At 72.8% G+C, this 57,671-nt stretch carries 40 protein-coding genes and 1 tRNA gene (2 of these 41 only partly in view); 33 read left to right on the top strand and 8 right to left on the bottom strand.

All coding sequences use genetic code 11. The features are described from left to right. From ABD353_RS00560 to ABD353_RS00605, 10 genes are all read left to right on the top strand, one after another. Positions 1-2,272, top strand: partial view of an SDR family NAD(P)-dependent oxidoreductase gene (locus ABD353_RS00560; protein ID WP_344621431.1) — the end only. 4,265 nt of this gene lie to the left of the window's left edge; only the last 2,272 of its 6,537 coding nucleotides appear in the window; its start codon lies beyond the left edge, outside the window; it ends in the stop codon at positions 2,270-2,272. 83 nt (positions 2,273-2,355) lie between these two features. Further along, a complete protein-coding gene (locus tag ABD353_RS00565; RefSeq protein WP_344621432.1) occupies positions 2,356-9,672 on the top strand; it encodes a beta-ketoacyl synthase N-terminal-like domain-containing protein in 7,317 nt (2,438 codons plus the stop codon). A gap of 29 nt (positions 9,673-9,701) precedes the next feature. Then, positions 9,702-11,333, top strand: coding sequence for a PfaD family polyunsaturated fatty acid/polyketide biosynthesis protein (locus ABD353_RS00570; protein WP_344621433.1), 1,632 nt, complete (start codon positions 9,702-9,704; stop codon positions 11,331-11,333). Next, positions 11,330-13,039, top strand: a complete 1,710-nt coding sequence (locus ABD353_RS00575; protein WP_344621434.1) for an acyl-CoA dehydrogenase family protein — start codon at positions 11,330-11,332, stop codon at positions 13,037-13,039. The genes ABD353_RS00570 and ABD353_RS00575 overlap by 4 nt, the downstream gene beginning before the upstream one ends. Before the next feature lie 50 nt (positions 13,040-13,089). Then, on the top strand, positions 13,090-14,880 hold the full coding sequence (locus ABD353_RS00580; protein ID WP_344621435.1) for an acyl-CoA dehydrogenase family protein: 1,791 nt from the start codon (positions 13,090-13,092) through the stop codon (positions 14,878-14,880). A 38-nt stretch (positions 14,881-14,918) separates the two neighbouring features. Then, the gene (locus ABD353_RS00585) at positions 14,919-15,155 is read left to right on the top strand and encodes a hypothetical protein (RefSeq protein ID WP_344621436.1); all 237 of its coding nucleotides are present in this window, start codon (positions 14,919-14,921) and stop codon (positions 15,153-15,155) included. Next, a complete protein-coding gene (locus ABD353_RS00590) occupies positions 15,142-15,846 on the top strand; it encodes a 4'-phosphopantetheinyl transferase family protein (protein ID WP_344621437.1) in 705 nt (234 codons plus the stop codon). Before ABD353_RS00585 ends, ABD353_RS00590 begins: the two co-directional genes overlap by 14 nt. Before the next feature lie 17 nt (positions 15,847-15,863). Next, the gene (locus ABD353_RS00595) at positions 15,864-17,159 is read left to right on the top strand and encodes an NAD(P)/FAD-dependent oxidoreductase (protein WP_344621438.1); all 1,296 of its coding nucleotides are present in this window, start codon (positions 15,864-15,866) and stop codon (positions 17,157-17,159) included. Between the two features lie 129 nt (positions 17,160-17,288). Further along, on the top strand, positions 17,289-17,714 hold the full coding sequence (locus ABD353_RS00600) for a DUF3291 domain-containing protein (RefSeq protein ID WP_344621439.1): 426 nt from the start codon (positions 17,289-17,291) through the stop codon (positions 17,712-17,714). 144 nt (positions 17,715-17,858) lie between these two features. After that, the gene (locus ABD353_RS00605; RefSeq protein ID WP_344621440.1) at positions 17,859-19,337 is read left to right on the top strand and encodes an MFS transporter; all 1,479 of its coding nucleotides are present in this window, start codon (positions 17,859-17,861) and stop codon (positions 19,335-19,337) included. Between the two features lie 84 nt (positions 19,338-19,421). Here ABD353_RS00605 and ABD353_RS00610 read toward each other — a convergent pair whose 3' ends face one another. After that, positions 19,422-20,057 carry a MerR family transcriptional regulator gene (locus ABD353_RS00610; protein ID WP_344621441.1) on the bottom strand — a complete coding sequence of 212 codons (636 nt, stop codon included), beginning with the start codon at positions 20,055-20,057 and terminating at the stop codon, positions 19,422-19,424. 145 nt (positions 20,058-20,202) lie between these two features. On the opposite strand from ABD353_RS00610, the gene ABD353_RS00615 reads away from it, so the two are divergent. Continuing rightward, positions 20,203-21,243 (top strand): UDP-N-acetylmuramate dehydrogenase, encoded by a 1,041-nt coding sequence (locus tag ABD353_RS00615; RefSeq protein WP_344621442.1) that lies wholly within the window; start codon positions 20,203-20,205, stop codon positions 21,241-21,243. Here the strand turns inward: ABD353_RS00615 and ABD353_RS00620 are convergent. Together ABD353_RS00620 and ABD353_RS00625 are read right to left on the bottom strand one after the other, a co-directional pair. Further along, positions 21,148-22,287, bottom strand: a complete 1,140-nt coding sequence (locus ABD353_RS00620; RefSeq protein ID WP_344621443.1) for an adenosine deaminase — start codon at positions 22,285-22,287, stop codon at positions 21,148-21,150. The genes ABD353_RS00615 and ABD353_RS00620 overlap by 96 nt on opposite strands. 109 nt (positions 22,288-22,396) lie before the next feature. Continuing rightward, positions 22,397-23,635 carry a pyridoxal phosphate-dependent aminotransferase gene (locus ABD353_RS00625; RefSeq protein WP_344621444.1) on the bottom strand — a complete coding sequence of 413 codons (1,239 nt, stop codon included), beginning with the start codon at positions 23,633-23,635 and terminating at the stop codon, positions 22,397-22,399. A 256-nt stretch (positions 23,636-23,891) separates the two neighbouring features. On the opposite strand from ABD353_RS00625, the gene ABD353_RS00630 reads away from it, so the two are divergent. The 13 genes from ABD353_RS00630 to ABD353_RS00690 all read left to right on the top strand — a co-directional run bounded on the left by ABD353_RS00630 (position 23,892) and on the right by ABD353_RS00690 (position 40,469). Next, positions 23,892-23,964, top strand: a tRNA-Trp gene (locus tag ABD353_RS00630). A gap of 144 nt (positions 23,965-24,108) precedes the next feature. After that, positions 24,109-24,459 (top strand): preprotein translocase subunit SecE, encoded by a 351-nt coding sequence (secE, locus tag ABD353_RS00635; RefSeq protein WP_263104914.1) that lies wholly within the window; start codon positions 24,109-24,111, stop codon positions 24,457-24,459. A gap of 231 nt (positions 24,460-24,690) precedes the next feature. Continuing rightward, positions 24,691-25,539, top strand: a complete 849-nt coding sequence (gene nusG, locus ABD353_RS00640) for a transcription termination/antitermination protein NusG (protein ID WP_344621445.1) — start codon at positions 24,691-24,693, stop codon at positions 25,537-25,539. Between the two features lie 163 nt (positions 25,540-25,702). Then, on the top strand, positions 25,703-26,137 hold the full coding sequence (gene rplK / locus ABD353_RS00645) for a 50S ribosomal protein L11 (RefSeq protein ID WP_030263630.1): 435 nt from the start codon (positions 25,703-25,705) through the stop codon (positions 26,135-26,137). 76 nt (positions 26,138-26,213) lie between these two features. After that, positions 26,214-26,936, top strand: a complete 723-nt coding sequence (gene rplA, locus ABD353_RS00650) for a 50S ribosomal protein L1 (protein ID WP_263104917.1) — start codon at positions 26,214-26,216, stop codon at positions 26,934-26,936. A gap of 208 nt (positions 26,937-27,144) precedes the next feature. Beyond that, complete coding sequence (locus tag ABD353_RS00655; RefSeq protein WP_344621446.1) at positions 27,145-27,972, top strand: SCO4651 family lipoprotein; 828 nt, start codon at positions 27,145-27,147, stop codon at positions 27,970-27,972. A gap of 333 nt (positions 27,973-28,305) precedes the next feature. Further along, complete coding sequence (gene rplJ / locus ABD353_RS00660) at positions 28,306-28,860, top strand: 50S ribosomal protein L10 (protein ID WP_095874414.1); 555 nt, start codon at positions 28,306-28,308, stop codon at positions 28,858-28,860. Between the two features lie 87 nt (positions 28,861-28,947). After that, complete coding sequence (gene rplL / locus ABD353_RS00665; protein WP_344621447.1) at positions 28,948-29,331, top strand: 50S ribosomal protein L7/L12; 384 nt, start codon at positions 28,948-28,950, stop codon at positions 29,329-29,331. A gap of 816 nt (positions 29,332-30,147) precedes the next feature. Beyond that, a complete protein-coding gene (rpoB, locus tag ABD353_RS00670) occupies positions 30,148-33,624 on the top strand; it encodes a DNA-directed RNA polymerase subunit beta (RefSeq protein ID WP_344621448.1) in 3,477 nt (1,158 codons plus the stop codon). Between the two features lie 98 nt (positions 33,625-33,722). Then, a complete protein-coding gene (locus ABD353_RS00675) occupies positions 33,723-37,616 on the top strand; it encodes a DNA-directed RNA polymerase subunit beta' (protein ID WP_344621449.1) in 3,894 nt (1,297 codons plus the stop codon). Positions 37,617-37,832: 216 nt separating this feature from the next. Continuing rightward, entirely contained in the window at positions 37,833-38,513 is a 681-nt protein-coding gene (locus ABD353_RS00680) for a DUF4097 family beta strand repeat-containing protein (protein ID WP_344621450.1), read from the top strand. A gap of 67 nt (positions 38,514-38,580) precedes the next feature. Then, positions 38,581-39,777 (top strand): sensor histidine kinase, encoded by a 1,197-nt coding sequence (locus tag ABD353_RS00685; protein ID WP_344621451.1) that lies wholly within the window; start codon positions 38,581-38,583, stop codon positions 39,775-39,777. A gap of 17 nt (positions 39,778-39,794) precedes the next feature. Next, entirely contained in the window at positions 39,795-40,469 is a 675-nt protein-coding gene (locus ABD353_RS00690; RefSeq protein WP_344621452.1) for a response regulator, read from the top strand. A gap of 34 nt (positions 40,470-40,503) precedes the next feature. On the opposite strand, the gene ABD353_RS00695 is transcribed toward ABD353_RS00690, so the two are convergent. Together ABD353_RS00695 and ABD353_RS00700 are read right to left on the bottom strand one after the other, a co-directional pair. Continuing rightward, the gene (locus tag ABD353_RS00695; RefSeq protein WP_344621453.1) at positions 40,504-42,312 is read right to left on the bottom strand and encodes a vWA domain-containing protein; all 1,809 of its coding nucleotides are present in this window, start codon (positions 42,310-42,312) and stop codon (positions 40,504-40,506) included. Further along, on the bottom strand, positions 42,309-43,373 hold the full coding sequence (locus tag ABD353_RS00700) for an ATP-binding protein (protein WP_344621454.1): 1,065 nt from the start codon (positions 43,371-43,373) through the stop codon (positions 42,309-42,311). Before ABD353_RS00700 ends, ABD353_RS00695 begins: the two co-directional genes overlap by 4 nt. A gap of 111 nt (positions 43,374-43,484) precedes the next feature. Here ABD353_RS00700 and ABD353_RS00705 point away from each other — a divergent pair, with 111 nt between their 5' ends. The 3 genes from ABD353_RS00705 to ABD353_RS00715 are packed head-to-tail and all read left to right on the top strand — an operon-like array spanning position 43,485 to position 46,513. Beyond that, entirely contained in the window at positions 43,485-44,237 is a 753-nt protein-coding gene (locus ABD353_RS00705; RefSeq protein WP_344621455.1) for an SIR2 family NAD-dependent protein deacylase, read from the top strand. 46 nt (positions 44,238-44,283) lie between these two features. Then, positions 44,284-45,495: a cytochrome P450 gene (locus ABD353_RS00710; RefSeq protein ID WP_344621456.1), complete on the top strand. Its 1,212-nt coding sequence runs from the start codon at positions 44,284-44,286 to the stop codon at positions 45,493-45,495. 19 nt (positions 45,496-45,514) lie between these two features. Then, positions 45,515-46,513 carry an ADP-ribosylglycohydrolase family protein gene (locus tag ABD353_RS00715; RefSeq protein WP_344621457.1) on the top strand — a complete coding sequence of 333 codons (999 nt, stop codon included), beginning with the start codon at positions 45,515-45,517 and terminating at the stop codon, positions 46,511-46,513. Positions 46,514-46,541: 28 nt separating this feature from the next. Here ABD353_RS00715 and ABD353_RS00720 read toward each other — a convergent pair whose 3' ends face one another. From ABD353_RS00720 to ABD353_RS00730, 3 genes are read right to left on the bottom strand one after another with little or no spacing between them, the layout of a single operon-like run. After that, complete coding sequence (locus ABD353_RS00720) at positions 46,542-47,261, bottom strand: VWA domain-containing protein (RefSeq protein ID WP_344621458.1); 720 nt, start codon at positions 47,259-47,261, stop codon at positions 46,542-46,544. Positions 47,262-47,265: 4 nt separating this feature from the next. Next, positions 47,266-48,405 (bottom strand): ADP-ribosylglycohydrolase family protein, encoded by a 1,140-nt coding sequence (locus ABD353_RS00725; RefSeq protein WP_344621459.1) that lies wholly within the window; start codon positions 48,403-48,405, stop codon positions 47,266-47,268. A 29-nt stretch (positions 48,406-48,434) separates the two neighbouring features. After that, the gene (locus tag ABD353_RS00730; RefSeq protein ID WP_425555049.1) at positions 48,435-49,745 is read right to left on the bottom strand and encodes a DUF2786 domain-containing protein; all 1,311 of its coding nucleotides are present in this window, start codon (positions 49,743-49,745) and stop codon (positions 48,435-48,437) included. Between the two features lie 222 nt (positions 49,746-49,967). Here ABD353_RS00730 and ABD353_RS00735 point away from each other — a divergent pair, with 222 nt between their 5' ends. The 6 genes from ABD353_RS00735 to ABD353_RS00760 all read left to right on the top strand — a co-directional run. Continuing rightward, complete coding sequence (locus tag ABD353_RS00735; protein WP_344621461.1) at positions 49,968-50,528, top strand: DUF1707 and DUF4190 domain-containing protein; 561 nt, start codon at positions 49,968-49,970, stop codon at positions 50,526-50,528. Between the two features lie 407 nt (positions 50,529-50,935). Beyond that, positions 50,936-51,307 carry a 30S ribosomal protein S12 gene (gene rpsL, locus ABD353_RS00740; protein ID WP_014144289.1) on the top strand — a complete coding sequence of 124 codons (372 nt, stop codon included), beginning with the start codon at positions 50,936-50,938 and terminating at the stop codon, positions 51,305-51,307. A 2-nt stretch (positions 51,308-51,309) separates the two neighbouring features. After that, positions 51,310-51,780, top strand: coding sequence for a 30S ribosomal protein S7 (gene rpsG, locus ABD353_RS00745; protein WP_030263556.1), 471 nt, complete (start codon positions 51,310-51,312; stop codon positions 51,778-51,780). Between the two features lie 39 nt (positions 51,781-51,819). Continuing rightward, positions 51,820-53,925, top strand: coding sequence for an elongation factor G (gene fusA / locus ABD353_RS00750; protein ID WP_344621462.1), 2,106 nt, complete (start codon positions 51,820-51,822; stop codon positions 53,923-53,925). 222 nt (positions 53,926-54,147) lie between these two features. Further along, positions 54,148-55,341 (top strand): elongation factor Tu, encoded by a 1,194-nt coding sequence (tuf, locus tag ABD353_RS00755; RefSeq protein WP_030263551.1) that lies wholly within the window; start codon positions 54,148-54,150, stop codon positions 55,339-55,341. A 464-nt stretch (positions 55,342-55,805) separates the two neighbouring features. Then, on the top strand, positions 55,806-57,671 hold the 5' portion of the coding sequence (locus ABD353_RS00760; protein ID WP_344621463.1) for a hypothetical protein. The gene runs 159 nt beyond the window's last position; 1,866 of the gene's 2,025 nt are visible here — the first part of the coding sequence; the start codon lies at positions 55,806-55,808; its stop codon lies off the right edge, out of view.

Here is a 57,671-nt window from a genome sequence, read left to right on the forward strand (position 1 = left end):
GCAGGGCCGGCCCGTCCGGGTGCTGCGGCTGCCGTCCGTCGCCCGCCGGATCGACGGCGTCGAGGACCACGCGCTCTCCGGCTGGGGCCCGACCGAACTCGCCGAGCGCACCGAGCAGGTGCTGGAGGGACCGGTCGCGCTCGCAGTGGTCTTCGACACCCGCCGGGACACCGAGTGGGCGGACGGCGTCCGCCGGCTCTCGCACGGGCTGCTGGTCGCCAAGCACCTGGTGGAGCCGCTGGCCCGGGCCGCCTCGGCCGGCCGGGCGGGCTTCGTCACGGTGACCCGGCTGGACGGGGCCTTCGGCCTCACCGGTGTCGCCGAGGACCTCGTCCCCGCGGGCGGCTACGGCGGCCTGGTGAAGACGCTGGCGGTGGAGGCGCCCGAGGTCTTCTGCCGGGCCGTGGACCTGGCGCCCGGTGTCGCCGACCGCGCGGCCGCGGAACTGCTGCTCGCGGAGGTCTCCGACGCCTCGGCCGAGCCGGTGCAGGTGGGCCTGGACGGCCGCCGCCGGGTCGCCCTGACGCTCGCGGAGCGGCCCACCGGCCTGGCCGCCGACCCCGGCTCCGCGACCGCTGCCGAGGTCGGCCCGGACGACCTGCTGGTGGTCACCGGCGGCGGACGCGGCATCACCGCCCGCTGCGTGGCCGACCTGGCCCGCGCCCACCGTCCCGGCCTGCTGCTGCTCGGCCGGACCGAACTCGGCGAGGAGCCGGACTGGGCGGCCGGGGTGACCGGCGCGGCCGAGCTGAAGGCCGCTGCTGTCGCCCGGCTCAAGGCCGAGGGGGAGAAGCCCACCCCGAAGCGGGTGGAGCAGTTGTACCGGGCGGTGGTCGGCGAGCGGGAGGTCCGCGAGACCCTTGCCGAGCTGAAGGCCGCCGGCTCCGAGGCCGAGTACCTGGCGGTGGACATCACCGACGCCGCCGCGACCGCCGCCGCGCTGGCGCCGTACGCGGGCCGGGTCACCGGTCTGGTGCACGGCGCCGGGGTGCTGGCCGACCAGCTGATCGTCAACAAGCGGGCCTCCGAGGTCGAGCGGGTCTTCGCGCCGAAGCTCGGCGGGCTGCGCGCGGTGGTGGAGGCGCTGCCGGCCGACCGGCTGCGGCACGTGGTGCTGTTCTCGTCGGTTGCCGGGTTCTTCGGCAACCAGGGACAGTCGGACTACGCGATGGCGAACGAGGTGCTCAACGCCTGGGCCTCGTCGTTCCGGCGGCGGCACCCCGCGGCCCGGGTCAGCTCGCTCAACTGGGGCGCCTGGGACAGCGGGATGGTCTCGCCGCAGATCAAGGCGGTGTTCCAGGAGCGCGGCATCACGCTGATCCCGGTGGAGACCGGAACGGCGCTGTTCACCGGCCAGTTCGCGGCCGGGCGGGCCGAGGACACCGTCACCGTGCTCGGCCCGACCACCCCGCTGTCGGTGCGCGAGCCGGCCGTGACCGCCGCCGCGGTGGTGCTGGAGCGCCCGGCGGCCGCGCTGGCCGCCGAGCCGATCGTCGCCGACCACGTGATCGGCGGGGTGCCGGTGCTGCCCGCGGCGCTCGCCCTCGGCTGGGCGGTCGGCGCGGTGGAGCGGCTCAGCGGCGGAACCGTCCGCCAGGTGCGGGACTTCGCGGTGCACAAGGGCGTCCTCTTCGACGAGGCGCTGCCGGAGCGGCTCCAGCTGGCGGCCACCCCGGCGGGCGACCGGGCCAGCACCGAGGTGGTGATCCGCTCGGTCGCCGCGGACGGCACCGTCCGCCCGCACTACGCGGCGACGGTGGTGCTCGGCAACGACCCGGCGACGGAGCTCAACCACCCGACCCTGGCCGGGCTGCCGGCCGCGGGCGGCGGACGCGACGCCGGCGGGTTCTACGCCGACGGCACGCTCTTCCACGGCGCCGCCCTGCAGGGCGTCCGCCGGGTGCTGGCCGAGGACGAGTCCCGGCTGGTGCTGGAGTGCGCGCTGCCCGAACCGGCCGCGGCCGCAGGGGCGTTCGCCGGCTCGCTGTACCGGCCCGGCACGACCGACCTGCTGCTGCAGGCGGGCCTGGTCTGGATGCGGCTGTTCCGCGCCACGGCGAGCCTGCCGCTCTCGGTGGCCCGCGTCGAGCTGCACCGGGCGCCGGCCGACGGCGAGACCTTCCTCGCCGTGGTCGAACCCGCCTCGGTGAACGGCACCTCGGCGAGCCTGACGGTCACCGCCGTCGGCCACGGCGGACGCGTCCTCGCCCGGCTGAGCGGGGTCAGCCTCGTGTCGACCCCGCAGCTGGCCGCGAAGTTCGCCCGCAGCTGACGCACCCGACCCGGCAGGTCCGGCCGGCCGCACCCCAGCAGGCCGGCCGGACCGCCGCACGGACCGGAGGGACCACCGCTTCCATGAGCACGTACGCCATCGTCGGCCTGTCCTGCCTGTTCCCCGGCGCCGAGACGCCGGACCGGTTCTGGCAGAACCTCGTCAGCGGGACGGACAGCCGGGCCGAGGGCGGCCCGGAGGTCTTCGGACCGCCCGCCGACCCCCGCGACCTCGACCCGCAGCACCGCATCACCTGCACCCGCGGCGGCTTCGTCCGCGGCTTCGCCTTCGACCCGACCGGCTACCGGATCGCCGCCGAGCGCCTCGCCGGCCTCGACCGGGTCTTCCACTGGTCGCTGCACACCGCCCGCGAGGCGCTGCGCACCGGCGGCCACCTCGACCGCCCCGAGCTGCTCGCCCGGACGGGTTTGGTGCTCGGCAACTACTCGTTCCCGACGCCCGGTTCGGCCGACCTCAGCCTGCCGCTGGTCGAGCAGGCCGTCCGCACCGGCCTGCGCCGGGCCGGCCTCGACCTGCCCGGCCGCCCCGACACCGCCCCGCGCCGCGACCCCGCCGACGCCCGGGTCAGCGGCGCGCCCGCCCGGATCGTCGGCGCCGCCCTCGGCCTCGGCGGCCCCCGCTACGCCCTTGACGCGGCCTGCTCCTCCGCGCTGTACGCGCTGAAGCTGGCCTGCGACCACCTCGCCACCGGCCAGGCCGACCTGGTGCTCGCCGGCGGCGTCTGCGCCCCCGACCCGACCCTGATCCACCTCTGCTTCTCCGACCTGCACGCCTACCCCGAGAACGGGTTCAGCCAGCCCTTCGACGCCCGTTCGGCCGGCATCCTCACCGGCCAGGGCGCCGGCATGGTCGCCGTCCGGCGGCTGGAGGACGCGCTGCGCGAGGGCGACCGGATCCACGCCGTCGTCGACGGCATCGGCCTGTCCAACGACGGCGGCGGCCGCCACCTGCTGGTGCCGGACGAGGCCGGCCAGCACCGCGCCTACGAGCTGGCCTACCGGGCCGCGGGCGTCTCGCCCGCCGAGGTCGACTACCTGGAGTGCCACGCCACCGGCACCCCGATCGGCGACACCACCGAGGCCGCCTCGGTCGCCGGGTTCTTCGGCGCGCACGGCGAACTGCCGCTGCTCGGCTCGGTGAAGGGCAACATCGGCCACCTGCTGACCGTCGCCGGCCTGAGCAGCCTGCTCAAGGTGGTGCTCGCCATGGAGCACGGCCACCTGCCGCCGACCGTCGGCGTCACCGAGCCGGTGCCGGGGCCCGGCGGGGCGGCCGCCACCGCCCTGGTCCGCACCGGACGGGACTGGCCCGCCGCCCCCGGCACCCGCCGGGCCGCCGTCTCCGCCTTCGGCTTCGGCGGCACCAACGCGCACGTGGTGCTCTCCGACGCCGTCCCGGCGCAGGCCGCGACCGCCCCGGCGACCGCGCTGCCCACCGCCCTGCCCACGCCCGACATCGTCGGCCTCGGCGCGCACTTCGGCGCCTTCGAATCGGCCACCGCCTTCGAGCGGGCCGTGCACGACGGGCTGGACTCCTTCCGCCCGCTGCCCGAACGCCGCTGGCGCGGACTGGAGGAGAGCACCGACGGCGCCCTCGCCGAGGCCGGGGTCGGCCCCGGCACCCCGCCGGTCGGCGCCTTCGTCGACACCGTCGGCCTCGACCCGGTCGACCACCGGATCCCGCCCGCCGACCTGCGCAACTACAACCTGCAGCACGCGCTGATGTCCAAGGTCGCCGACGAGGCGCTCACCGACGCCGGGTACAGCCGCACAGCCGCCCCCGGCACCTCCGCACCCGAGGCCCGGCGGATCGCCGTCGTCGTCGCGATGGAGATCGAGCCCTCCGCCCACCTGCACCTGGCCCGCCACCGGATCGCCGCGTACCTGCGCGAGCTGCTCGCCGGCACCGACCTGACGGACGGACAGCGCGAGCGGCTCACCGCGATCGCCCGCGACGGCGTGCACGAGCCGATCGTCGCCAACGAGGTGCTCAGCTACATCGGCAACATCATGGCCAGCCGGATCTCCTCGCTGTGGAACCTCACCGGCCCGTCCTTCACCGTCTCCGCCGAGGGCGCCGGCACCGCGCAGGCCCTGGACACCGCCCGGCTGCTGCTGCTCGACGACAGCGTGGAGGCCGTCCTGGTCGGCGCCGTCGACCTCGCCGGCTCGCCCGAGAACCTGGTGCAGCGGACCGCCGCCCACGGCGCTCCCACCACCGGCCCCGGCCTCGCCTTCGGCGCGGACACCGGCGGCTGGCGGATCGGCGAGGGCGCCGGAGCGGTCGTCCTCACCCGCCCCGGGGAGGGCCGCCGCCCCGCCTACGCCCGGCTGGACGCCGTCGCCGTCCGGCACGCCGCCCCCGTCGACGGCGCGCTGCCCGAGGCCGACGCCGGCGCGCTCGCCGAGGCCGCCGCCCTGGCCCATGAAGCCGCCGGGATCACCGCCGCCGACATCGGCTACCTGGAGGCCCACGCGGCAGGAACCGCCGCCGAGGACGCCGCGGAACTCGCCGCGCTGGCCGCCGTCCACCCCGCCGGCACCCCCGGCCCGGCGCTCGGCAGCGCCCGCGCCCACATCGGCGACGCCCGGGGCGCCGCCGCGATGGCCGGTCTGCTGCGGGCCGTCCTCGCCGTCCACCACGGCTACCTGCCGGGCGTCCCCGGCTGGCAGCGGCCCGCCCCCGCACTCGCGGACCGGCTCGCCGCCACCGGCTGCCACCTCGCCGACACCTCCCGCCCCTGGCTGCGCACCGAGCGGACCGGACGGCGGCACGCCGCCGTCTCGTTCATCGCCGAGGGCGGTGCGCACGGCCGGCTGGTGGTCTCGGCGGCGGCCACCAGCGGCGCCGTCGAGGAGCGGGCCTGGCAGCGGGCCGGCGGCCCGGTGCTGCTCGCCCTCGCCGCGGACGACCCGGCCGGAATGCTGGCCGCCGTCGAACGCCACCGCGGCCTGCTCGCCGACGGCGCCGACCCGTACGCGCTCGCCCGGGCCGCCGCCGAGGCCCTGCCCGTCGGCACCCCGCGGGTCGTGCTGGTCGGCCGGGACGCCGAGGAACTCGGCCGCCAGCTCGCCGCGGCCGCCAAGGACCTGCCCGGCGCCTGGGAGCGCGGCGAGGAGTGGGCGACCCCGGCCGGCAGCTGCTTCACCCCGCGCCCGATCGGCCCGGACGGCAAGGTCGCGCTGGTCTACCCCGGCGCGGTCACCTCCTACCCGGGGCTCGGCCGGGACCTCTTCCGGGCCTTCCCCGGTCTGCTGGAGCGCTTCGAGGCCGAGGTCGAGCGGCCCGACGACACCTTCCGCGCCGCCCGGCTGCACCCGCGCACCCGGATCAACCCCGGCCGTCGCGAACTCATGGCCCTGGAGGCCGAGCTGGGGGACGACCTGCCGTTCATGCTGGCCACCGGCACCACCTTCGCGATCCTGTACACCGACCTGGTGCGGGACCTGCTGGGCGTCCGGGCGCACGGCGCCTTCGGCTACAGCCTCGGCGAGTCCAGCATGCTGTTCGCCACCGGCGGCTGGCAGCGCGGCGCCCGCCGCGACGACCGGATCAGCGCCACGCCGATCTTCCGGCACCGGCTGAACGGGCGGCGCACCGCCGTCCGCGAGCAGTGGGGCCTGGCCGACTCCGTGCCCGACTCCGCGGTCTGGGCCGGCCACGTGCTGCTGGCCGACGCGGAGCGCGTCCGCGCCGCGCTCGCCCGCTACGACCGGGTGTTCCTCACCCACGTCAACACCCCCGGCGAGCTGGTGATCGCCGGCGACCCGGCGCAGTGCCGGGCGCTGATCGAGGAGTTGGGCTGCCCCGCGGCCAGGTCCCCCGTCAACGGGGTGATGCACTGCCCGGTCGTCGACCCCGACCTGGACGGTCTCGCCGGGCTCAACGACCACCCGATGGGCTCCGCCGGCGGCCTGGAACTGCTCAGCGCCTACGACTACGGGCCCGTCCCGGCCCTGGACAGCGCGGAGACGGCCCGCCGGATCGCGCAGACGCTGCGCTCCACGATCGACTTCCCGCGGCTGGTGCGGGCCGCGCACGACCGCGGCTTCCGCTACTTCGTCGAGGTCGGCCCGGGCGCCACCTGCACCCGCTGGGTGCGCGAGACGCTCGGCGACACCCCGCACGTCGCGGTCTCCGTGGACCGGCGCGGCGTGCCGACCGCCCGCACCGTCGCGCAGCTGGCCGCCCGGCTGGTCGCGCACGGCGTACCGCTCGACCTCGTCGGCCTGCTCGGGCCCGCGCCGGCGGTGCCCGCCCGGCGCCGGGTGCTCTTCCCGGTCGGCGGCGGCGCGTCCGTCCCCACCGGGATCGCCGCCCCGGCCGCGGAACTGCTGGCCGAGACCGTTGCGACCCCCGTACCCGCCGCCGCGCCGGAGCCCCTGCTCGCCGCGGTCGCCGCCGTTCCCGCCCCGTCCGCCGCCCGTGCGGCGGGCGGCGGAGACCCCCGCCCTTCGTCGCCGGCAGCGCCGTCTGGCCCGCCCGGACCGTCCCCCCTCTCGCCGGAGGAGCAGATGCCCGCCGACCCGACCCTCGCCGACCCCGAGGTCATCGCCTTCGACGGCGAGCCGATCTCCTTCCTGCCGTGGAGCGAGCCGGCCGCCGAGGTCGCGCCCGCGCCACCGGCCCCCGCCGCACCGCCGGCGACCGCACTGCCGGCGACCGCACCGGCAGCGACCGCCCCAGCCGCGGAGAGCGGCAGCTACGGCGCCCAGGACCTCGTCCGCGAACTGCGCGACCAGCTGATGGCCACCCACTCGGTGGTGATGGAGACCCAGCGCGTCCTGCAGGACAGCACCCTGGCCCGCACCGAGGCGCTGCTCGAAGCCCCGCCCGCCGACCCCGCGCCGCTGCCGGAGCCCGAGCGGCAGGCCATCGAGCTCGCCCCGCGGCTCGAACTGCCGCCCGTCCCGGCTGCGCCCGTCCAGGCGGTGCCGGTGCCGGCCGTGCTGGAGCCGACCGCGGTCGTCCCGGCCGGGGAGCCCGGCGTCATCTGGGACGAGGACGACCTGCTCGCCTTCGCCACCGGCCGGGTCGCCGACGTCTTCGGCCCCGCCTTCGCCGAGATCGACGGCTACGCCAAGCGCGTCCGGCTGCCCGCCCCGCCGTACCACTTCGTCACCCGGGTCACCGAGCTGCGCGCCGAGACCGGCGTCTACCAGCCGTCCTTCATCCGCACCGAGTACGACGTACCGAAGGACGCCTGGTACGCCGTCGACGGCGGGGTGCCGCCGGCGGTCGCCATCGAGGCCGGCCAGTGCGACCTGCTGCTGATCAGCTACCTCGGCATCGACTTCCGCAACAGGGGCGAGCGGGTCTACCGGCTGCTCGACTCCACCCTGGTCTTCCACGGCGACCTGCCGCGGGCCGGGCAGACCCTGCGCTACGACATCTCGATCAACCGGTTCGTCACCCAGGGCGACACCACGCTCTTCTTCTTCAGCTACCTCTGCTACGCCGACGGCGAGCTGATCCTCGAACTCAAGGACGCCTCCGCCGGGTTCTTCAGCCAGGCCGAACTCGACACCCCGCTCGGCGTGGTCGTCACCGCCAAGGAGAAGGCCGCCCGCGCCGCCCTGACCAAGGCGTGGTTCAAGCCGCTCGCCCGCACCGGGAAGGACCACCTCACCGCCGCCGACCTCGAACTGCTCGCCCAGGGCCGCCCCGGCGAGGTCTTCGGCCCCGAACACGCCCAGGACGAGGGCCTCAACCCGGCGCTGCGCCTGCCCGACGCGCGGCTGCGGATGATCGACGAGCTGCGGATCGACCGCACCGGCGGCCCGCGCGGCCTCGGAGCCCTCACCGCCACCAAGCAACTGCAGCCCGACGCCTGGTACTTCGAGTGCCACTTCCCCGACGACCCGGTGCTGGCCGGCTCGATGGTCGCCGAGGGCGCCGTCCAGGCCCTGCAGACCTACCTGCTGCACCAGGGCATGCACCTGGTGCTGCCGGACGCCCGCTTCCAGACCGTCGTCGGCCTGCAGACCGAGGTGCAGGTCCGCGGCCAGATCACCCCGCAGCACCGGGAGATCCGCTACGAGATCGAGGTCATGGAGCTCACCCTGCTCCCGCGGCCCTCGGTGATCGCCGACGTCCTGGTGTACCTGGGCGACAAGCCGGTCATCCGGATGCGCAACTTCGGCATCCAGATCCGCGAGAAGGAGGGCACCCCGTACCGGCCGGAGACCGGCGGCGTGCCGGCCTTCCTCGGCCGGCGCAACCGCTCCGGCGAACCCGCGATGATCAACGAGCTGCACCTGGCGCACGCCGCCAAGGGCGACCTCGGCACCGCGATGGGCCCCGAGTTCGACGTGTACCGCAGCAGCCGCGCGCCGTACATCCCCAACGGGGACTTCCAGTTCGTCGACCGGATCATGCAGCTCAAGGGCGTCCGCGGCGACCTCGGCCCGGGCTCGGAGATGGTCACCGAGTACGACTCCCCGGCCGACGCCTGGTACTACGCGCAGAACGCGCACCCGCACATGCCGAACTGCGTCCACATGGAGACCTCGCTGCAGGCCGCCATCCTGCTCGGCTACTACCTCGGCGCCACCCTCAAGCAGCCGGAGACCGAGTACGCCATCCGCAACCTGGACGGGCGGGCCACCCTGGTCAAGGACCTCGACCTGCGCGGCAGGACCGTCCGGCACCACTCCAAGCTGCTGATGACCAGCGCCGTCCAGGGCGCCGTGCTGCAGAAGTTCAGCTACGAGCTCTCCGCCGACGGCGAGGTCTTCTACACCGGCGAGTCCCTCTTCGGGTACTTCAGCGACGCCGCCCTCGCCAACCAGGCCGGCCTGGACGCCGGACAGTACGCCGCCCCCTGGATCGAGCAGGAGAAGCCCGCCGCCGACCGCGTCCGGCGGATCGAACTCCCCGACGACGCGCCCGCGTTCACCGACCCGGCGGGCGGCCTGCTGCACCTGCCCGGCGGCCACTTCCACCTCGTCGACCGGGTCGACCTGGTCCGCGACGGCGGCCGGCACGGCAAGGGCTACCTGCACGGCCACCGCGCGGTGCGCCCCGACGAGTGGTACTTCGACTGCCACTTCCACCGCGACCCGGTGATGCCCGGCTCGCTCGGCGTCGAGGCTGTGCTGCAGGCCCTGCGGCTGTACGTGCTGGAGGAGGGCCTCGCCGAGGGCATCGAGCGGCCGTACTTCGCCCTCGCCACCGACGTCGAACTCGGCTGGAAGTACCGCGGCCAGATCCTCCGCCACGACGAGGAGCTCCGCTTCGACGTGCACGTCCGCGAGGTCCGCCGCGAGGACGGCCGGCTCGTGGTGGTCGCCGACGCCGACCTGTGGAAGCCCGGACTGCGGATCTACGAGCTCACCGGCGTGGCCGTCGAGGTCCGGTCCCAGTCGGCCACCCCCTGACCGCCCGCCCGAGGAGACGGAAGCCCATCATGAACCACCCCCAGACACCACTGCTCTGGCAGGGCGAGCAGTACCCGAGCACCGACCCGGCCGGGATCTACCAGGCCCTCGCCGACCTGGAACGCCCCTGCTTCGTCGTCCGCACCCCGCAGGGCATCGGCGCCGCCGCGGGCGGCCGAGCCGTGCCGTCCGGCGGCCGCGAGAGCGGCCTGCCGCTGCTCGCCGCCGCCGCACCGCTGCCCCCGCAGCGGCTCGGCTCGGCCGCCTTCCTCGCCGCGCACGGCGTGCGCCAGCCCTACCTGGCCGGGGCGATGGCCGGCGGCATCGCCTCCGCCGACCTGGTGATCGCCCTCGCCCGGCAGGGGTTCCTCGGCTCCTTCGGTGCCGCGGGCCTGCTGCCAAAGAGCATCGCGAAGGCGCTCGCCCGGTTCGCCGCCGAGATCCCCGGCCTGCCCTACGCCGTCAACCTGATCCACAGCCCCAGCGAGGAGCGGCTGGAACGCGAGGCCGTCGAACTGTTCCTGCGGCACGGCGTCCGCTGCGTCGAGGCCTCCGCCTTCATGGCGCTCAGCCCGCACATCGTCCGCTACCGGCTGGCCGGGCTGCGCCCCGGCCCGGACGGCCGACCGGTCGCCGAGCACCGGGTGATCGCCAAGATCTCCCGCACCGAGACCGCCGAGCGGTTCATGCGCCCGGCCCCCGCCGCCACCGTCAGCGCCCTGCTGGAACAGGGCCTGATCACCCCGCTCCAGGCCGACCTCGCCAAGTACGTGCCGATGGCCGACGACATCACCGTCGAGGCCGACTCCGGCGGCCACACCGACCGCCGGCCGCTGCCCGCCCTGCTGCCCAGCATCCTGCGGCTGCGCGACGCCGTGCAGCGCGAGCACCGCTACCCGGCCCCCGTCCGGGTCGGCGCCGGCGGCGGGCTCGGCACCCCGTCCGCCGTCGCCGCCGCCTTCGCCATGGGCGCCGCCTACGTGGTCACCGGCTCGGTCAACCAGTCCTGCGTGGAGTCCGGTGCCTCCAAGGCGGCCAGGGCGCTGCTCGCCGCCGCCGGCATCGCCGACTGCGAGATGGCCCCCGCCGCCGACATGTTCGAACTGGGCGTCGAGCTGCAGGTGCTGAAGAAGGGCACGCTCTTCCCGATGCGCGCCAAGAAGCTCTACGAGCTCTACCAGGCGTACGACGGACTGGAGGCGCTGCCCGAGGCCGAGCGCGCCCGGCTGGAGGCCCAGGTCTTCCGCCGCCCGCTCGCCGACGTCTGGCAGGAGTGCGTCGGCTACTTCGAGCGCCGCGACCCCGAACAGCTCGCCCGCGCCGCCGGCAACCCCAAGCGGCGGATGGCCCTGGTCTTCCGCTGGTACCTCGGGATGAGCTCGCGCTGGGCCGTCACCGGCGACCCCGACCGCACCCTCGACTACCAGATCTGGTGCGGACCGGCGATGGGCAGCTTCAACGACTGGGTCACCGCCAGCTACCTCAAGGCACCCGGCAACCGCCGGGTCGCCGAGGTCGCCCACCACCTGATGCGCGGTGCCGCGTTCCACACCCGGATCGCCCAGCTGCGCACCGCCGGTGTGCACGTCCCGGCCGCCGCCGCCGACTACCGGCCCGTCCCGCTGGAGTCCGCGGTCACCACCCTGGAGGGCGCCAGATGACCGGCCCGCTCGACGGACTCGGCTCCGCCGCCGCGCGGTTGGAGCAGACGCTCGGCCCCGCCGAGGACCCGGCCAACCCGTACGGCTTCGCCGCCGCCGCCCGCCGCGACGAGGCCGGGGAGTACCCCGAGGCGCTGGCCGCCGCCCTGCGCGCGGCCGGATTCCACCTCGACTACCTGCCCGCCGACTGGGGCGGCACCTTCCGCTCCTTCGACCGCAGCCTGCTGCTCGTCCGCACCGCCGCCCGGCGCGACCTCAACGCCATGCCGGCCACCATGTTCTCCATCACCGCCGCCACCTGCGTCCGGCTGCACGGCTCGCCCGCCCAGCAGCAGGAGGTCGCCGCACTCCTGCGCGGCGGCGGCGCGGTGGCCTTCGCGCTCTCCGAGGCCGAGCACGGCAGCGACCTGCTCGCCAACACCGCCCGCCTCGAACGCGACCCGGACGGACCGGGCCTGCGCCTCACCGGCGAGAAGTGGATGGTCGGCCTCGGGCAGCGCTGCGAGGCCGCCTACGTGGTCGCCCGCACCGGGGAGCGCGGACCGGGCTCCTTCACCGCCGTCCTGCTCGACCTCGCCGCGGCCGGGCCCGAACTCGACCGCGGCCCCGCCGTGCCCACCGGCGGCATGCGCGGCATCGACTTCGCCCACCTGCGCTTCGACGGCCTCCCCGTCCCCGGGAACCGCGTCGTCGGCCGGCCCGGCGAGGCCCTGGAGGCCGCGGTCAAGGCCCAGCAGGTCGTCCGGCTGATGTCCACCGCCGGCAGCCTCGGCTGCGCCGACACCGCCCTGCGGCTCACCCTCGGCTTCGCCGCCGAACGCCGCACCGGCCGCAGCCGCCTCCTCGACACCCCCCACCAGCGGCGGGAGTCCGCGATCGCCGCGGCCGCGCTGCTCGCCGCCGACGCCGTCGCCCTCACCGCCGCCCGCGGCATCCACTTCGCCCCCGAGCAGTTCAGCATCTGGGGCTGCGCCGCCAAGCACGTGGTCGCCGAGGCCGTCGAGGACGCGATCGCCCGCTGCGGCGCCACCCTCGCCACCCGCGCCGTGCTGCGCACCGAGGGCCCCGGCGGCGGCCTCTTCCAGAAGCTCCAGCGGGACGCCGCCCTCGTCCGGGTCGTCGACACCAGCACCCTGGCCAACCTCCGCTCCTTCACCGGCCAACTGCCCGCCCTCGTCAAGGCCCCGGCCGGCCCGGCCGGGCACGCCGCGACCGTCTTCGCCCTGGACGCGCCGCTGCCGCCCTACGACCCGGCCCGGCTCGACCTCAACGCCCGCGGCCGCGACCTGCCGACCGGCACCCTCGCCGCGATCGCCGGCCCCGCCGCGGCCGCCCTCGCGGAGGGCGGCGCCCCGCAGGCGGCCGCCCTCGCCGAACGCCTCCGGGACGCCCTGCAGGACCTGCCCAAGGAGGTCGAGCAGGCCGGCCCCGGCCTCGCCCTGGTCGACCTCGCCGAACGGTTCGCCTGGCTGCACGCCGCCGCCTGCTGCCTCCAGCTGTGGTGGGCGAGCCGCCACCTGCCGCTGCACGGCCGGCCGCCCGGCTCGGCCGGCTGGCTCGGCGCCTGCCTCGGCTACCTGCTCGCCCGCGCCGACGGCACCGACCCGCGCCACGGGGCCGACCTGCTCGCACCCGCCCTCGACACCGTGCTCGCGCTGCACGACGGCGGGCGGCTGTTCTCCGCCGTCCCCGTCCCGCTGGCCTGACCGACACCCCTGCACCCACGCGACCGATCCACGCGACCCGGAGGAGACCGGTGCCGAAGCCAGAACTCGACAAGCTCGCCGCCGAGCTGGAGGCCCACCTCGGCGACCCGCACGACCCGGCGAGCCGGATGCCGTTCGAGCGGATCCTCGACCACGACGAACGCGAGGAGTACCCCTACCCCTTCGTCAACCTGCTGCAGCGCTGGGGGGTGCACGAGTACAACATCCCCGCCGCCCAGGGCGGCCGGGCCGGCGACGTGGAGACCGGCTTCAACCTGCTGCGCCTCGTCGCCCGCCGCGACCCGACCACCGCCACCGCCCTGATCATCACCAGCCTGGCCTTCCTGCCCGCCTGGATCGCCGGCACCGCCGAGCAGAAGCAGTACCTGGTCGACGCCATGAAGCAGGGCAGCCGCTACGCCTGGGGCCTGTCCGAGCGCAACCACGGCAGCGACGTGCTCGGCAACGAACTGCGGGCCGACAAGGTCGACGGCGGCTACCTGCTCACCGGCGAGAAGTGGCTGATCGGCAACGCCCGCGTCGCCGACGGCCTCACCGTCTTCGCCCGCACCAAGGAGTCCGGCGGCCCCGCCGGCTACTCGATCCTGCTGCTGGAGAAGCGCCGCACCCCGGCCGGCTCCGTCGAGGAGCTGCCCAACGAGCGGCTGCACGGCCTGCGCGCCATCGACATGAGCGGCATCCGGGTGGACGGGGTGTTCGTCCCCGACTCCGCCCGAATCGGCGCGGAGGGCGCCGGCCTGGAGATCGCCCTGCAGACCTCCCAGGTCGCCCGCACCCTGATCGGCTCCATCGCGCTCTCCGCGGTGGACACCGCACTGCGCGGCACCCTCGACTTCACCGAGCACCGGGTCATCTTCGGCCGCACCGTCAGCGACATCCCCTACTCCCGGAGGCAGTTGACCGAGTGCTTCGCCGACCTGATGGTCGCCGACGCGGTCAGCCTCGGCGCTGTCCGCAGCCTCCAGCTCGTCCCTGAGCAGGCCAGCGTCTGGTCCTCGGTCGCCAAGTACCTGGTGCCGACCATGCTGGAACGCACCATGTCCCAGCTCAACGTGGTGCTGGGCGCCCGCTTCTACCTCCGCGACGACCCGCACCACGGCATCCACCAGAAGATGCTTCGCGACCTGCTGGTGGCCAACTTCGCCGACGGCAACACCGTGGTCAACCTGAAGAACCTCGCCCTGCAGTCGGACGGACTGCTCGCCGCCGCCGTCGAGCCGCCCACGGGTGCCGCCGACGCGGCCGAGGAGCGGGTGGCCGACCTGTACGGCATGGGCCGGCCGCTGCCGCTCTACCGCCCCTGGGACCAGGAGCTGTTCAGCCGCGGCCGGGACGACGCCCTGCTCGCCGCGCCCGCCTCGCTCGCCGCCCTGCGCCGCCTCGCCGCCGGCGTCCGGAGCGAGGAGGGTGACCGGCTGCGGCGCGCCGCCGACACCGCCGCCGAACTCCTCGGCCGCGCCTCGGCCCTGCACGCGCGCAGCCGCACGCTCAAGACCGGACTCGGCCGCGAGTACGGGCAGTCCGCCGAACTCTTCGACCTCGCCAAGGAGTACTGCCTGCTGCACGCCGTCGCCGCCTGCGTGCACACCCACGTCCACTCCGCCGCCGCGATGGAGGACCCGCTGCCCAGCGGCGCCCTGCTGCTGCTCCAACTGGAACGGCTGCGCCGGCAGTGGTACCCGCACGAGGCCGTCACCACGGCCGCCGACGTGGACGAGGTGATGGTCGTGCTGCGACGGCTGCACCGGGGCGACCGGCTGTTCTCGCACTGGCAGTTCCGGCTGGCCGCGCGCACCGGGCCCCGCCCCGGCGCGCGGTGACCCCCGACCTGCCCGCACCGCAGCGGAAGGAGTGCCGCATGCCACCGCACCCGGGCGCCCGTGCCCTCTGCCCGTCCTGCCGGCGAACCGGCCGGCCCGACCGCCTCGACCCCGACCTCAAGGTCTGCCCGCCCTGCCGGGAACGGCTGCGCTGGGAGATGTCCGAGTGGCTGAAGCAGCTGGTCGGCATGGGCGTCCTCGGCACCGTCCCGGAGCCCAGGGAGCACCGGGAGCCCCGGCAGCAGCGCAGCCGGAGGCGCGATGCCCGCACGTGACGGCCACCTCTGGCTGCTCCCGGAGGCCGCCGCCGACGCCTTCGCCGCCCGACACGGCGGGCCCGGCCTGCTCGGCCCCGAGGAGCGGACGCGGCTGGCCCGGCTGCGCGGCGAGGGCGCCCGGCGGCGCTTCCTCGGCGGCCGGGTGCTCGCCCGGTACGCGCTGAGCGCCCGCTCCGGCCGGCCGCTCGGCGGCTGGCGGGTGCGGACCGCCCCGGACGGCCGTCCGGAGCCCGAACCGTCCGCGGACGGCCTGCGGTTCAACCTCTCGCACACCGACGGGATGGTCGCCTGCCTGGTGACCTCCGGCCGCGGCTGCGGGGTGGACGTGGAGCCGGCCGTGGCCGGCGCGGCCGCCGTCCGCCACCTGCCGCGCTGGTTCGCCGCGGCCGAGCGGGCCGCCGTGGACGCCGCCCCCGCGGCCGACCGGCCGGCCCGGGTCGCCGCGTACTGGGTGCTCAAGGAGGCGTACCTCAAGGCCGTCGGCACCGGGCTGCGGCGGGAGCTCGCGGGCTTCTCCTTCACCCCGCCGGAGAGCCGGCCGATCCGGGTCACCGACCCGGCCCGGCCGGCCGCCGAGAACGCCGCCTGGCACTTCGAACTGCTCCACCCCGCACCGGGATTCGTCCTCGCCGCCGCCGTGCAGGACGGCCGGGGCGGCCGCATCCACCGCACCCTGATCGCCCCCTAGCCAGCTAAGGACCCCTCATGTCTGCAACCGCCAAGCCCCGGGTCGCGGTCGTCGGCGCCGGCGTGGCCGGCCTGTCCGCCGCCTACCGGCTCCGCGAGCACGCCGAGATCACCCTGTTCGAGCAGGACGACCGCGTCGGCGGGCACGCCCACACGATCGAGGTCGAGGACGCCGGCCGTGTGCTCGGCATCGACACCGCCTTCGTGGTCTTCAACGAGCCCAGCTACCCCAACCTCAGCCGCTTCTTCGGCGAACTGGGCGTCGCCACCCGCCGGCACGAGGGCGGCTTCAACTTCTTCGACCTGGACTCCGGCCTGCAGTACGGCACGGCCGAGATGGCGCTGCCGGAGGAGGAGGTGCTGGCCCGCTACCCGGCGGAGTTCCGCACCATCTGGAGCGAGGCCCGGCGCTTCCACCAGGAGGGCCGCAAGGACTTCCTGCGCAAGCGCACCGACCTGCCGCTGGGGGAGTACCTGGACCGCGGCGGCTACAGCGCCGAGTTCCGGTACGGCTACGTGATCCTGCTGTGCACGGCGGTCTGGTCGGTGCCGGCCGAGCTGATCTGGGAGATGCCGGCCACCACGGTGATCGCCTTCTTCATGGCGCACGACGAGGGCGGCCTCGGCGGGCAGCGGGTCGACTGGCAGACGGTGGAGGGCGGTTCGGTCCAGTACGTGCGGAAGGCGCTGACCGCGATCGACCCCAAGCTGCGGCTCGGCGAGCGGGTGCTGTCGGTCACCGAGCAGCCGGAGGGGGCCACCGTCACCACCGCGTCCGGCGCCGAGCGCTTCGACCACGTGGTGGTCGCCGCGCACGGCGACCAGGCCCGCGCCCTGCTCACCGAGCCGAGCCCGCTGCAGCGCGAGACGCTCGCCCGGATCCGCTACAACTCCTCCGTCGCGGTGCTGCACACCGACCCGTCGGTGATGCCCGCCGACCGCTCCCGCTGGGACAACTGGAACTACGGCAAGGTCGCGGTGGGCGGCGAGGTCCGCCCGTACGTCGCCTACTACATGAACCGGCTGCACGGCTTCGAGTCCGAGCAGGACTACTTCGTCACCCTGGACTGCCCGCTGCCGGTGCGCGAGGAGTCGGTGATCCGCGAGCTGCACTACGAGCACCCGGTGATCGACCTGGACCTGCGCACCCTGCAGAGGACCATCTACCGGGTCAACGAGGGCACCCGGATCAAGCTCTGCGGCTCCTACTTCCACTCCAAGCGGCTGCACTGGGACCAGATCGGCTCGCACGAGGCGGCGTTCTCCTCCGGGCTGGAGGCGGCGGAGCAACTGCTGCGGGAGCTCGGGCGCTGAGGCGCTCCCCGAAAGAGCTGGCATTGGAAAGCGCCACTCTCTATAGTGGATAGCGCAAGGTTCCACTATCGGTTTCGGCGGGCCCTCGTACGTGGGTTCGCCGATCGGCGGCCGAGGAAGGCTGACCCCATGCCTACGCTCCCCTGGACCACACCCAACGCTCCTCGGCCGCAGACCCGGGCCATGGTGATGGCCTCCCGCTTCGAGGTCCGCTCGCTCGCCGACGTGCCGCGCTTCTTCTGGAAGTCGCTGGCCGCCTGGCGGCAGGTCCGCACCGCGCCCGGCGCCGTCGGCGCCTCGCTCATCGCCCAGCCGCTCAAGCGCACCTTCTGGACGCTCTCCGCCTGGGAGTCCCGGGAGGCGCTCTACACCTTCGCCAAGACCGAGCCGCACTACTCGATCATGACCTCGCTGCGGTCGACCATGGACAACTCCACCTTCACCTTCTGGGACGTGCCGGTGGAGGAGCTCCCGATCACCTGGGCCGACGCCAAGCGCCGGCTCGCCGAGCAGCGGCAGGCCGACGCCGCCCCGGCCGAGGGCGCCGGGGCCTGACCGCCGCCGTTCCTCCCGGGCGGGCCGCACCCCGGCCCGCCCGGACCCGGCCGGCCCGGATCCCGCCGCACCGCGACCGCCGAGCCGCGACCCCCCGCACCGCGACAGACCCCCGCTGCACCACGACCGAAGGAGAAAGCTGTCATGTCCTCGACAGGATTGCGGTCCGTCCCGGCCGGGGACCTCCCCGCCGACGGCGGCGGCCGCACCGTGCCGCTCTGGCTGTCGATCGTCGCCTGCAGCGTGCCGATGTTCATGGTCGCGCTCGACAACCTGGTGGTCTCCACCGCCCTGCGCACCCTGGCCGTCGACCTCAAGGCCGACACCCGCGACCTCCAGTGGTTCGTCAACGCCTACGTCCTCAGCTTCTCCTGCCTGCTGCTGATCGGTGCCGCGCTCGGCGACCGCTTCGGGCGCCGGAAGGTCTTCGTCCTCGGCATCGCGGTCTTCACGCTCTCCTCGATCGCCTGCGGCCTCGCCGACACCAGCGCCGAACTCATCACCGCCCGCACCGTCCAGGGCTTCGGCGCCGCCGCCGTCATGCCGCTCTCGCTCACCCTGCTCTCGCAGGCCGTCCCCGAGCGGCTGCGCAGCCTCGCCCTCGGCCTGTGGGGCGCGGTCAGCGGCCTCGCCATCGCGCTCGGCCCGGTGGTCGGCGGCGCCGTCGTCGACGGCCTCGCCTGGGAGTGGATCTTCTGGATCAACGTGCCGGTCGGCGTGCTCGCCGTCCCGTTCGTCCTCAAGGTGCTGAAGGAGAGCCGCGGCGAGCGCGCCGGCCTCGACCTGCTCGGCATGCTGCTCGCCTCGGCCGGCCTGCTCGCCCTGGTCTGGGGCATCGTCAACGGCAGCGAGGACGGCTGGACGGACGGCCGCATCCTCGGCGCCTTCGCGGCCGCCGCCGTCCTGCTGACCGCCTTCGTGCTCTGGGAGCGCCGCGTCGAGCACCCGCTGCTGCCGCTCGGCTTCTACCGCGTCCGCGCCTTCACCCTGACCAACGTGGTGTCCGCCTCGATGTACTTCGGCGTGTTCGGCTCGATCTTCTTCCTCTCCCAGTACCTGCAGATCGCGCCCTACCGCACCCCGCTGCACGCCGGCGTGCTCACCCTCGCCTGGACCCTGATGCCGATGTTCATCGCCCCGGTCGCCGGCGCGCTGACCGACCGGGTCGGCGGCGGCCGGCTGATGGCGCTCGGCCTCTTCCTGCAGGCCGCCGGCCTCGCCTGGATCAACCTGGCCGCCACCGACGACACCCCCTACTCCCACCTGGTCGGCGCGATGCTGGTGGCCGGCGCCGGCATGGGCTTCGCCATCGCCCCGACGGCGGCCGTGGTGCTGGGCGCGGTCGGCCCCGAGCACCGCGGCAAGGCCTCCGGCGCCAACACCACCGTCCGGGAGATCGGCGGCGCGCTCGGCATCGCCGTGCTCAGCAGCGTCTTCCTGGAGTACGGCAGCCCGGTGAACGCCCAGGAGTTCGTCAAGGGCCTGCACCCGGCGGTCTGGGTCGGCGTCGCGGTGGTGGTGTTCGGCGGCGTCTGCGCCCTGTTCATCCCGCGCCCGCCCCGCCCGGCCGCCGAGCCGGTGGAGGACGTCCCCGCGGACGAGCCCGCCCCCGCCAACGCCTGACGGACCCGCTCCCGGAGGAGCGGTCGTCGAACGCCGAAGGCCCCCGGAACTCCCGGGGGCCTTCGGCGTGCGTCCGTGCGGCCGTCAGCCGCGGGCGCCCTCGAAGGCGCGGTGCGAGGCGTTCGCCTGGGCCAGCCGGCGCATCGCCCCGATCAGGGCGTCGCCGAGCACGGTGCCCAGCACCGCGCCCTCCACCTTGCTGTCCAGGCCCTCGCGGCGGCCGATCAGCGCCAGCTCCGCCGTGGAGAGCCGCTCCGCGGCGGCCGCGTAGTCGTCGAAGACGTCGAGCAGGTCGTCCTGGCCGAGGTCGCGGAGGGTCACCACCAGCTGGGCCAGCGCCTGCCGGGCGGGGTTGCCCGGCTTCACCTCCCAGCCGTGCCGCTCGACGAGCTCCTCGACCAGCTTCTCCGCACTCTCCCAGGCGTCCGGGTCGGCCGCGGTCACCGCCGGGGTGACGGCGGCCTGGGCGATGCCCAGCACCTGGTGCAGGCTGTTGCCGGGCTCGTCGATCGCCTGCAGGACGTCGCGGGTCGCGGCCACCGAGAGCTTGCCGACCTCGACCATCGCCCGCACCAGCTTCAGCCGGTGCACGTGGGGCTCGCCGTACTGGGCCTGGTTCGGACTGGTCAGCTCGCCGCCGGGCAGCAGTCCCTCCCGCAGGTAGTACTTGATGGTCGGGACCGGCACCCCGGTCCGCCGGCTCAGCTCTCCGATGCGCATGGCGTCCCGTCTGTTCGAGGGTCGGACGGTCCGCGCGGCGGGCGGCGGACCAATATGGATAGCATACGTCTCCACTATCGGTGTCCGCCCGGGAACCGCGGGCACCCGCGCCGGGCACGCCGCCGCCCCGTATACCGTGGTGGGCGTGCAGGTACTCCAGAACGCCCCGCTCGCCCCGCTGACCACGCTCCGGCTCGGCGGCCCCGCCCGCCGCCTCGTCACGGCCACCACCGACGACGAGGTCGTCGCGGCCGTCCGCGAGGCCGACGCGGCCGGCGAGCCGCTGCTCCTGCTGGGCGGCGGCTCCAACCTGGTGATCGGCGACGCGGGCTTCGACGGCACCGTGCTGCGGATCGCCACCCGCGGCTTCGAGCTGGACGGCACCCGCCTGGAGCTGGCCGCCGGCGAGGTCTGGGCCGACGTGGTCGCCCGCACCGTCGCCTCGGGCCTCGCGGGCGTCGAGTTCCTGGCCGGCATCCCCGGCTCGGCCGGCGCCACCCCCGTGCAGAACGTCGGCGCCTACGGCCAGGAGGTCGCCGAGACGATCACCGAGGTCGTCGCCTACGACCGGCAGGCGGGGGAGACGGTCGTCCTCACCAACGCCGAGTGCGCCTTCTCCTACCGGCACAGCCGCTTCAAGGCCGACCCGAACCGCTACGTGGTGCTGCGGGTGCGCTTCGCCCTGGAGGACGCCGCCGGGCAGTCCTCGCCGGTCAAGTACGCCGAGGTCGCCCGGACGCTCGGCGTGGCCGCGGGGGAGCGGGTGGACCTCGCCACCGCCGCCGGCACCGTGCTGGAGCTGCGGGCCGGCAAGGGCATGGTGCTGGACCCGGAGGACCACGACACCTGGTCGGCCGGCTCCTTCTTCACCAACCCGGTGCTCACCGCCGAGCAGTACGCGGCCTTCACCGCCCGGCTCGACGGCCTGACCGCCCCCGCCTTCCCCGCGCCCGACGGCCGCACCAAGACCTCCGCCGCCTGGCTGATCGACAAGGCGGGCTTCACCAAGGGCTACGGCACCGGCCGGGCCACCCTCTCCACCAAGCACACCCTGGCGCTCACCAACCGGGGCTCGGCCAGCACCGAGGACCTACTGGCGCTGGCCCGCGAGGTCCGCGACGGCGTGCGCGCCGCCTTCGGCGTGGAGCTGGTGAACGAGCCCGTGATGGTCGGCGTCGCCCTCTAGGGCGGCAGCGCCCGCCGGGCCGGCCAGCCACCCGTCGATGTCGGCCAGCAGCTCCTTGCGCACCGACTCGGGTGCGAGCGAGCCGCGCACCGACTGGCGGGCCAGCTCGGCGAGCTCGGCGTCGGAGAAGCCGTGCACCGTCCGGACGAGGTCGTACTGGGCGGCCAGCCGGGAGCCGAAGAGCAGCGGGTCGTCCGCGCCCAGGGCCATCGGCACACCGGCCTCGAAGAGGGTGCGCAGCGGCACGTCCTCGGCGCGCTCGTAGACGCCCAGCGACACGTTGGACGAGGGGCAGACCTCGCAGGTGACGCCGCGCGCGGCCAGCCGCTCCAGCAGCCGGGCGTCCTCCGCGGAGCGGACGCCGTGCCCGATCCGGCCGGCGCCCAGGTCGTCCAGGCAGTCCCGGACGGACTCCGGGCCGGAGAGCTCGCCGCCGTGCGGGGCCGCCAGCAGCCCGCCCTTGCGGGCGATCTCGAAGGCGCGGTCGAAGTCCCGGGCGAGCCCGCGGCGCTCGTCGTTGGAGAGGCCGAAGCCGACCACGCCGCGGTCGGTGTAGCGGACGGCCAGCCGGGCGAGGGTGCGCGCGTCCATCGGGGACTTCATCCGGTTGGCCGCGACCACCACCCGCATGCCCACCCCGGTGGCCGCCGAGGCCTCCCGCACCGCGTCGAGGATCAGCTCCAGCGCCGGGATCAGCCCGCCGAGCCGCGGCGCGTACGAGGTGGGGTCGACCTGGATCTCCAGCCAGCGCGAGCCGTCCCGCCGCTCGTCCTCGGCGGTCTCGCGGACCAGGCGCCGGATGTCGGACTCGTCGCGGAGCACCGAGCGGGCGGTGTCGTAGAGGCGCTGGAAGCGGAACCAGCCGCGCTCGTCCGTCGCCCGCAGGCTGGGGGGCTCGCCGGAACTCAGGGCCTCCGGCAGCCGCACCCCGTGCTTGTCGGCCAGTTCCAGCAGCGTGGCCGGGCGCATCGACCCGGTGAAGTGCAGGTGGAGGTGGGCCTTGGGCAGGAGGACGACGTCACGCGGGGCTGAAAGGCGATCCATCCACCGATCCTGCCGCATTCCGGCGGCGAACGGGAGCCGCCCCCTGAACATCCCTCGAAAGAATGAGTTTCAACGGGGTGTCAGGGGGCGGTGCGGCAGCCGGGGAGCGTCAGTCGCGGGCCTCGGCCAGCAGTCGCTGGATCCGGGTCACGCCCTCGACCAGGTCGGCGTCGCCGAGCGCGTAGGACAGCCGCAGGTAGCCGGGGGTGCCGAAGGCCTCGCCCGGGACGACCGCGACCTCGGCCTCGTCCAGGATCAGCGCGGCGAGCTCGGAGGAGCTGGCCGGGCGCTTCCCGCGGATCTCCTTGCCGAGCAGGCCCTTGACCGACGGGTAGACGTAGAAGGCGCCCTCGGGCTCGGGGCAGAGCACGCCGTCGATCTCGTTGAGCATCTTCACGATCGTGCGGCGGCGGCGGTCGAAGGCGGTCTTCATCTCGTCGACGGCCGACAGGTCGCCGGCCACCGCGGCCAGCGCGGCCACCTGGGCGACGTTGGAGACGTTGGAGGTGGCGTGCGACTGCAGGTTGGTCGCGGCCTTCACGACGTCCTGCGGGCCGATCAGCCAGCCCACCCGCCAGCCGGTCATCGCGTAGGTCTTGGCGACGCCGTTGACCACGACGCACTTGTCGCGCAGCTCGGGCAGCAGGGCCGGCAGCGAGGTGAACTCGGCGTCCCCGTAGACCAGGTGCTCGTAGATCTCGTCGGTGAGCACCCACAGGCCGTGCTCCAGCGCCCAGCGGCCGATCGCCTCGGCCTCCTCGCGGGTGTACACCGCGCCGGTCGGGTTGGACGGCGAGACGAAGAGCACCACCTTGGTGTTCTCGGTGCGGGCCGCCTCCAGCTGCTCGACCGAGGCCTTGTAGCCGGTGGTCTCGTCGGTGACGACCTCGACCGCCACGCCGCCCGCGAGCTGGATCGACTCCGGGTAGGTGGTCCAGTACGGCGCCGGGACGATGACCTCGTCGCCCGGGTCGAGGATCGCGGCGAAGGCCTCGTAGATGGCCTGCTTGCCGCCGTTGGTCACGAGCACCTGGGAGGCGTCCACCTCGTAGCCCGAGTCGCGCAGCGTCTTGGCGGCGATCGCGGCCTTGAGCTCGGGCAGGCCGCCGGCCGGGGTGTAGCGGTGGTTCTTCGGGTCCTGGCAGGCGGCGACCGCGGCGTCGACGATGTAGCCCGGGGTCGGGAAGTCGGGCTCGCCCGCGCCGAAGCCGATGACGGGGCGGCCGGCCGCCTTGAGGGCCTTGGCCTTGGCGTCCACGGCGAGGGTGGCGGACTCCGCGATGGCGCCGATCCGGGCGGACACCCGGCGGTCGGCGGGACGGACGTTGGCGGGGGTGGAAGCGCTCATGCCTGCATCGTCGCAGAGTGGGCACCGCCGGGGCAGGAGGGTTCCAGCATGCGTACCGGGCGTCCCACGATGTGTCCCCGCAGGCCCGGCGACGGGCTCCGTCGGGCGACGTCGGCAAATGAGGTTCGACCAAACGCCTCGGAACCCGTATGCTCGACCACCGATGGCCCCCGCGGACCGCAACGCCGATGCGTACACCACGCACCGGCACCGATGCGGTAGGTTGGGGGTCAACTCCGGGGCCGCGAGGCACCGTAGGGCACTAGCTCAATTGGTAGAGCACCGGTCTCCAAAACCGGCGGTTGGGGGTTCGAGTCCCTCGTGCCCTGCTGCTTTTTTCGTACCGAGCCCGTTCGCTCCACAGAGCGAGCGGGCTTGATGCGGAGAGGGCCCCGTCAGCAATGCACTTCGCCGGACCGGCGCGCCCACCCCGGGCACGCTTCTCGGCAGGACCCGGATTCAGGTGAGGACGAGTGACGGAGACCACGGGCTCCACCGCAACGCCTGAGAGCGGCAACCCCGAGGGTGCCGACGGCGCTGCCGCCACGCCTGACGAGGCGCTCTCCCGCCGCGACCGGAAGCGCGCCCGCAAGGCGCAGGGCGGCGACCGCAAGTCCGGCAAGCGGGCCAAGAAGGGCCTCTTCGCGCGCATGGCGGTCTTCTACCGCCAGATCATCGCCGAGCTCCGCAAGGTCGTCTGGCCGAGCCGCGGCGAGCTGATCCAGTACACCACCGTGGTCGTCGTCTTCGTCGTCACGATCATGCTCGTGGTCTACGGCCTCGACACCGCCTTCGCCAAGCTCAGCCTGCTGATCTTCGGCTGACCCCGCGCCCGATCCGGCGCGACTTTCCTCCGCGGACGCCACCGGCCCGACCGGCCGGTGCGCGACGTCCGGACACCCGCCCGGCCCCGTCCTGCGCACCCGAGACCGGTGCCCCGCCCCTCCGGGACGGGAGACCGGTCCGGGCTTTCGGCGCCGACAGGGCGGGCCAGCTACCGTTGACTCGGTACTGTTGAGGTATCCGTTACACATCCCAGGAAAGAAGCAGCGCCCGTGTCTGAGTCCCCCCTGTACGACGCCGACGCCGACGAGACCGTCCGCGACGCGGACGTCGCGGCCGAGGCCGCCGACGCCGAGGCTGCGGAGCAGATCCTCGACGCCGCCGACGCCGACGAGGACGAGGTCGAGGCTGCGGACGAGGCGGAGGCGGGCGTGCCGGCCGAGGCCGCCGCGCTGCACGAGGTCGCCGACGCCGAGGCCGCCGCCGAGGAGGCGTTCACCGCCGAGGCGGAGGAGAGCGACCCGGTCGCCGAGTTCCGCGAGAAGCTCCGCCTCGCGCCGGGCGAGTGGTACGTCATCCACACGTACGCCGGCTACGAGAACCGCGTGAAGCAGAACCTGGAGCAGCGCTCCGTCTCGCTGAACGTCGAGGACCGCATCTTCGAGTCGGCCGTGCCGCAGGAAGAGGTCGTCCAGATCAAGAACGGCGACCGCAAGACCATCCGTCAGAACAAGCTCCCCGGCTACGTCCTGGTCCGCATGGAGCTGGACGCCGAGTCCTGGGGCGTCGTCCGCAACACCCCGGGTGTCACCGGCTTCGTCGGCAACGCCTACGACCCGTACCCGCTGACGCTGGACGAGGTCGTCAAGATGCTCGCGCCGGACGTCGAGCGCGCCGCGGCCAAGGAGGCCGGCAAGGCGTCCCCGGTCCGCCCGGTCGAGGTCCAGGTGCTCGACTTCGAGGTCGGCGACTCGGTCACCGTCACCGACGGCCCGTTCGCGACCCTGCAGGCGACCATCAACGAGATCAACCCCGACTCGAAGAAGGTCAAGGGCCTGGTCGAGATCTTCGGCCGCGAGACCCCGGTCGAGCTGTCGTTCGACCAGATCCAGAAGAACTGACGCAGATCTTCGGCTTCGGGGCGGGGCGCAGGCTCCGCCCCGGAGCCGTTTTGGTCCAGGGCCGCATCAGCGGTTAGCCTGGTCCGATGTGTGTGCTGGCGGCCGGGTGTCGCCCCGACCGATGCACACGCCGAAATCACCTCTCGGAAGGACCCGGAGAGACATGCCTCCCAAGAAGAAGAAGGTCACGGGGCTTATCAAGCTCCAGATCAACGCCGGTGCGGCCAACCCGGCCCCGCCGGTCGGCCCCGCGCTGGGTCAGCACGGCGTCAACATCATGGAGTTCTGCAAGGCCTACAACGCCGCGACCGAGTCGCAGCGCGGCATGATCGTGCCGGTGGAGATCACGGTCTACGAGGACCGCACCTTCACCTTCATCACGAAGACGCCGCCGGCCGCGCGCCTCATCCTGAAGGCCGCCGGCATCGACAAGGGCTCCAGCGAGCCGCACAAGACCAAGGTCGCCAAGCTCACGGCTGCCCAGGTCCGCGAGATCGCCACCGTGAAGCTCCCCGACCTGAACGCCAACGACCTGGACGCCGCGTCGAAGATCATCGCCGGCACCGCCCGGTCGATGGGCATCACCGTCGAGGGCTGATCAGCCCAGTCGTCCCCGTGGTAGGGCCGAGCGCGGCCCGTTCCCACCACGAACTCCATCACCTTCAGGAGAAGCAGTGAAGCGCAGCAAGGCCCTCAAGGCCGCGGACGCCAAGGTCGACCGCAGCCGGATCTACGCCCCGCTCGAGGCCGTCCGCCTCGCCCGGGAGACCTCCACCACCAAGTTCGACGCGACCGTCGAGGTTGCCATGCGCCTGGGTGTCGACCCGCGCAAGGCCGACCAGATGGTCCGCAGCACCGTCATCCTCCCGCACGGCACGGGTAAGACCGCTCGGGTCCTGGTCTTCGCGACCGGTGACCGTGCCGAGGCCGCGCGTGCTGCCGGCGCCGACATCGTCGGCTCCGACGAGCTGATCGACGAGGTTGCCAAGGGTCGCCTGGACTTCGACGCCGTCGTCGCCACCCCGGACCTCATGGGCAAGGTCGGCCGCCTCGGCCGCGTGCTCGGTCCCCGTGGCCTGATGCCGAACCCGAAGACCGGCACCGTCACCCCGGACGTCGCCAAGGCCGTCAACGACATCAAGGGCGGCAAGATCGAGTTCCGCGTCGACAAGCACTCGAACCTGCACCTGATCATCGGTAAGGCCTCCTTCACCGACGAGCAGCTGGTCGAGAACTACGGCGCCGCGCTCGAGGAGGTCCTCCGGGCCAAGCCGGCCGCCGCCAAGGGCCGCTACATCAAGAAGATCGCGTTCTCGACCACCATGGGCCCGGGCGTCCAGGTGGACCCGAACCGCACCCGCAACCTCCTCGTCGAGGAGGACCCGGCCGCCGTCTGAGCCACCGTGCTCCGGCAGTAGCCGCGTCCTGGGCGCACCGCGCAGTTCGTGACCGACGGGCCCGCACCCCCTTCACCGGGGGTGCGGGCCCGTCGGCCGTGTGCGCGGCCGCGCGGGGCCGCGGCCAGGGCCGGCCGGACGCCGGGGCGGCCGGCATGGCAGGGTGAAGGGCAGCGGACGAGGCACGGGACGGGCAGGGGAGGCGGGGATGGCGGGACGGGCGGTGCGCCGCGCGGCTGCGGCCGCGGCACTGGCCGCGGTGCTCACCGCCTGCGGCAGCGGCTCCGGGGGCGCCCCGGCGGCCTCGCCGAGCGCCTCCGCCGACCCGACGGTGCTCGCGACCCCGACCGACCGTTCGCCGCACGGCGTGCTGCTCTCCGCCCAGCTGGCCGTGCACGGCGCCCGGCGGGCCCGCTTCAGCGGCAACCTCGGCTCGGACACCGTGGCCGGCCTGTTGTTCTGGGCGCCCAAGACGGTGCTGCAGCTCAAGCGTCCCGGCACCACCGAGGAGGTTGTGGTGCTGGACACCACCGCCTACCGCGGCGGCGACGCGGCCACCGCGAGCCGGCTCGGCGGGCGGCACTGGGAGAAGTTCACCGGCGTGCCCGGCACCGACGGCCAGCGCGCCGTGCCGTACGCCGACACCGTCGACCGGCTCAACCCGGTGGTGGCGTTGACCGCGGCGGTGGCCGCCCCCGCGCCCGAGCGGATCGGCGCGGAGGAGATCGACGACACCGCCGTGGTGCACTACCGGGTCGCCACCACGGTCGCCGACTACGCCGAGGCGCAGACCCAGCTTCCGCCCGCCCGGCGGGCCGCCCTGCGCACCGCGCTGGGCGACGGCGGGGTGATCACCCTCGACGTCTGGCTGAACGACCGCGACCAGCCCGTCCAACTGCAGCGCACCGGCTCCGGCGCGGCCGAGCGGATCTCCGACACGCTGCGCTTCGACGAGTTCGGCGGGCCGCTGTCGGTGCAGGCCCCGGCCGAGTCGGACACCGCCGACGCGGGCGGGCGGAGCCTGCCGCCGCTGTAGCGGATGCCCGGATTTGGTCGATGCGCCGGGAGTCCAGTACGGTGGTGGCTGCCGAAGACCGCTGGTTGTCGTCCGCTTCCTTTCGGGGGCGAGGCGCCGAAGGATCTGCGATTCGTCGCAGGCAGCCCGCGCAGGAGTGTTTGGAGCTTGGACTTCCGCCCGTCGTGATCCGTCACGTCGGACGTCGAGGTCTTTCAGAGCCCCGTGCGCCTGCGCACCGGGGCTCTCATCGTTTCTGCTGAGGCTTCCTTCGAACCGGCGCGTCGAGGCGTTGAATGGTCGACTGCTCCAAGGTCGGCCCGACTTCGACATCACGGAAGGAGGCGTAAGCCTATGGCAAGGCCCGACAAGGCTGCTGCCGTCGCCGAGATCACGGACAAGTTCCGTGGCTCCTCCGCGGCGCTGCTGACCGAGTACCGCGGTCTCACGGTGAAGCAGGTCAAGACCCTGCGTCGCTCGCTGGGTGAGAACGCCGAGTACGCCGTGGTGAAGAACACGCTGACCAAGATCGCGGCCAATGAGGCCGGGATCTCCGAGCTGGACGACCTGTTCGCCGGCCCGACGGCTGTTGCCTTCGTCACCGGTGACCCGGTGGAGTCGGCGAAGGCTCTGCGTGACTTCGCCAAGGAGAACCCCGCTCTCATCATCAAGGGCGGTGTCCTTGACGGCAAGGCGCTGTCCGCCGATGAGATCAAGAAGCTCGCGGACCTCGAGTCCCGCGAGGTGCTGCTCGCCAAGCTCGCGGGTGCCCTGAAGGCCAAGCCCTCCCAGGCTGCCGCGGTCTTCCAGGCCCTGCCGTCGAAGCTCGTCCGCACCGTGGACGCGCTGCGCGACAAGGTCGAGCAGGGCGGTGCCGGTACGCCGGCTCCCGCCGAGGACGCGGAGTAATCACTCCCGCCCTCTAGCGGGCCCGTAGTACGCCCGCCAATCCGTACATCCGGCACCACCTGCCGATTTAGTGGAAGGACGCCAATCATGGCGAAGCTGACCCAGGACGAGCTGCTCGCGCAGTTCGAGGAGATGACCCTCATCGAGCTCTCCGAGTTCGTGAAGGCCTTCGAGGAGAAGTTCGACGTCACCGCTGCCGCCCCGGTCGCCGTTGCCGGCATCGCCGGCCCGGCCGCCACCGAGGCCGCTGTCGAGGAGCAGGACGAGTTCGACGTCATCCTCGACGGTGCGGGCGACAAGAAGATCCAGGTCATCAAGGAGGTGCGCGCCCTGACCTCCCTCGGCCTGAAGGAGGCCAAGGACCTCGTCGACACCGCCGGTGCCAAGGTTCTCGAGAAGGTCAACAAGGAGACCGCCGAGAAGGCCAAGGCCCAGCTCGAGGGCGCGGGCGCCAAGGTCACCGTCAAGTGACCCCTCCCCGGCCCTGAGGGCCGGGAGGTGCCTCCACGCCCCCGCTGAGGGGGCGCGCAGGAACACGGGCCGGGCCGGCCATCCGCGAGGATGGCCGGCCCGGCCTTTCGCGTACCCGCCCGCCCGTGCCGCGTACCCGCGTCCGCGGCGCGCCCGGGCCTGCCGGATACCTGCACAGGGCCCGCCCGCTGTGCGCCCGGCCACTGTCGGCGGCGGCCGGTAGGGTGATCACTGTCGTCGCGGCGACTCCACCACGGGATCTGTAACGCTCCCGGGGCCGCGGACGATGAGGCAGGCGAGGTCCGCACTCCGATGGGGGCCTTGACGAACGGCAGCAGGCGCGCGATTCTCAAGGCGCGCGCCGTGCTCGGCCCGTCCGCCCCGGTTGGAGCGGCTCCGGATGCATATTCGGTGGCCCCAGCGGGAAGTGACTCCGAGTAGAGGTGCGGTGGCCCGGGAGCTCCCGGGCCGTCGGTTGTACGAGGGCAGGGCACCCCCTGCGGCACGGCTCCCCGGCGGGGGCCGGAGCGCACGGGATGCGACCGGAGGGAGTGTCCGATTCGGTCTCCGAATCAGGGCTTGTCAGCAGTGTCGCCTTTGGCTACACTGTCCCTTTGCGCTGCCTGTTAGCTGCTCCGTGACTCGTCGCCCGGAGTCTGCGCTGCCCTGAAGGGGTCTGGCTCCGCCTCCGTGAACCGGCACTGACCTGGGGATTCTCCTCCCGGTCGGCGGTGGTCCCCGGTGGTGGCACCGGTCCCGTCTCGGCCCGGCCGGTACGCGCGTAGTGAGCTCCGAGCCCTCGGAAGGACCCCCCTCTTGGCCGCGCCGCGCAACGCCTCGAACAATTCCGCCGCATCCACCGCCCCGCTCCGCGTTTCGTTCGCGAAGATCAAGGAGCCCCTCGAGGTCCCGAACCTCCTGGCCCTGCAGACCGAGAGCTTTGACTGGCTGCTCGGCAATGCGGCCTGGAAGTCCCGGGTCGAGGAGGCGCTGGACAACGGTCAGGACGTCCCCACGAAGTCCGGTCTGGAGGAGATCTTCGAGGAGATCTCGCCGATCGAGGACTTCTCCGGGTCGATGTCGCTGACCTTCCGCGACCACCGTTTCGAGCCGCCGAAGAACTCCATTGACGAGTGCAAGGACCGCGACTTCACCTACGCGGCCCCGCTCTTCGTCACCGCCGAATTCACCAACAACGAGACCGGCGAGATCAAGTCCCAGACGGTCTTCATGGGCGACTTCCCGCTCATGACCCACAAGGGCACGTTCGTGATCAACGGCACCGAGCGCGTCGTCGTGTCGCAGCTGGTCCGTTCCCCGGGCGTCTACTTCGACTCCTCCCTGGACAAGGTGTCCGACAAGGACATCTACTCCGCCAAGATCATCCCCTCCCGCGGTGCCTGGCTGGAGATGGAGATCGACAAGCGCGACATGGTCGGTGTCCGCATCGACCGCAAGCGCAAGCAGTCGGTCACCGTGCTGCTGAAGGCCCTCGGCTGGACCAACGAGATGATCCTCGAGGAGTTCGGCCAGTACGAGTCGATGCGCGCCACCCTGGAGAAGGACCACACCCAGGGCCAGGACGACGCGCTGCTCGACATCTACCGCAAGCTGCGTCCGGGCGAGCCGCCGACGCGTGAGGCCGCGCAGACCCTGCTCGAGAACCTCTACTTCAACCCGAAGCGCTACGACCTGGCCAAGGTCGGCCGCTACAAGGTCAACCGCAAGCTCGGCAACGGCGAGTCCCTGGACTCCGGCGTGCTCACCGAGCCGGACATCATCAACACCATCAAGTACCTGGTGAAGCTGCACGCCGGCGAGACCGAGTGGCGTGACGACGAGGGCCGCGACATCGTCATCGAGGTCGACGACATCGACCACTTCGGCAACCGGCGCCTGCGCAACGTCGGCGAGCTCATCCAGAACCAGGTCCGCACGGGTCTCGCCCGTATGGAGCGCGTCGTGCGCGAGCGCATGACCACCCAGGACGTCGAGGCCATCACGCCGCAGACCCTGATCAACATCCGGCCGGTCGTCGCCTCCATCAAGGAGTTCTTCGGCACCAGCCAGCTGTCGCAGTTCATGGACCAGACGAACCCGCTGTCGGGCCTGACCCACAAGCGCCGTCTGTCCGCGCTCGGCCCCGGTGGTCTGTCCCGTGAGCGGGCCGGCTTCGAGGTCCGTGACGTGCACCCCTCGCACTACGGCCGCATGTGTCCGATCGAGACGCCGGAAGGCCCGAACATCGGTCTGATCGGCTCGCTCGCCTCGTACGGCCGGGTCAACGCGTTCGGCTTCATCGAGACGCCGTACCGCAAGGTCGTCGACGGTGTGGTCACCGAGCAGGTGGACTACCTCACCGCCGACGAGGAGGACCGCTACGTCATCGCGCAGGCCAACGCGCCGCTGACGAACGACCTGCACTTCGCGGAGCCCCGCGTCCTGGTCCGCCGCCGCGGCGGCGAGATCGACTACATCCCGGGCACCGAGATCGACTACATGGACGTCTCGCCGCGCCAGATGGTGTCGGTCGCGACCGCCATGATCCCCTTCCTCGAGCACGACGACGCCAACCGCGCGCTCATGGGCTCGAACATGATGCGCCAGGCGGTGCCGCTGCTGAAGAGCGAGGCCCCGCTGGTCGGCACCGGCATGGAGTACCGCTGCGCGGTCGACGCCGCCGACGTCATCACCGCCGAGAAGGCCGGTGTGGTGCAGGAGGTCTCGGCCGACTACGTCACCGTGGCCAACGACGACGGCACGTACACCACGTACCGCGCCGCCAAGTTCACCCGCTCGAACCAGGGCACCTCCTTCAACCAGAAGGTGCTCGTGGACGAGGGCGCCCGCGTCGAGGCCGGCCAGGTGCTGGCCGACGGCCCGTGCACCGACCAGGGCGAGATGGCGCTCGGCAAGAACCTCCTCGTGGCGTTCATGTCGTGGGAGGGCCACAACTACGAGGACGCGATCATCCTGTCGCAGCGCCTCGTCCAGGACGACGTCCTCTCCTCGATCCACATCGAGGAGCACGAGGTCGACGCCCGTGACACCAAGCTGGGCCCCGAGGAGATCACCCGGGACATCCCGAACGTCTCCGAGGAGGTCCTCGCCGACCTCGACGAGCGCGGCATCATCCGGATCGGCGCCGACGTCGTCACCGGCGACATCCTGGTCGGCAAGGTCACCCCGAAGGGCGAGACCGAGCTGACCCCCGAGGAGCGCCTGCTCCGCGCGATCTTCGGTGAGAAGGCGCGCGAGGTCCGCGACACCTCGCTGAAGGTGCCGCACGGCGAGTCCGGCAAGGTCATCGGCGTCCGCGTCTTCGACCGCGAGGAGGGCGACGAGCTCCCTCCGGGCGTCAACCAGCTGGTCCGCGTCTACGTGGCCCAGAAGCGCAAGATCACCAACGGTGACAAGCTCGCCGGCCGTCACGGCAACAAGGGCGTCATCTCCAAGATCCTGCCGGTCGAGGACATGCCGTTCCTGGAGGACGGCACCCCGGTCGACATCATCCTCAACCCGCTGGGTGTCCCGTCCCGAATGAACCCGGGACAGGTCCTGGAGATCCACCTCGGCTGGCTCGCCCAGCAGGGCTGGGACGTCTCCGGCCTCGCCGACGAGTGGGCCCAGCGCCTGCAGGAGATCGGCGCCGACCAGGTCGTCGGTGGCACCAACCTCGCCACCCCGGTCTTCGACGGCGCCCGCGAGGACGAGATCACCGGCCTGCTGGACAACACCACGCTCACCCGCGACGGCGAGCGCCTGGTGAACTCCACCGGCAAGGCCCGGCTGTTCGACGGCCGCTCCGGCGAGCCGTTCCCGATGCCGATCTCGGTCGGCTACATGTACATCCTCAAGCTGCACCACCTGGTCGACGACAAGCTGCACGCCCGTTCGACCGGTCCGTACTCGATGATCACCCAGCAGCCGCTCGGTGGTAAGGCGCAGTTCGGTGGTCAGCGATTCGGCGAGATGGAGGTGTGGGCCCTCGAGGCGTACGGAGCCGCGTACGCGCTGCAGGAGCTCCTCACCATCAAGTCCGACGACGTCCTCGGCCGCGTGAAGGTCTACGAGGCCATCGTCAAGGGCGAGAACATCCCCGAGCCCGGCATTCCCGAGTCCTTCAAGGTGCTCATCAAGGAAATGCAGTCGCTCTGCCTCAACGTGGAGGTGCTGTCCTCGGACGGCCAGTCCATCGAGATGCGGGACTCCGACGAGGACGTCTTCCGTGCGGCCGAGGAGCTCGGCATTGACCTGTCCCGGCGCGAGCCGAGCAGCGTCGAAGAGGTCTGACGGAGGCCGGGGCGGCTGCCCCGAGCAGCCGGCCCGCCCCCAGGCCCCCCTCAGACCACAGACAAACTCTCGAATCACGAAAGAGGGCTTGACGACCAGTGCTTGACGTCAACTTCTTCGACGAGCTCCGTATCGGCCTGGCCACCGCCGACGACATCCGCCAGTGGTCCCACGGCGAGGTCAAGAAGCCGGAGACCATCAACTACCGCACCCTGAAGCCCGAGAAGGACGGCCTCTTCTGCGAGAAGATCTTCGGCCCCACCCGGGACTGGGAGTGCTACTGCGGTAAGTACAAGCGCGTCCGCTTCAAGGGCATCATCTGCGAGCGCTGCGGCGTCGAGGTGACCCGCGCCAAGGTGCGCCGCGAGCGGATGGGCCACATCGAGCTGGCCGCCCCGGTCACCCACATCTGGTACTTCAAGGGTGTCCCGTCCCGCCTGGGCTACCTGCTGGACCTGGCGCCGAAGGACCTCGAGAAGGTCATCTACTTCGCCGCCTACATGATCACCTGGGTCGACGACGAGCGCCGCCAGCGCGACCTGCCGTCCCTGGAGGCGCACGTCTCGGTCGAGCGCCAGCAGATCGAGAACCGCCGCGACGCCGACCTCGAAGGCCGTGCCAAGAAGGCCGAGACCGACCTGGCCGAGCTGGAGGCCGAGGGCGCCAAGGCCGACGTCCGCCGCAAGGTGCGCGAGGGCGCCGAGCGCGAGATGAAGCAGCTGCGCGACCGCGCCCAGCGCGAGCTGGACCGCCTCGACGAGGTGTGGAGCCGCTTCAAGAACCTCAAGGTCCAGGACCTCGAGGGCGACGAGCTGCTCTACCGCGAGCTGCGCGACCGCTTCGGCACGTACTTCTCCGGCTCGATGGGCGCCGCGGCGCTCAAGGACCGCCTGGAGTCGTTCGACCTGGCGGAGGAGTCCGAGCGCCTGCGCGAGATCATCCGCACCGGCAAGGGCCAGAAGAAGACCCGTGCGCTCAAGCGCCTCAAGGTCGTCTCCGCGTTCCTGCAGACCACCAACAAGCCCAAGGGCATGGTGCTGGACTGCGTGCCGGTCATCCCGCCGGACCTGCGTCCGATGGTGCAGCTCGACGGTGGCCGCTTCGCGACCTCCGACCTGAACGACCTGTACCGCCGCGTCATCAACCGCAACAACCGCCTGAAGCGCCTCCTCGACCTCGGTGCCCCCGAGATCATCGTGAACAACGAGAAGCGCATGCTCCAGGAGGCCGTCGACGCGCTCTTCGACAACGGCCGCCGCGGCCGCCCGGTCACGGGCCCCGGCAACCGTCCGCTGAAGTCGCTGTCCGACATGCTCAAGGGCAAGCAGGGTCGTTTCCGCCAGAACCTGCTCGGCAAGCGCGTCGACTACTCGGCCCGTTCGGTCATCGTCGTCGGCCCGCAGCTCAAGCTGCACCAGTGCGGTCTGCCCAAGGCCATGGCGCTGGAGCTCTTCAAGCCGTTCGTGATGAAGCGCCTGGTCGACCTGAACCACGCGCAGAACATCAAGTCGGCCAAGCGCATGGTCGAGCGCGCCCGCCCGGTCGTGTGGGACGTCCTCGAAGAGGTCATCGCCGAGCACCCCGTCCTGCTGAACCGTGCGCCCACCCTGCACCGCCTCGGCATCCAGGCCTTCGAGCCGCAGCTGGTCGAGGGCAAGGCCATCCAGATCCACCCGCTCGTCTGCACCGCGTTCAACGCGGACTTCGACGGTGACCAGATGGCCGTCCACCTGCCGCTCTCCGCGGAGGCGCAGGCCGAGGCCCGCATCCTGATGCTGTCCTCGAACAACATCCTCAAGCCGGCCGACGGCCGTCCGGTCACCATGCCGACCCAGGACATGGTGCTCGGTCTGTTCTTCCTCACCTCGGACCGCGACGACGTGAAGGGCGCCGGCCGCTCCTTCTCGTCGACCGCCGAGGCGATCATGGCCTTCGACGCCCGCGAGCTGGACGTCCAGGCCCCGATCGACCTGCGCATGCCCGCCGGCACGGTCCCGCCGCGCGGCTGGACGGCGCCGGTGGACGAGGACGGCCAGTCGACCTGGTTCGAGGGCGAGCCGTTCCGCATCACCACCACCCTGGGCCGCGCGCTCTTCAACGAGCTGCTGCCCGAGGACTACCCGTTCGTCGACTACGAGGTCGGCAAGAAGCAGCTGTCGGCCATCGTCAACGACCTGGCCGAGCGCTACCCGAAGGTCGTCGTCGCCGCGACGCTCGACAACCTGAAGGCGTCCGGCTTCCACTGGTCGACCCGTTCCGGTGTCACCGTCTCGATCTCGGACGTCATCGTCCCGCCGAGCAAGCCCCAGATCCTCGAGGGCTACGAGGCGCAGGCGGAGAAGGTCCAGAAGCAGTACGAGCGCGGTCTGATCACCAACGACGAGCGCAAGAGCGAGCTGGTCGGCATCTGGACCCGCGCGACCAACGAGGTCGCCGAGGCCATGGCCGTGAACTTCCCGAAGACGAACCCCATCTTCATGATGGTCGACTCGGGCGCTCGTGGAAACATGATGCAGATGCGTCAGATCGCCGGTATGCGTGGTCTGGTGTCGAACGCCAAGAACGAGACGATCCCGCGTCCCATCAAGGCGTCCTTCCGCGAGGGCCTGTCCGTGCTGGAGTACTTCATCTCCACCCACGGTGCCCGTAAGGGTCTCGCCGACACCGCCCTCCGTACCGCCGACTCCGGCTACCTCACCCGTCGTCTGGTCGACGTCTCCCAGGACGTCATCATCCGCGAGGAGGACTGCGGCACCGAGCGCGGCCTGAAGCTGTCGATCGGTTCCGTGGGCGCCGACGGCGTGCTGCGCAAGGCCGACGACGTCGAGACCAGCGTCTACGCCCGCATGCTCGCCGAGGACATCACCGTCGACGGCAAGCTGCTGGCCACCGCCAACACCGACCTCGGCGACGTCCTGATCGACGAGCTGATCCGGCACGGCATCAGCGAGGTCAAGACCCGCTCGATCCTCACCTGTGAGTCGGCGGTCGGCACCTGCGCCATGTGCTACGGCCGCTCGCTGGCCACCGGCAAGCTGGTCGACATCGGTGAGGCGGTCGGCATCATCGCCGCCCAGTCCATCGGTGAGCCCGGTACCCAGCTGACGATGCGTACCTTCCACACCGGTGGTGTGGCCGGTGACGACATCACCCAGGGTCTGCCGCGTGTCGTCGAGCTCTTCGAGGCCCGTACCCCCAAGGGTGTGGCCCCGATCTCGGAGGCGCAGGGCCGGGTCCGCATCGAGGACACCGAGAAGACCCGCAAGCTGGTCGTCACCCCGGACGACGGCAGCGACGAGATCGCCTACCCGGTCTCCAAGCGCGTCAAGCTCCTGGTGAGCGAGGGCGAGGCGGTCGAGGTCGGCCAGAAGCTGACCGTCGGTGCCACCAACCCGCACGACGTCCTGCGCATCATGGGCCAGCGCGCCGTCCAGGTCCACCTGGTCGCCGAGGTCCAGAAGGTCTACAACTCGCAGGGTGTGTCGATCCACGACAAGCACATCGAGATCATCATCCGGCAGATGCTCCGCCGCGTGACGATCATCGAGTCGGGCGACGCCGAGCTGCTCCCGGGCGAGCTCGTCGAGCGCGGCCGCTTCGAGCAGGAGAACCGCCGCGTGGTGTCCGAGGGCGGTCACCCCGCCTCCGGCCGTCCGCAGCTCATGGGTATCACCAAGGCCTCGCTGGCCACCGAGTCCTGGCTGTCGGCCGCCTCCTTCCAGGAGACGACCCGGGTGCTCACCGACGCGGCGATCCACGCCAAGTCGGACCCGCTGCTGGGCCTCAAGGAGAACGTCATCCTCGGTAAGCTCATCCCGGCCGGTACGGGTCTGCCCCGCTACCGCAACATCCGGGTCGAGCCGACCGAGGAGGCCAAGGCCGCGATGTACTCGGCCGTCGGCTACGACGACTACGACCTGTCGCCCTTCGGCGCCGGCTCCGGCCAGGCGGTCCCGCTGGACGACTACGACTACGGCCCGTACACCGGCTGAGTCCGCAGGCCCTGAACGCCACAGGTCCTTGACGCCGCAGGGCGGCCACCCCGAGAGGGGCGGCCGCCCTGCGGCGTTCCTGCGTTCCTGCGTTCCTCCCCCGCGCGGGGGAGGCGGCAGGACCGCTCCGGCGGGGGATCCGGAGGAGCCCCTCCGACGGGCAGTGTGGTCCCCGCGGCGGTCCGGACGGTCCGGGCGGCCGAGGGGGAGGACCGCATGAACCGTCCACTGGCCAAGGTGCTGCTGTACACGGCCGTGACCGCGCTGACCGGGGCCGCCCTGGTGGGCTGCCTCGCCGAGGACCACCGGCGGGACGTCGGCTACCGGGTCACCGAGCAGGTGCGCACCCTGGTGATCGAGGGGGAGACCGGGGACGTCGAGGTCACCGGCGGCGCCACCGGGATCGAGGTGACCGAGCAGCAGACCTACCGGGAGAGCGCCCCCGAGGCGAGCCACACCGTGGCCGACGGCACGCTGACCCTCTCCTACCGCTGCCCGGACGGCGACTGCGGGGTCGGCTACAAGGTCCGGGTGCCGGCCGGCATCGTGGTGAAGGTGCACGACTCCACCGGCAGTATCCGGCTGACCGGTCTGAGCGGCGAGGTGGAGGCCCGGACCGGTACGGGCGGGATCACCGCCGCCCTGAGCTCGCCGGTGGTCCGGCTGGCGGCCGAGACGGGGGACGTCTCGGCGTCCGTCGACGGCGACGTGCGCCGGGTGGAGGCGGTCAGCAGCACCGGCGACGTCCGGGTCCGGGTGCCCCGGGACCGCCCGTACGCGGTGGACTCCGCCACCGACACCGGCGCGGTGAAGGTCTCGGTGGACCGCTCGGCGGGTGCCGGGTGCAGCATCACGGCCCGCACCGAGACCGGCGACGTGACGGTGGACGGTGTCTGAGCCGCCGCCGGTACGACATGATCGTTCCGGGACGGGTCACGGCGCAGGACACGGGGGAGGTTCGGCGGTGGGGGAGCGGGCGGCGCACGTCCGGGCGCGGGCGGCCGCGCTCGCCGACCGGTGGCGGGCGGGGCCCGGCCGGGCCGGTCCGTACGTGGTGGACACCGGCCTCGCCCTGGCCGCGGCGGCGATCTCGGTCTGGGCGGTGTTCTGCGACGACCGCGGCTGGCCCTGGTGGGTGTACCTGCTGGTGGTGGCCGCGGCCGCGCCGCTGCCCTGGCGCCGCCGGGCGCCGTTCACCGTCTGGCTGGTCAGCGGGGTTTTCTCGCTGACCCAGTCGATCGTCGCGCACTCCGTCGCGCCGCAGATCCCGCTGCACCAGGTGCTGACCGTCTACACCGTCGCCGACCGCGGCCGGGACTGGCAGCGCTGGCTGATGCTGGCGATCCTGGTGCCGGCCAACATCCTGGGCACCCGCTCGCCGAACGGCATGCTGTTCAGCCTGCTGATGTCGGTGGGCAGCTTCATCCTCGGCTCGCTCACCCGCGAACTGCGCCGACGGGCCCGGGTCGCGGCCGAACGGGCCGGCGCCGAGGCGGAACGCGCCCGGGAGGCCGCACTGCGCGCCGCCGGAGAGGCCGGTCGGGCGGTCGCCGAGGAGCGCGGCCGGATCGCCCGCGAGATGCACGACATCCTCGCCCACGCCGTCTCCCTGATGGTCATCCAGGCCGAGGCCGGTCCACTGGTCGTCCGCAGCGACCCCGACCGGGCGATCCGGACCTTCGACACCATCGCCGACTCCGGACGGGACGCGATGGTCCAGCTCCGCCGGGTGCTCGGCGTGCTGAAGGAGGACGGGGCCCGACCCGAACTCGCCCCGCAGCCCACGCTGGCCGAGCTGCCGGCGGTGGTCGACCGGGTCCGCGACGCGGGCATCGCCGTCCGGGCCGAGATCGAGGAGCACGGGCCGGCCGACGTGCAGTCCGCCGCCTACCGGATCGTCCAGGAGGCACTGACCAACGTGCTGAAGCACGCCGAGGCGCGGCACGTCAGCGTCCGGGTGGGCGTGCGGGGCCCGGTGCTGGAGGTCGAGGTCGCCGACGACGGCCGGGGCGTACCGCCGGCCCGGACCGGCGGGCTGCCCGGCGGCCGCGGACTGATCGGCATCCGCGAACGGGCGGCCGACTGCGGCGGCAGCGCCGAGGCGGGGCCGCGGCCGGACGGCGGCTTCCTGGTGAACGCCCGCCTCCCCCTGGACATCTGACGGAAGGAGAGCACGCAGTGGTGATCCGTGTGGTCGTCGCGGACGACCAGGAGCTCGTCCGGGCCGGCTTCGGCATGATCCTGGACGCACAGCCCGACATCGAGGTGGTCGCCGAGGCGGCGGACGGCGCCCAGGCGGTCGAGGCCGTCCGGGAGCACCGGCCAGACGTGCTGCTCCTGGACGTCCGCATGCCGGTCATGGACGGACTGGAGGCGGCCCGCCGGGTCTGCGCCGACCACCCCGGTACCAAGGTCGTCATGCTGACCACCTTCGACATCGACGACTACGTCTTCGACGCGCTGTACGCCGGAGCCAGCGGCTTCCTCCTGAAGGACGTCAGGCGCGACGACCTCACCCACGGCGTCCGCACGGTCGCCTCCGGCGAGGCGCTGCTCGCGCCCTCCGTCACCCGGCGGCTGATCGGCGAGTTCACCGCCCGCCGGGCGGGCCCGGCGGGCCCGGCTCGCCCGCCCTCCCGACTGCTGCAGCAGCTGACCGGCCGCGAGGCCGAGACGCTGCGGCTGCTCGCCCGCGGACTCTCCAACGCCGAGATCGCCGCCGAACTCACCGTCAGCGAGCACACCGTGAAGACCCACGTCTCCAACCTCCTCGCCAAGCTGCGGCTGCGCGACCGCGTGCACGCCGTGGTCTTCGCCTACGAGTCCGGGGCGGTGGTCGCGGGAGAGCCGTGACGGCCCGCCCCGACCCGCCGGCAGGGGAGACGGCCTAGTGCATGCGGAAGACCGGGCCGCGGGGGGTGAAGGGGAGGGTGGCGCCGCGGGGGACGAGGTAGGCGTGCTCGCGGCGGATCCGCAGGACGTCGCACTCGGCGTCGGTGATCACCAGCAGCGGAGCCCCCGGCGGGAAGTCCTCGGCGCGTTCCAGCAGGTCGACCCCGGGCTGCAGCACCGTGCCGCCGCGGCCCCGGACGCGGACCCGGCCGGCGATCTCCTCCGGCGGCAGGTAGCCGGCGTCGTGCGGTGCGGCGTCGCAGAACACCACCCGGGCGGCGGCCACGTCGCGGGCCGCCGCGTACGAGGCGATGGCGCCGAGGGCCTTGCCGAGCAGCGGCCGGCTCATCGAGCCGGAGGTGTCGAGCACCACGCCGAAGGTGCACCGGGCGACCTCCTCCTCGGGCCGCCACCGCCCCGCCCGCGGGATGTCCGGGGTGGCGGACTGCCGGCGCGAGGGCCGGGCGTAGCTGCGCACGGTCTGCGGGGACGGCACGAACTCGTCGAACCAGCGGGCGAGCCGCGCGTCCCAGGGCAGCGGCGGGTGGGCGAGCGCGCGGATCTCCTCGACCAGTCCGGCGGGGAGGGTGCCGCGCTCCCGGGTGTGGAGTTCGAAGCCCTGCTGCAGGCCGCGCCGGTAGAACCCGTCCAGGTCGACGTAGTCGCGCGGGCTGCCGAGCGGCTCGCCGAGCACGTCCGGCCGGCCCTTCCCGGCGAGGGTGGCGAGGCGGCGGATCCGCCGCTGGTCGCGGACGATCCGGTCGTACACCTCCTCGGCGGAGAGCCCCTTGAGCTGCGGGTCGTGCAGCAGGCCCTCCGGCATGTCGCCGACGCCCATCTCGACCAGCCAGCCGTTCACCACGAAGTCGCAGGCGACGTTGAAGAGGTACGGGTCGCGGGCGCCCGTCCGGTCGCCGTGCCGCAGGGCGGCGTGCAGCATCTCGTGGCCGAGGACGAACCGCCACTCCTCGTCGGTCAGGTGCAGCAGCGGGTTGACGTAGAGCTCGCCGGCCGCGGCGTTCACCGCGGCGACGGAGATCCCGTGCGCGCGGGCGAGTTCGGCGTCGGCGACGAGGGTCATGCCGGCCGCGATGCCGCCGAGCAGCGGGTAGGAGGAGACGAACCAGTTCAGCGCCCGCATCCAGGGCCGCTGCGGTTCGCGGGCGTCGGTGAGGCCGGCCCGGCGGCCGCCGGCGACGTCCATCGCGGCGGAGACCGTCCGGGTGAGGGCCGCGGCGAACGCGGCCGTCCAGTCCTCCGGGTCCCGGTACCCCTGCCAGGGCACCAGCAGCTGGTCGGCGAGGCCCGGGCCGCAGGCGCTCGGGACGTCCGGCACCCCGTCGCGGCGCCAGCGGGCGGCGAGTTCGTCCTCGTCGCCGGCGGGCAGCGACCGCGGCAGGTCGAACGGGCAGCGCCCGACGTGGAAGGTGGCCTGGAAGCGGTGGACGGCGGTGCAGCGGGCGGCCTGCAGCGCGTCGTCGGCCGGTGTGCGCCGGCCGCGCGCGGCGGGCACGTGGCCGAAGCCGAGGTGGAGCAGGCAGTGCGTCAGCACCCAGGCCCACTCGGCGGGTTCGGCGCGCCGCCCGATGTCGGCGTGCACGGTGCCGTCGGAGTCGACGACCGCCCAGCCGCCGGGTGGGACGGCCTCGCAGTCGGGGGCGGTGCAGATCCGGGCGTCGATCGCGTTCAGGGCGTGGTTGGCCCCGACCAGCGCGAGTCCCGCCCGGAAGGCCTCGGCGGCCGGGTCCGGGCGCTCCTCGGGATCACGGCCGGCGGCGCGGCGCTTCGCGGCGGCCCGGCTCACCGCCGGGCCTCGACCAGCCGCGGCATGTCCCGGGCGGCCTCGACCAGGAACCAGGACGGCAGCACCGGGTTGCCGTCCTCGCCGTCCGCGATGACGGTCTGGGCGACCTCGACGGAGATCTCGGCGAGCTGGACGAGCAGCGACTTCGCCCGGTACGCGGTGCGCCGCAGCTGCTCGGAGGCGTGCTCCTTGCGGGCCGGGAGCACCTTGACCAGCCTCCCGCGGAAGGCGTCGGCCAGGTAGTACAGCAGGTCGCGGTCCTCCGGCCGGGCGGGCCAGCGGGCGTCGCCCTTGAGGATGGCGTCCAGCCCGTACGCGTTGCGGACGATCTTGGCGTAGCCGCAGAAGGCCACCGCGTGCTGCGGGGTGAGCAGTCCGTGCGCGACCACCTGCAGCGCCGCCTCGTCCAGAGCCGGGCCGAAGGAGTGCAGCGCGTCGGAGAGCATGTGCCAGGAGCGCGGGGTGGAGAACGGCTCCTCGGTCTTCGGCGGCGCCGACCACAGGTGGTCCGGCCGGTCGCTGAGGTGGTCCAGCACCCACGGGTGGATGCCCGCGCCGGCCGCCCAGGCCAGCCAGTCGGTGGCGCTGGCCCGCAGGTGCACGTGGACCAGCCGGTTGACCAGCGCGGAGGCCATCGGCCGGGCCAGCGCACCGTCGGTCGCCCTGTTGCCCGCGCCGATCACGATCGAGCCCGGCGGCAGCTCGTAGGAGCCGATCCGGCGGTCCAGGATCAGCGAGTAGAAGGCCTTCTGCACGTCCGGCGAGGCCGCGTTGAGCTCGTCGAGGAACAGGCAGTACGGCTCGTCGCGGGCGATCGACTCCGGCGGGCAGAACCGGGACCGGCCGTCCGCGGTCAGCTGCGGCACGCCGACCAGGTCCTCCGGCGCCAGCTGGGTGCCGATCAGGCTCACGCACTCCAGACCCAGCGAATCGGCGAACCCCCGCACCAGCGAGGACTTGCCGATGCCGGGCGCACCCCACAGGAAGACCGGGCGGACGGTCGCCAGACCCAGCAGCAACTCCGGTACCTGGGACGGCGAGACGGTGACGGCACCCTGCACAGGACTCCTTCGACACGGTGGGGTTCCCGGCCAGTGTGCGCACCGGCCGCCGCGCGGCGCACCAGGTTTTCCGGTGGCGCCGCCCGCGGCCGCCCGCGTACCGTCCCGGCCATGAACGCCAAGCGGCCCCTGATCGCCGTCCTCACCGGCGCCGGCATCTCCACCGACTCCGGCATCCCCGACTACCGCGGCCCGAACGGCCTGTGGCAGCGCGACCCGAAGGCGCAGGAGCTCGTCACCATCGGCCCGTACCTCGCCGATCCGGACGTCCGCCGGCGCTCCTGGCAGCTGCGCAAGGAGGTCGGCGCCGTCGGTGCCGAACCCAACGCCGGCCACCTCGCGCTCGTCGAACTGGAGCGCTCCGGGCTGCCGATGCGCGTCCTCACGCAGAACGTCGACGGCCTGCACCGGCGTTCGGGCCTGCCCGAGCGCAAGGTGCTCGAACTCCACGGCACCGCCGACCGGGTGCAGTGCGTCCGCTGCCGCCTGCGCACCCCGATGGCCGAGGCGCTGGCCCGGGTCGACGCCGGCGAACCGGACCCGGCCTGCCTCGCCTGCGGGGGCGTGCTCAAGCCGTGCACCGTGATGTTCGGCGAGGTGCTCGACGAACGGGTGCTCGCGGACGCCGCGGCGATCGCCAAGGCCTGCGACCTGTTCCTCGCCGTCGGCACCCTGCTGCAGGTCCACCCGGCGGCCGGGCTCGCCCGGGTCGCGGTCGAGCACGGCGCCCGGCTGATCGTCGTCAACGCCGACCCGACCCCCTACGACGACGAGGCCGCCGAGGTGATCCGCGAACCCATCTCGCAGGCCCTGCCCGCCCTGGTCGCCCGGATCACCGCAGGGGAGTTCTCCGCCCCGGCCTGACCGGCTGCGTAGCATGGGCCGTCCCCGAGGAAGAGGGAGCCGGACGATGGCAAGCGGTGGTTTCGACCCGTGGTCGGCGGCGTTCGTCGCCCACCCCTACGACGCGTACGCCGAGCTCCGGGCGAAGGCGCCGGTCACCCGGTACGAACCCAGCAACCAGTGGCTGGTCGCCCGGTACGCCGACGTCTCCGCCCTGCTGCGCGACCGCCGGCTCGGCCGTACCTACACCCACCGCTACACCCACGCCGAGTTCGGCCGGCCCGAGCCCGACCCCGCGCACGAGCCCTTCCACACCCTCAACGACAACGGCCTGCTCGACCTGGAGGCCCCCGACCACACCCGCATCCGCCGCCTGGTCTCCAAGGCCTTCACCCCGCGCCGGGTCGAGTCGCTGCGCCCCACCGTCGCCCGGCTCGCCGACGGACTCGTCACCGGCCTGCTGGCCGACGGCGGCGGCGACCTGATCGCGACGGTCGCCGAGCCGCTGCCGGTCGCCGTCATCGCCGAGATGCTCGGCGTTCCGGAGGGCGACCGGCACCTGCTGCGGCCGTGGTCCGCCGACATCACCGGCATGTTCGAGCTCAACCCGGGCGAGGAGACCGCGCGGCGCGCCGTTCGCGCCAGCACCGAGTTCTCCGACTACCTGCGCGCCCTGATCCGACGGCGCCGCACCGACCCCGGCGAGGACCTGATCAGTGCGCTCGCCCTGGTCGCCGACGAGGGGGAGGTGCTCAGCGAGCAGGAGGTCGTCTCCACCTGCGTGCTGCTGCTCAACGCCGGGCACGAGGCGACCGTCAACACCACCGGCAACGGCTGGTGGGCGCTCTTCCGCAACCCCGGCGAACTCGCCCGGCTCCGCGCCTCGGTGGACGAACTGCTGCCCACCGCCGTCGAGGAACTGATGCGCTGGGACACCCCGCTGCAGATGTTCGAACGCTGGGTGCTGGAGGACATCGAGGTCGGCGGGGTCCGGATCCCGCGCGGCTCCGAGGTCGCGCTGCTCTTCGGCTCCGCCAACCGCGACCCCGAGCGCTTCGCCGACCCCGACCGGCTCGACCTCGGCCGCACCGACAACCCGCACATCACCTTCGGCGCCGGAATCCATTTCTGTCTCGGCGCCCCGCTCGCCAGACTGGAGCTCAACGAGTCCTTCGGCGCGCTGCTCCGCCGGGCACCCGGCCTGCGCCTCGTCCGCGAGCCCGTCTGGCGGCCCGGTTACGTGATCCGCGGGCTCGAAGAACTGCTGGTCGAGGTCTGATACACCGCTGGAGGTGGCCGTGGGAGCGGCAACGGGGGCACTGCTGGGGCTGGCGATCGGCGACGCCATGGGACGCCCCACCGAGTTCGACACCATGGCGGGCATCACCGCCGGTTGCCCCGACTGGCGCCGGCTCCCGCTGCCCGACCCGGCCGGGGTCACCGACGACACCCAGATGACCCTCGCCCTCGGCCGCGCGCTGCGCACCGCCCTGGAGCGCGGCCCGCTCACCCCGCTGCGCCTGGAGCGGCCGCTGCGCGAGGAGTTCGTCGACTGGTGGCGCTCCCCGGAGAACAACCGCGCCCCCGGCCGCACCTGCATGCGCTCCTGCTACCGCCTCAGCAAGGACGGCACGCCCTGGCAGCAGGCGAGCGACGTCGGCTCCAAGGGCTGCGGCGCCAACATGCGGGTCGCCCCGCTCGGCCTCGTCCGCGGGCTGACGCCGGCCCAGCTCTCCGGCGCCGCACAGTTGCAGTCCGGGCTGACCCACGGCCACCCCACCGCGCTCGCCGCCAGCGTGCTCACCGCGCACACCGTGCGGCTGCTCGCCGACGGCACCGCCCCGGCCGAACTCCCGGGCCTGCTGCGCGCGTACGCCACCGGGCAGCGCGGCCGTTACGACGCGTTCTGGCTCGGCGACCTCGCCGCCCACGCCCAGGACCCGTCGCCGGAGACCTTCGCCACCCGCGGCTGGGACGAGTGCCTCTTCGTCCTCGACCGGCTGGACGCCGCGCTCGCCCGGCCCTCCCTCGACACCGACCCGTGTGAGATCACCGGTGCCGGGTGGATCGCCGAAGAGGCCTTCGCCACCGGCCTGCTGTGCTTCCTGCTGCTGCCCGACGATCCGGTCGCCGCCGTCCGCCGGGCCGCCTTCTCCTCCGGCGACTCCGACTCCATCGCCTGCCTCACCGGCGCCTTCGCCGGTGCCCGGCACGGCAGCGCCGCCTGGCCCGCCGAGTGGGCCGGGCGCATCGAGTACCGCGACGAACTCCTCGCGCTCGGCGCGCTCTGGGACTGACACCCGATCAGCCGCCCGGGGCGCCGACTCAGCCGGTCAGGACGCCCGCCGCCCGGGCGGCCGCCAGCCACGCGGGGAAGCCGTCCAGCAGCCGGTCGTACAGCTCGGCGTCGGAGTGGGATCCGGGGTCGCGGCCGGCCGGGAAGAAGCCGGCGTTGTCGACCGGCCGGGCCGCGGGCACCGGGAGCTCGTCCAGCCGGTGCAGGAAGGCGAACTCCTGGTCGGCCGGGTCTCCGAAGCCCACGAACTGCCAGTAGAGCGGCAGTTCGGCGGCCAGGCAGAGCAGCTCGCGGGCCGCGCCGCGGGCGGTCGGGCCGCCGTCGGTCTGGAACACCACCAGCGCCGGGGCGTCCCCCCCGGACAGCTGGTGGTGCCGGATCACGGCCTTCATCGCCAGGTGGTAGTTGGTGCGGCCCATGTGCCCGAGCCCGGCGTGCAGGGCGTCGATCCGGCCGCGGTGGTCGTCGAGCGCGAGCTCGGCCACCCCGTCCACCTCGGTGGAGAAGAACACCACCGGCACCCGCCCGTCGTCGTCCAGGTGCGCGGAGAGCGCCAGCACCTGCTCGGCGAAGCGCTGGACGGCACCCGAGCGGTAGAACGGCCGCATCGACCCGGACCGGTCCAGCACCAGGTACACCGCGGCCCGCACCCCGCGCAGCCCGGACTTCTCCAGGCTGACCCGCGCCGACGCGTAGTGACCGACCAGCCCCGGCGCGGCGGCCGCCACCTTCTCCGGGCTCAGGCCCACCGGCTCAGTCCCTGGTCCGGAAGCGCTGCCGGCCCGCCGGCGGAGCCGGGGGAGCAGCGGGCACCGGGGGAGCGACGGGAGCCGAGAAGGCGGGAGCCGCGGGAGCCTCCACCGGGGGCAGCAGCGGGTACCGGTCCGCCAGTGCGGCCCGGTCGCCGTCCGCGAAGGCCGCCACCAGGTCGTCCGCGACCTGCAGCACCACGTCCAGGCCCTCCACCTCGGCCGTCCAGTCCGCCGGCAGCCCGGCGGCGCCGTACATCGCGCCGACCAGGTTGCCGCAGACCGCACCGGTGGAGTCGCTGTCCCCCGAGTGGTTCGCCGCCAGCACCAGCGCCTCCCGGGCGTCCGCGCCCACCAGCGCGGCGTACACCGCGATCGCCAGGCACTCCTCGGCGATCCAGCCGAGGCCCACCTGCTCCACCCGCTCGGGGCACGCCGGGCCGAGCCCGGCCACCCGCACCGCGCGCCGCAGCGCCGCCACCGTCTCCTCGCCGCCCGGGTACGCCGCGGTCTGCTCGACGGTCTCCTCGACCGCCCGCCGCAGCTCCGTCCCGTGCACCAGCCGTTCGACCAGCGCCGCGAAGGCCCCCGCCGCCAGGTACCCCGTCGGGTGTCCGTGCGTCAGCTGAGCGCAGTCCGCCGCCAGTTCGAAGGCCCGCCGCACCCCCAGCCGGGCCAGCCCGAACGGCGCCGAGCGCATCACCGTGCCGCAGCCCTTGGACTGCGCGTTCACCTCGCCGTGCAGCCCGTACGCCACCGGCGGCAGGTAGCCGTACCCGGCGAGCCCGCTGGTGCAGGCCGTCCCCGGCGCCCGCGAGGCGTACAGGAACTCCTGGCCGAGCAGCCAGCCGTCCGGGTGGCGCTCCGGCCCGGGCAGCCGCTGGGTCAGCATCCACCGCCGGTACGCCCGGTGGACCTCCTCGCGGGTGCCGCCGCGCAGCAGGCCCTCGGCGGTGAACAGCGTCATCTGGGTGTCGTCGGTCACCTCGCCGTGCCGGCCGCCGGCCGCCGGCGAGCGCAGCCCGTCCGGGCCGAAGCGGTCCCGGATGTCGTCCAGCCGCTGGAACTCCACCGGCCAGCCCAGCGCGTCGCCGAGCGCCCCGCCCACCAGTGAGCCGCGCACCCGGTCCCGGTACTCCACCATCGTCTCCCCCTCCGCGGCCGCCCCGGCCGTCAGTCCTCGATCGCCCCGGCGCGCCCGTGCAGCGCCGCCCGGTCCGCGGCGGCCCGTCCGGCCGCCCACCCCTCTCCGTCGCTGACCCGCACCCGCTGCGAGACCAGCTTCGGGAACATCCGCCCGACCGTGTCGTCCACCGCCTGCCCGCGGGCCGCCAGCACCGGCAGCAGCCGCTCGTCCGGCGCCAGCTGCTCGGAGGTGCCGTCCTCGCGCAGGTGCCGTCCGGCCGCCGCGTCGGCGGTCGCCCGCTCGGTCGCCTCGGTGAGCCGTTCCCGGATCCGCGCAGCATAGGAGATCAGGAAGGACTGACGGAACGCCTTCGTCCGCGGCGCGCCGTCCTGGTGCCGGCGGCTGCCCGCCCGGTGCATCGCCGCGGTGCCCTGCACCAGCAGCGAGGTGTAGAGCAGCTCCACCGCGTCCAGGTCCGCGTCGAAGCCGATCACCGTGCAGAAGCCGAACTCCTTCGCCCACACCACCCGGCACCGGTTCGCCGCCGCCACCGCGTCCAGCAGCATCGCCTTCGGGCTCTCGTACGGCTGGTCGACCCCGATCCGCAGCGCGGCCGGCGCGTCCTTCGCCGGGCCGCCCGCCGCGAGCAGCGCCTCGTCGATCGAGTGCTGCGCCATCAGCTGCTGGGCCTTTTCGGTCAGCGCCTCCGCCTCGTCGGGGAACTCCGTCGACTCGGCCTTCGCCAGCAGCGCCCGGATCCGCCCGAGCATCCGCGGCTCGCCCGCCGCCGGGCGCGCGGCCGCCGGGTCGAACGCCCGACCGCCGCCCTGCTGCCCGGGCACCGGGCCGACCGGCGCGATCGGCGGCAGCAGCGACCAGGCCCGCAGCAGCTCCAGCGCGGCCGTCGCCAGCGCGAACCGGTCCTGCCGGTGCCGGGCCGCGAACTCCGGCAGGTACGCCTCGTCCGACCCCCACCACACCTCGGCCGCCAGCTCCCGCAGCTGCTCCTGCCAGCGCCGGTCCAGCGAGGCGGCCGGGTGCCGCCTGCCCTCCGCCGCGATCAGGTCGACCGCCAGCGCCAGGTGCACCGGCCCCAGCTCGCGCCGCACCACCCGGACGAGGTCGGCGGGCCGCCACCCGGCCGTCCAGCACCGGCCGACCGCGCGCTCCGCGCACGCCAGCAGCGCCCGGCCGACCTCCGGCCACTGCTCCGCCGAGGCGGCCAGCAGCGAGGCGCCGCCGTCCAGCGCGTACTCCAACGTCTCCGCGGGCGCCGCCACGACCTGCTGCACCGCCGAGGCCAGCAGCCCCTCGACGGCGGAGTCCTGCCCGGCCCTGCCGCTGCGCCTGCCCACGATGCCTCTTCCGTCCGCGTCCGCCGGCCCGGCCACGACCGGCCGGACCCCGTCCCATGATGCAGGAGCGGCTTCGACGGGCGGGCCGGCCGCGGGCGGCGCGTGGCGGTCGCCACGTGAATCGGTCTTCGTGGCGGGCAACTACTCGGGGCCGCCGCTCGTCCTGCATTCTGTAGGGGCAGCACGCGCAGCCGACGCGCGACGGGGTGTCAGGGAGGTGGCCGCATGGCCGTTGAGCCGTGGAGGCATCCGCAGCAGCCGTACGGCCCGCCGCCGCAGCCCTGGCAGCCGGCGGCCACCCCGCAGGCCGCGATGCGCGCCGCCCACGCGGACCGCGAGCGGACGGTCGACGTGCTGAAGGCCGCCTACGCCGAGGGCCGGCTGACGGCGGAGGAGTACTCGCAGCGCTTCGACCACGCGCACCGCGCGCAGACGTACGGTCAGCTCGCGCAGCTGGTCGCCGACCTGCCGTCCGGGCCGATGGTGGCGCCGATGGGCGCGGCCGTGCCGGTCGTCCCGCCGACCTTCATGCCGCCGCCGGCGCCGTACGCGCCGCCGCGCACCAACGGGATGGCGATCGCCTCGATGGTGCTGGGCCTGCTCTGCCTGCCGACCATGGGCGCGCTCGGCATCCCGGCCGTGGTCACCGGGCACATCGCGAAGTCGCAGCTGCGGGCCGGCCGCGAGGAGGGCGACGGCATGGCGACCGCCGGTCTGGTGATCGGCTGGCTGTCGGTGGCCGGATGGGCGCTGATGATGCTGCTCGCCGTGGTGTCCGTGCGCTGACCTGCGGGTCCGCCCCGTTCCGCGGGCCGGGACGGCGGCCGGGCCGGGTGGCGGCCCCGTCCGATGTGTGGTAAGACGGCTCGAACGTTCCCGCACCGTTCCGGTTGTCCAGGCTCGCCCGGGTGAGCAGCGGCGTTGCATTTGTTTTGACCGCCGCCGATGCGCTAGGTACGCTCTGATTCGTGCCTGGGGTGTCCCCGGGTCCTTGTGCGTGCCAGTTGACCGGCCGCCGTAGCGGAGCGCTGATCCCGCTCTCGCCGTGCGAGCGCCGTCGCTGTCCATCAGCTCATGGGATTCCGTGATTCCTCCGCCGGGAGACTCGACACACCCGACCGCGTGGGTCGGTGGGTCGAGGGGCGCCGCAGGTTAGTTTTACGCAGCCTTGGCACACAGAAAACGGAGAAACGGTGCCTACGATCCAGCAGCTGGTCCGAAAGGGCCGGCAGGACAAGGTCGAGAAGAACAAGACGCCCGCCCTGAAGGGCTCCCCGCAGCGTCGTGGCGTCTGCACGCGTGTGTACACGACCACCCCGAAGAAGCCGAACTCGGCGCTTCGTAAGGTCGCCCGTGTGCGCCTCACCAGCGGGATCGAGGTCACCGCCTACATCCCGGGCGAGGGCCACAACCTGCAGGAGCACTCCATCGTGCTGGTCCGCGGTGGCCGTGTGAAGGACCTTCCTGGTGTCCGCTACAAGATCATCCGCGGCTCCCTCGACACCCAGGGTGTCAAGAACCGCAAGCAGGCTCGCAGCCGCTACGGCGCCAAGAAGGAGAAGTAAGAATGCCTCGTAAGGGCCCCGCCCCGAAGCGCCCGGTCATCATCGACCCGGTTTACGGCTCCCCGCTGGTGACCTCGCTGGTCAACAAGATCCTGCTGCACGGCAAGCGCTCCACCGCCGAGCGGATCGTGTACGGCGCCCTCGAGGGCGTCCGCGAGAAGACCGGCGCCGACCCGGTGGTCGCGCTCAAGCGCGCCCTGGAGAACGTCAAGCCGACCCTCGAGGTCAAGTCCCGCCGTGTCGGTGGCGCGACCTACCAGGTGCCGGTCGAGGTCAAGCCGGGCCGTGCCAACACCCTGGCGCTGCGCTGGCTCGTCGGTTACTCCCGCGCCCGTCGCGAGAAGACCATGACCGAGCGTCTGCTGAACGAGATCCTCGACGCCAGCAACGGCCTCGGCGCGTCCGTGAAGCGTCGCGAGGACACCCACAAGATGGCCGAGTCCAACAAGGCCTTCGCGCACTACCGCTGGTAGTCCGAACCCCGTCACTAGACAGAGAGAGAACGAGCCACCATGGCTGCAACCTCCCTTGACCTCGCCAAGGTCCGCAACATCGGGATCATGGCGCACATCGACGCGGGCAAGACCACCACCACCGAGCGGATCCTGTTCTACACCGGTGTCTCGTACAAGATCGGTGAAGTCCACGACGGCGCTGCCACCATGGACTGGATGGAGCAGGAGCAGGAGCGCGGCATCACCATCACGTCGGCCGCGACGACCTGTCACTGGACGCTCGACGGCGTCGACAACACCATCAACATCATCGACACCCCGGGCCACGTCGACTTCACCGTCGAGGTGGAGCGCTCGCTGCGCGTGCTCGACGGTGGCGTGACGGTGTTCGACGGCGTCGCCGGCGTCGAGCCCCAGTCCGAGACCGTGTGGCGGCAGGCTGACCGCTACGGCGTCCCGCGCATCTGCTTCATCAACAAGCTGGACCGCACGGGCGCCGACTTCTACTTCTGCGTGCAGACCATCGTGGACCGCCTCGGCGCCACCCCGCTGGTCATGCAGCTCCCGATCGGCGCGGAGTCCGACTTCGTCGGCGTCGTCGACCTGGTGAAGATGAAGGCCCTGGTCTGGTCGCCCGAGGCCACCAAGGGTGAGATGTACGACGTCGTCGACATCCCGGCCGACCTCGCCGACAAGGCCGAGGAGTACCGCGAGGCCCTGCTCGACACCGTGTCGAACGTCAGCGACGAGGTGATGGAGCTCGCCCTGGAGGGCGAGGACATCCCCGAGGAGCTGCTGATCGCCGCGATCCGCAAGGGCACGCTGAACTCGGACTTCACCCCGATCTTCTGCGGCTCGGCGTTCAAGAACAAGGGCGTTCAGCCCCTGCTCGACGCGGTTGTGAAGTACCTGCCGTCGCCCCTCGACATCGAGGGCATCGAGGGCACCAAGCCGAACAACCCCGAAGAGAAGATCGTCCGCCAGGCCTCGGACGACGAGCCGCTGGCCGCCCTGGCGTTCAAGATCATGTCTGACCCGCACCTGGGCAAGCTCACCTTCGTCCGCGTGTACTCCGGCCGCCTGGAGTCCGGCACCTCGGTGCTGAACTCCGTCAAGGGCAAGAAGGAGCGCATCGGCAAGATCTACCGCATGCACGCGAACAAGCGTGAGGAGATCGACTCGGTGGGCGCCGGCGACATCATCGCCGTCATGGGCCTGAAGCAGACCACCACCGGTGAGACGCTGTCCGACGAGAAGCAGCCGGTCATCCTGGAGTCCATGGACTTCCCGGCCCCGGTCATCCGCGTCGCGATCGAGCCCAAGTCCAAGGGTGACCAGGAGAAGCTGGGTGTCGCCATCCAGCGTCTCGCCGAGGAGGACCCGTCCTTCCAGGTCAACACGGACGAGGAGACCGGCCAGACCATCATCGCGGGTATGGGCGAGCTGCACCTCGAGGTGCTCGTCGACCGTATGCGCCGTGAGTTCAAGGTCGAGGCCAACGTCGGCAAGCCGCAGGTCGCGTACCGCGAGACGATCCGCAAGGCCGTCGAGCGCATCGACTACACGCACAAGAAGCAGACCGGTGGTTCGGGTCAGTTCGCGAAGATCCAGATCGCGATCGAGCCGCTGGAGTCGGGCGAGGGCTACGAGTTCGTCAACAAGGTCACCGGTGGCCGCGTGCCGAAGGAGTACATCCCCTCGGTCGACGCCGGTTGCCAGGAGGCCATGGAGTTCGGTGTCCTCGCCGGCTACCCGCTCCAGGGCGTCCGCGTGACCCTGCTCGACGGTGCGTCGCACGACGTCGACTCGTCCGAGCTCGCGTTCAAGATCGCCGGTTCGATGGCCTTCAAGGAAGGCGCCAAGAAGGCCGGTCCGGCCCTCCTGGAGCCGATGATGGCCGTCGAGGTCACCACGCCCGAGGACTACATGGGCGACGTGATCGGCGACATCAACTCCCGCCGTGGCCAGATCCGGGCCATGGAGGAGCGTCACGGTGCGCGCGTCGTCAAGGCGCTCGTGCCGCTCTCCGAGATGTTCGGCTACGTCGGTGACCTGCGCAGCAAGACCTCTGGTCGCGCAAGCTACTCGATGCAGTTCGACTCGTACGCCGAGGTTCCGCGGAACGTGGCGGACGACATCATCGCCAAGGCCAAGGGCGAGTAAGGCCGGCTCCGCCGGTCAAGGTTCGGCCCGTTATTCGGGACGAATCCGACCCCTTAGGCTAGAAGGAGGTAACCCGGGGCGAATCCCCACGGATTCCCCCGGGCCCTCCCGGCACCCCACCCCGCGGGACGGCATGGAGCGCTACCAGCGCCCCGTTCCCAATCCCGATCAAAGACCAACTGACGTCGTACGGCGTACAGAACTGTCCTCAGGAGGACTGCAGTGGCGAAGGCGAAGTTCGAGCGGACGAAGCCCCACGTCAACATCGGCACCATCGGTCACATCGACCACGGTAAGACCACGCTGACCGCGGCGATCACCAAGGTGCTGCACGACGCGTACCCGGACATCAACCCCTTCACGCCGTTCGACCAGATCGACAAGGCGCCGGAGGAGCGGCAGCGCGGTATCACCATCTCGATCGCGCACGTCGAGTACCAGACCGAGGCGCGTCACTACGCCCACGTTGACTGCCCGGGTCACGCTGACTACATCAAGAACATGATCACCGGTGCGGCCCAGATGGACGGTGCGATCCTCGTCGTCGCCGCCACCGACGGCCCGATGCCGCAGACCAAGGAGCACGTCCTCCTGGCCCGCCAGGTCGGCGTCCCCTACATCGTCGTCGCCCTGAACAAGGCCGACATGGTGGACGACGAGGAGATCCTGGAGCTCGTCGAGCTCGAGGTCCGTGAGCTCCTCTCCGAGTACGAGTTCCCGGGCGACGACCTGCCGGTCGTGCGCGTCTCGGCGCTCAAGGCGCTCGAGGGCGACAAGGAGTGGGGCGAGAAGCTCCTCGGCCTCATGCACGCCGTCGACGAGTCGATCCCGACCCCGGCCCGTGCCACCGAGCTGCCGTTCCTGATGCCGATCGAGGACGTCTTCACGATCACCGGTCGTGGCACCGTCGTCACCGGCCGCATCGAGCGCGGTGTCCTCAAGGTCAACGAGACCGTCGACATCATCGGCATCAAGACCACCAAGACCACCACCACGGTCACCGGTATCGAGATGTTCCGCAAGCTGCTCGACGAGGGCCAGGCCGGTGAGAACGTCGGTCTGCTCCTCCGTGGCATCAAGCGCGAGGACGTCGAGCGCGGCCAGGTCATCATCAAGCCGGGTTCGGTCACCCCGCACACCGACTTCGAGGCCCAGGCCTACATCCTGTCGAAGGACGAGGGTGGCCGTCACACCCCCTTCTTCAACAACTACCGCCCGCAGTTCTACTTCCGTACCACGGACGTGACCGGCGTCGTGACCCTCCCCGAGGGCACCGAGATGGTCATGCCGGGCGACAACACCGCCATGACCGTCGCGCTGATCCAGCCCGTCGCCATGGAGGAGGGCCTCAAGTTCGCCATCCGTGAGGGTGGCCGCACCGTCGGCGCCGGCCAGGTCACCAAGATCGTCAAGTGACGATCTGACCCTGGTCTGTCGTAGACAGGCTCGCCGCAAGGCAAACGGAAGGGCCCGCCCCCTCCGTCCGCGAGGACGGGGAGGGCGGGCCCTTCCGCCGTTGGGCCATGGTCTCCCGTGCTGGTCCCGTCAGAGGGAAGCGGCTACCACGGGACCGGTCCGTGCATGAGGGACATCGCCCGCCGTGGAGCGATGACGGCGGCGGACCGTTCGGTGGCCCCCTCCTCGCCGACCGAGGTGCAGCCCCGGGAAATCCGTTCGAGGGCGGCTGGCATAATCCTGCGGGGGGATCCGCCCGCCGACCCGGGGAGAGCGGTCGGCGTTCGACGTCTGAAAGCCGATGGACCGCGGCGCGGTCGACGCTGAGGTCGTGGCGGTGAGCAACGGTGCCTGCGTCACGGACGACGTCCGGGCTCCTGCCTCGGACACGCATCGCACTGGGTCGATTTCAAGGAGAGGCCGGAATGGCAAGCCAGATGTTGGCCTGGAGAGTCAGGGGGAAGGAGCCCGCACCCGCGGGGACCCGGCCCGGCCGCAGTACGGACGACCGCCGGTGGCAGGTTCTGGTGGTGGTGCTGGCGGCGTCGTGGGCGGTGCCGGTCGCGCTGAACGCCGTGGGACTCGATCTCGTCCTCCTCCCGGTCCTCGTCCTCTCGATCGCGTCCACCGTCCGGATCGGCGGCGTGCTGCTCGATCGACTGATGGCCTCCGGTCTTCTGCTTTGCGGCGCCCTGTTGGTCCTCGGCCTTCTCGCCTCGGTGTGGCCGTGGGGGCTGTCACCGGTGCCCGTCTCCGGGGTGCTGCTCTCCGTGGTCGGCGGTGCCGCCTGGTGGAGCGGACGGAAGCCCAGCCTGCCCTGGCGGGTGCGCGGTACCGACGCCGTGGTGCTCGGCACTGCCGCGGTGGTCTGGCACTACGTCCACCACCCGGTCGCGGGGAAGAGCCCCGTCGAGCGCTTGGGCGCGCTGGTCACCGCCGAGGACCGCCTGACCCATCTATCGATCTTCGACACCATCCACCGGGTCGGTGGTTATGCCTTCCTCCACCAGGACGCAGCCCGGGTCTCGTTGCAGCCGCCGACCGAGGCGGTGTATCCCGAGGGATCGCACCTGATTCTCGCCTGGCTGGATGTGTTCCGGACTTCGAGCACCGAGCTCGGCTCGATGATCGCGGCCGACAACCGGTACTTCACATACGTCCTTGCCGCGTACGCCCTGTTGTGCGCCGCGGTGGTGTGGGCCGCTCGATGGGTCGGCGGGCCCCGGTTGCGCGGGTGGCGGGCGGCGGTGGTCTGCAGCACGGTCGCCGCCGTCATGATCGCCACCCCGGCCGCGATCATGATACCGGCGGGCTTCGACTCCGAGCTGATCGGGCTGCTCTTCCTCGTGGTGGCCGTGGCCCTTCTCGTCCGATCGGCGATGGGCCGGACGGAGTTCGTGCTCGTCGGTGTCGCCGGCATGGTGACGGTCGCGTACACCTACAACATCTATGCGGTGTACATCGGTGCAGCCCTGCTGGCGGCCCTGGTGGTCAACCGGCGTCGGTTCCGTCCTCGTCGGACGGCGATCTGGCTGAGTCTGGTGGTCGGAGGCGCCGTCGCCCTGGTGCCCAGCGTCATCATGGTGCTGTCGGACTTCGACGTGAAGAAGCAGGCCGTCACCGGCGGCGCGATGATCCCGATGGACCGATCCACCCTCGTGGGGCTCGGACTGCTCGGGCTCGTGGCCGGTCTGATGCCGCGCAACCGGCGAATCGGAGCCGTTCAGAGTCTTCTGCTGACGGTGGTCTCCGCCTGGGGCCTGCTGCTGGCCTTCGCCGCGTTCCAGATCTACGAAACCGGCAAGCTCTCCTACTACTTCGAGAAGATGGCCGTGGGCGGGTTGATGCTCGCGCTGGTCGCGCTCGGCGGTGCCGGCTATGTTCTGCGGCCGATCGCTCGGAACGGCTTCGCGTCGCGCGCGGCGCAGCGGTGGACCGAGCCGGTGGCTGCCGTTGCAGCTGCGGCTGCCGCACTCAGCCTTTTCGGCGGGATCCAGTGGGGTGTGCCCTCCGTGGGGGGGAAGCCGTCGGCCTGGCACGAGTCCGAGCTGGCGCGGTGGGGTCGTGGCGAACACATCGGGAAGCTCGGCCCGGCTGCAGAAGCCTTCGCAACCAGGGACATCCAGCGGGTCAGTGCTCCGGTGCTCACCCTGTACACCAACGACGGCTACTCGAACTGGCGGATGACCTTCTTCGCCCAGACCCTGCTGCACCGTGCAGGCGTGGTGCCGCAGTTCGACGAGATGCTCAAGGTGCAGATCGGCGGCCGGCCGGAGGACGAGCAGAAGTAC

Origin of the sequence: Kitasatospora arboriphila, from assembly GCF_039528095.1 — a bacterium.
GTDB lineage: Bacteria > Actinomycetota > Actinomycetes > Streptomycetales > Streptomycetaceae > Kitasatospora > Kitasatospora arboriphila.

Bases quoted from the DNA above. Each gene is read 5' to 3' on its own strand.
- rplJ (WP_095874414.1), top strand. From the start codon at position 28,306: ATGGCAAGGCCCGACAAGGCTGCTGCCGTCGCCGAGATCACGGACAAG.
- ABD353_RS00655 (WP_344621446.1), top strand. From the start codon at position 27,145: ATGGCGGGACGGGCGGTGCGCCGCGCGGCTGCGGCCGCGGCACTGGCC.
- ABD353_RS00575 (WP_344621434.1), top strand. From the start codon at position 11,330: ATGACCGGCCCGCTCGACGGACTCGGCTCCGCCGCCGCGCGGTTGGAG.
- ABD353_RS00620 (WP_344621443.1), bottom strand. From the start codon at position 22,287: ATGGATCGCCTTTCAGCCCCGCGTGACGTCGTCCTCCTGCCCAAGGCC.
- rplL (WP_344621447.1), top strand. From the start codon at position 28,948: ATGGCGAAGCTGACCCAGGACGAGCTGCTCGCGCAGTTCGAGGAGATG.
- ABD353_RS00710 (WP_344621456.1), top strand. From the start codon at position 44,284: ATGGCAAGCGGTGGTTTCGACCCGTGGTCGGCGGCGTTCGTCGCCCAC.
- ABD353_RS00600 (WP_344621439.1), top strand. From the start codon at position 17,289: ATGCCTACGCTCCCCTGGACCACACCCAACGCTCCTCGGCCGCAGACC.
- ABD353_RS00605 (WP_344621440.1), top strand. From the start codon at position 17,859: ATGTCCTCGACAGGATTGCGGTCCGTCCCGGCCGGGGACCTCCCCGCC.
- ABD353_RS00735 (WP_344621461.1), top strand. From the start codon at position 49,968: ATGGCCGTTGAGCCGTGGAGGCATCCGCAGCAGCCGTACGGCCCGCCG.
- ABD353_RS00590 (WP_344621437.1), top strand. From the start codon at position 15,142: ATGCCCGCACGTGACGGCCACCTCTGGCTGCTCCCGGAGGCCGCCGCC.
- ABD353_RS00570 (WP_344621433.1), top strand. From the start codon at position 9,702: ATGAACCACCCCCAGACACCACTGCTCTGGCAGGGCGAGCAGTACCCG.
- ABD353_RS00565 (WP_344621432.1), top strand. From the start codon at position 2,356: ATGAGCACGTACGCCATCGTCGGCCTGTCCTGCCTGTTCCCCGGCGCC.
- ABD353_RS00680 (WP_344621450.1), top strand. From the start codon at position 37,833: ATGAACCGTCCACTGGCCAAGGTGCTGCTGTACACGGCCGTGACCGCG.
- ABD353_RS00705 (WP_344621455.1), top strand. From the start codon at position 43,485: ATGAACGCCAAGCGGCCCCTGATCGCCGTCCTCACCGGCGCCGGCATC.
- ABD353_RS00595 (WP_344621438.1), top strand. From the start codon at position 15,864: ATGTCTGCAACCGCCAAGCCCCGGGTCGCGGTCGTCGGCGCCGGCGTG.
- rplK (WP_030263630.1), top strand. From the start codon at position 25,703: ATGCCTCCCAAGAAGAAGAAGGTCACGGGGCTTATCAAGCTCCAGATC.
- fusA (WP_344621462.1), top strand. From the start codon at position 51,820: ATGGCTGCAACCTCCCTTGACCTCGCCAAGGTCCGCAACATCGGGATC.
- ABD353_RS00610 (WP_344621441.1), bottom strand. From the start codon at position 20,057: ATGCGCATCGGAGAGCTGAGCCGGCGGACCGGGGTGCCGGTCCCGACC.
- ABD353_RS00585 (WP_344621436.1), top strand. From the start codon at position 14,919: ATGCCACCGCACCCGGGCGCCCGTGCCCTCTGCCCGTCCTGCCGGCGA.
- ABD353_RS00625 (WP_344621444.1), bottom strand. From the start codon at position 23,635: ATGAGCGCTTCCACCCCCGCCAACGTCCGTCCCGCCGACCGCCGGGTG.
- ABD353_RS00725 (WP_344621459.1), bottom strand. From the start codon at position 48,405: ATGGTGGAGTACCGGGACCGGGTGCGCGGCTCACTGGTGGGCGGGGCG.
- rpsG (WP_030263556.1), top strand. From the start codon at position 51,310: ATGCCTCGTAAGGGCCCCGCCCCGAAGCGCCCGGTCATCATCGACCCG.